The sequence below is a fragment of the Nonomuraea sp. NEAU-A123 genome, assembly GCF_018603905.1.
In the GTDB taxonomy this organism is placed as follows: Bacteria; Actinomycetota; Actinomycetes; order Streptosporangiales; family Streptosporangiaceae; genus Nonomuraea.
Window position 1 is genome coordinate 55316 of sequence record NZ_JAHFZZ010000021.1, and the last position, 56837, is coordinate 112152.

A 56837-nucleotide genomic window follows, 5' to 3' on the forward strand; every position below is an offset into this window, starting at 1 on the left:
GCACCGAACCCATTGTGGTTTCGCACCCGTTGTCGCGCATCGGATGGTTTACGTACTGCGGTGATCTTGTCGGTGGTGATCTCTAGTCTTCCGGCCATGACTCAAGCAGTGCAGGCGTATTCCTACGCCGGACCCTCCCTGCTCGCCAACGGCAGACTCGGCCTCTCGACCTCCGGTGGGACGGCGTTATCCGGTCCCCAGACCCATCCCAGATTCTTCAGCGGCCTGCTCACCCAGGCGGCGCCGGCCGCCGCGGGCCTGCTGGCCGTGGCCGACGTGGCGCTCACCCGCTACCACCAGCCCCGCCCCGGCTGGACCCGTGACCCGGTGGTGACCTGCGACGGTGACCGGCTCAGGTTCGAGTCGTTCTCCGCCTGCGGCGGCGTCTACGCCCGGCTCGACGTGCTCGCCCTCGACGGCGACGTGCTCGACCGCGGCACCACGAACGTCGACGTCAACGGCCCGCTCCGCGAGGCGCTGGCCAGGGTGGGCGGCAGGGACCCGCTCCACCTGGGCGTCGGGCCCGACGAGATGGCGGTGACCACGCTCGACGGCGCGGTCGTGGAGAAGAAGGTGCCGCTGCCGTCGCGCTGGCTGCGCGGCTTCGCCGAGGTGCAGGTGATCGCGGCCGCCTTCGACCTGCGGGCCGAGCTGCGCGGACCGCAGGCCGTACGCTTCCTGCGCTCGCTGCCGAAGAGGGCGAACGCGACCGTCTGGGCGATCCCCGCGGGCCGTGACCTGAGGGTGGCCACCGCGCCCGCGCCCGGCGGCGTCTGCCTGTCCGGGGCCGGCCGGATCGCCACGCTGATGCCGCTGCTCAGGTTCGCCAAGGCCCTGCGCGTGTACGGCCCGGCGGGGGGCGCCGAGCATCAGGCGAGCGCCTGGGAGCTGGAGCTGCCCGGCATGCGCTACACGCTGGCGATCTCGCCGCAGCCGTGGCGCGGCTTCTCCGGAGAGGGCGCGGTGCTCGCCGACCTGGCCACCGACGAGGCTGCCGGGGACGCCGACGTGGTGGGGATGCTGCTCAACTTCGAGCCCGCCGTGGAGATCGGGCTGCTGGCCGACCGCTCGGGCCTGCCCGCGTCGCGGGTACGCGCCGCGCTGACCCAGCTCGGCACGTCCGGGCGCGTCGGCTACGACCTGCACGAGGCCGCCCACTTCCACCGCGAGCTCCCCTACGACCGGGACCAGGTCGCCGAGCTCAACCCGCGCCTGACCTCCGCCCGCGCGCTGGCCGACTCCGGCGCGGTGCGCCTCGCCAGCGACACGGCCGAAGTCACGACTGACGGCGGCGTGCGGCTGGTCCGCCTCGCCGACGGGTCCTGCACCTGCCCGTGGTGGTTCGACCATGCCGGGTCGCGCGGGCCGTGCAAGCACGTGCTCGCCGCCCGGATCGCCGCCCGTACCCGTGCCGAAGCGGAGTCCGGCGCCTGTGCCGGGGCGGAGTCCGGCGCCTGTGCCGGGGCGGAGTCCGGCGCCCGTGCCGGGGCCGAGCCCGCCGCCCGTGCCGGGGCCGAGTCCGAGTCCGCTGCCCGTGCCCGTGCCGGGGTCGAGGCGTGAGCGCTTGGGAGGCCGTTGAGGAGGCCATCGCCACCTGTGACGCGGGGAAGGTCGCGGAGATCGTACTCGGGCTCGACGACGAGGGAAGGAAGGAGGTGGCCGGACGGCTGCCCGGTCATCTCCCCGCCGTCCGGCGCCGGTTCGGGTTCTCGAACGGAGCCGACTGGTGGGACCTCGACGATGACTGGATCGAGCCGATGCGCGTCGCCGGGGCGGGCACCATCGGCGGCGCGGCCGCCGTCGCCGCCTGGCTCAACCGCCGCGAGTTCGCGGGCCGGCGGGCCGAGCCGGACGCGGTCGAGCCGCTGCTCCGGGTGCTCGCCGCCCGGCCACCGGAATGGCGGGCCGACGTGGCGGTCCGCGTCGCGTCGCGGGTCAGGGGCCCGAGCCGCGAGCAGGGGGCGTGGCTGGCGCTCCTCCTGCTCCGGCGCAGCGGCGCGGTCCCGCCCGCGCACGATCCCCTCGTGGTGGCCTGGGTCGGCGAATCGCCCACCGCGCGGGGCCTGCGCGAGGATCCGCTCCGCGACCACCTGCTGCCGCTGATCTTCGAGGCGGAAGGCGTGGGCAGAGCGCTGCAAGGGGAGCAGGCCGCCCCACTCCAGCCCGGCACCTGGCTGGCGTCGCTGACGGTGCTCCAGAGCGAGGGCACCATCGACCGGGGGCTGCTGATCGACGGCTGCGTCCGCCGCTTCCTGCGCGGCGGCTCGGCCGGTGACCTGCGCTTCTTCGTCCGGCTGCACGAACTCCTCGAACCCACCTACGCCGAGGTCGAGTCACGGGCCCGCGACTACCTGCGGCTGCTGCCCGCCGCGCCGGGCGCGGTCGCCGAGCTGGCGCTGCGGCACCTGCGCCGTCTCGACGCGCTCGATCCCGCCGACGTGTCCGAGGCTCTGCAGGCGCTGCTGTTCAGGCCCGAGCGCAAGCTGGTGTCCGTCGGGCTGACCTGGCTCGACCAGGCCGCCCGCGACGCCGGTGACAATGCCGACGAATACGCCCTGGCCCTGGCGTACGCCTTCGCCTGCGAGTCCCCCGACATCCAGGAGCGGGCCGTACGGCTGGCGCTCAAGCACGGCGCGCGGTTCACGCCCGCGGGCGCCGAGATCATCCGTGACGCGCTCGGACTGCTGCCGCCGGACCTCGGCGAACAGCTCGTGGCGGTGTTCGGCGGTGAGGCGGCGGCCGAGGAGGATGACGACGGCTTCGTGCCCGTGCCGATGCCCGAGTCTCCCGGGTTTTCCGAGGTGGACGCCGACTTCTCGCCGATCGGGGACATCCGGGAGCTGGGCGCCTTCCCCGACCGCGAGGACTGGCGGGGCGCTGAGCGCTGGCTGGCCGGGTTCGTCCGGCTCTGCAACGACCGTGACCGGCTCCGCTCGGTGCTGGCGCGCGGGACGAGCTGGCCGACGCGCCTGGACGTGCAGCCGGAGTGGCGCTACCTCGAGCAGTGGGCCGAGGCGATGGCCAGGCAGATCGTCACACCCGGGATCCGGCTCGGCCCGCCGCCCTCGGCGTTCTCGTCGGTGCCGTCCCCGTCCGTGTCCCCGTCCGCGTCCCCGTCACTGTCGTCGTCGCGGTTGCCGTCGCCCGAGAGGGTGTCGCCGCCGCACCTGTTCCTGCTGCGGCGCTGGGCCGAGGTTCACGCCGCGCTGCGGGCGGGCACGCTGCCGCCGTACCTGCTGGCCACCCCGACGAGCGGCACCGGGCACCTGGATCCCGGTGTGCTGGTCGACAGGCTCGAAGGCTATGAACGTACCGGTGCCAAGGCCATGGACGCGGACCTGTGGCAGGCGCTCCTGCGGCTGCCCCGCTCGATCGCGCCCGAGGTGGTGGCGCGGGCGGGCGGGCTGACGTCCGGGGCGGGCGTCACGGCCGCGCGATGGATGAACGGCGGCCGGCTCTCGCCGATGACCGCCGTCGAGTGGACGCGCGGCGGCTCCACCGCCTACGCCGCGGACCGCGAACCCTCCGGCGGGGAGCATCCCGACCTCGTGCCCAGGATCGGCCTGCCGTCCGGCGAGCCCGGCCTGCTCCGGGACCTGCTCGCCGACCCGGACGCGTCCCGCCGGGAAGGCCGCGACGTCTACATGCTGTGGTGGCCCGCCATCCTGCCGTCGGACCGGGAGGCGGTGGCGCTGCACGCCCTGCCGTTCCTGCTCTACCACTGGAACACGCCCGGGGTGGAGCCCGGCGTGCTGCGGGCGCTGGCTCGGGCCGATGGGCCGGCAGGTGAGGGGGTGGCGCTGCTTCTGGCGTACTTCCTGGTCGAACGCGACTCGCCGCTGGGCAAGGCGCAGCCCAACGAAGGGGTCCGGGTGCTGGTCGGGATGGCCGAGCGGGGTGACCTGCCCGCCGCCGAGGTGGGGCGGCAGCTCGCGCTGCTGCTGCGCAGAGCCTGGTTCAAGCTGGGTGCGGTGGTCGAGTCGCTGGAGAGCGCGGCTCGGCACGGGGCGCACGTGGAGGTGTGGGAGGTGGTCGCCGGGTTCCTGGCCGCATACCTGCCCGGGCCGGGGGAGCGTCCGCAGACCGCCCACACGCAGGCGCTCGGCTTCGCCGTACGGGTGGCGTCATGGGCGGGGGCCCGGGGGGAGCTGCCATGCGTCGCGGAGATCGCGCGGCGCAAGGGGAGCAGCGGCTTCGTGCGTGAAGCGCGCCGCCTGCACGCCCGCCTCAGCTGATCCGCCTGCACACCAGGCTCGGCCGATCCGCCTGCACGCCGGGCCTGGCTGATCCGCCTGCACGTCTGGCTCGGCCGATCTGCTTGCACGCCGGGCTCGGCTGATCTCGAGGTGGGCCAGGCATCGGCCGGTGCGGAGCGCGCCGGCCGGGGCAGGGCGCCTCGGCCGGGCGGTCAGAGGTACAGGCCGGTGGACTCGCCCTCGGTGGCCGGCGGGATGGTGCGGCCCGAGCGGAGTGCGTACAGCTCCGCCAGCGTCGCCCCCGACGGCCCGACGCCCTTCGATGAGCCGAGCCAGCGGACCGCCTCGTCCCTGGTCAGCGCGCCGACCTCGAGCTGGGCCAGGCATCGGCCAGGTCGGACGACGGCGGGGTGCAGCCGGGTCAGGTCCTCGTTCGTGGTGATCGCCACCAGCACGTCACGGCCCTGCCCCAGCAGGCCGTCGGTGAGGTTCAGCAGCCGCGACAGCCCCTGACCCGTCTGTGCCTTGGCGGACGAGCTGATCAGCTCGTCGCAGTCCTCCAGTACGAGCAGCCGCCACCGCTGCTTGTCCTCATCGGTGTCGTAGCCGACCGCCACCTCCATCAGGTAGCCCGGCTCGTTGAACAGGCGCTCCGGATCGAGTACGCAGTCGACCTGGCACCAGTCCTGCCACTGCTTGGCCAGCGACCGCAGCAGCGTGGTCTTGCCGGTGCCCGGCGGGCCGTGCAGCAGGATGAGGCGCCCGCCGATGTCGGCCGGGGTGACCGCCATCAGGCCATCGAGTGAGCTCCGCACCCGGGCGGAGTAGTTGCCGCTGATCTCGTCCCACGGCGAGGCGGTGATTGGCTTCTCGGAGCGGGTGCCGCCGTGCGTGCCGCGCCACCAGAAGCCCATCTCGACGTGGTCGGCGTCGGGCTCCGGCTCCTCGGCGCCGTCGGTGCACTCCTTCAGCACGGACCGGGCCAGCTCGTCGCTGACGGCCGTGACGCTGACGGTCGCGGTGCGGTTGCGGTTCCGGATGATCCGCAAGGTCCAGCCTTCGCCGCAGATCAGGCGCGACTCGGAACCGTCCTGCACCTGCGCGGTACGGACGATCCGGCCTTGCTCGGGACGGAGCGCGGCGTCGGAGCGTACGCGTTCCAGGTTGGCCAGGCGGGACCAGGGCTGCACTCCGGTCGCGAACGGCGACAGCGCCAGAGCGTCGATGACGTCGATGGCGGAATCGGCGTCGTCGATCCAGATGTTCATCGGAAGCTCGGGGGAGTCCGGACTGGGGAACGGCACCTCCTTAATCACAGACATAACACTAATGATCCCGGTTCGCGGCCCGGTCTGTCGACGGGATTTGCGCAATTCCCGAGGTATTGCTGGTGCTCCGGGTGTCAGCTCCGGCTGAGTTCTCCGGTCTCCTCCACCAAGCCGGGGCCCGGTACGTCGCGCCAGAGGTAGGTGAGCTTGTCACCGTCGAGCGTGAGCCAGACCGTGCCGGCGATGCAGTCGATGGTGTCGGGTTGGAGGGTGAAGGTGAGCTTTGTACCGGCCACCTTGGTCAGTGTGATCTTGCCGGTGCAGCTGACGCTGGCGTCCTTCGACTCCCACTGGGCGGTGGATCGCCCGGTCTGCAGCTCGATCGTGTTGTCGGCACCGTCGCTGTCGAGCGGGTTCGTGGAGGTGATGTGGCCGGACCACTTGCCGGCGAACGCGGAGGGGATCTTCAGCGAGCCGCTTTGAGGCTGCTGCTCGGTGCTGGTCGCTTGGCTGGGGGTGGGTGTCGGTTCGGTGGCGGCGCGGGTTGGTTCGGTCGCCTGGTCGGCGGTTTTCTCGGCGGTGGTGCTCGCGCGTGGTGTGTGGCTGGTGGACGTCTGAGCTCCGGTGCCGGTCGGAGTGCGGTTGATCCAGAGGAGGGTGCCTCCCGCCGCGGCCAGGGCGAGCACGGCCGCCAGCGCGCCGATCAGCAGGCCGCGCGAGCGGTTCCGTCTGGAGACGTCGGTGGTGAGCGCCGCGGCTCGCGGTCCCGTACGCTCCCCAGCGCCCGTACCGGGGACGCGGCCCGTATCGGGGGCGCCGGCCGTACCGGGGATGCCGCCCGTACCGGGGGCGCCGCCCGGGGCTCCGGTGGGGAAGCCTTGCGGCGGGGCGGGCGGTGTCGAGGTGGGGTTGACCAGGGAGACCATCAGGTCCCGGGCTGTGGGCCGGTGCGCGGGGTCCTTCGACAGGCACGAGGCCATCAGCCCCCGCAGCCGGGGCGGCAGCTCCGACAGGTCCGGGTTCGCCTGCAGGACCCGGTGCAGCACCGCGGGCACCGTGTCCGCGCCGAACGGACTGCGCCCCGTCGCCGCGAACACCATCGTCGCCGCCCACGCGAACACGTCCGACGCGGGGGCGGCGGGCGAGCCGGCGATCTGCTCGGGCGACAGGTAGGCGGGCGTTCCGATCAGCCCCGACGTCATTGTCGCCGCGCCCTCCGCCCTGGCGATGCCGAAGTCCACCACCCGGGGGCCGTCGGGACCGAGCAGTACGTTGGCCGGCTTGAAGTCCCGGTGCACGACGCCCGCCGCGTGGATGGCCGCGAGGGCCGTGGCGGTGCCCACCACCAGGCGTTCCAGCTCGCCGCCGCGCAAGGGGCCGCGTTCGCGAGCTCGGTCGGCCAGCGACAACCCCTCCACGAATTCGCTAACCACGTAGGGCCGCGGCCCCTCGATCGAGACGTCCAGCACCCGCGCCGTACAGAAGGAGGCGATGCTCTCCAGCGCGTCGAGCTCCCGCGCCAGCCGCGCGCGGGTCTCCTGGTCACCGGTGCTGAGCAGCTTGATCGCGACCGCCTCGCCGTCGCGGGAGTGCGCCAGATAGACGACGCCCTGCCCGCCCTTACCGAGCCGCCCGGCGAGGCGGTACGCACCGAGCGATGCGGGATCGTCCGGGGTCAGGGGGGTCGCCATGGCGGCTACGTTACCGCTCACCATGCATTCGCCTAGATAGGCCGGTACCTTGTCTCCTTGGTCAACTAACACCAACGTGGAGGTATTCGGGGTGGCGAGGGTGACGTTCCGCGAGCGGGCGCGGTACTGGTTCGACAACACCATGTCGAGGGGCACGGTCTCATTGATCGGCTGGCTGGCAGTGGTGTCGTTCGGGCTCATCGCGGTGGTCGCCGGGCTCACACTCTGGCTGGCCCCGGAGGAGCCCGACGGCGTCGGCGGCCCAGGCCAGGTGATGTGGATCGCGCTCATGCACGCGCTCACCCCGAGCAAGCTCGCCAGCGACAAGGGGTCGGTGGCCTATATCGCGGTGATGTTCGCCGGGTCGCTCGGCGGCATCTTCATCGTCAGCATGCTCGTCGGCCTGCTGTCCAACGGCCTCAAGCAGAAGGTCGACCGGCTGCGCAGGGGCCGTTCCCGCATCGTCGAGTCCGGGCACACGGTGGTGCTCGGCTGGTCGGACCAGGTGTTCACGATCGTCGCCGAGCTGGTCAAGGCGCACGCCAGCCAGCCGGGCTCGATCATCGCCGTACTGGCCGAACACGACAAGCTGGCCATGGAGGAGGACATCCGCGACCACATCGGCGACCTGGGCAGGACCCGCCTGGTCTGCCGCACGGGACGGCCCACCGAGTCACGTGACCTCAACCTGATGAACCTGGCCGCCGCCAGGTCCGTGGTCGTGCTCTCCCCCGAGGGCGAGGACCCCGACGCGCACGTCATCAAGATCCTGCTCGCCCTGGCCAAACGCCCGGGAATCCGCCCGCCGGTCGTCGCCGCCATCGCCGCCAGCCGCAACATCGCCGCCGCCCGCCTGGCCGGCGGCAAGGATGTGCACCTGGTCGACTCCGACGACACCGCCGCCCGGCTGATCGTCCAGTCGTCGCGCCAGTCGGGCATGTCCGTCGTCTGCATGGACCTGCTGAACTTCGACGGCGGCGAGATCTACCTGCGCTCCGGAACGGAACTCGCGGGCAGCACGTACGGCGAGGCGCTGCACGCCTACGAGACGGCCACCGTCATCGGGCTGCGCAGACCCACCGGAGTCGTACTGAACCCGCCCATGGACACTGTCATCGAAGCCGGCGACCAGGTCGTCGTCATCGCGCACGACGACTCCGCCATCCGGCTCGCCACCGGCACGCCCGCCCTCGACGAGAGCGCGCTCGCCGTCGCCGACAGCCCCCAGGCCGAACCCGAGCGCACGCTGCTGCTCAACTGGAACGGCCGGGCCGGCCAGATCGTCCACTACCTCGACGCCTACGTCGCTCCCGGCTCCGTCCTGGAGATCGCCGCCGACCACCCCAAGGCCGGGGCCGGCCTGTCGGACCTGGTCAACCTCACCGTGAACATCAAGGAGTGCGACACCACGGACCGGTACGCGCTCGAGTCGCTCGGCGTCGGCCTCTTCCAGCACGTCATCGTCCTGTCGGACGACCGCTACAAGCCGCACCACGCCGACACCCGCACGCTCATGACGCTGCTGCAGCTGCGCGACATGCAGAGCGCGCTGGGCGAGCACTACTCGATCGTCAGCGAGATGCACGACGAGAACAACCGCGCGCTCGCCGAGGTGACCGAGGCCGACGACATCGTGATCAGCGACACGGTGATCGGCCTCCTGCTGGCCCAGCTCGCGGAGAACCGCCACCTGGCGGACGTGTTCGGCTATCTGTTCGACTCGCACGGGTCGGAGATCTATCCGCGTCCCGCCGGGTCCTATGTCGCGTCGGGTACGCGGGTCACGTTCTCGACGGTTATCGAAGCGGCGCGCCGCCGAGGCGAGACCGCCATCGGCTACCGCAACACCTCGGCCATCAACATTCCGCCGCACTACGGCATCGTCCTCAACCCACCGAAGTCCGAGCCCATCGTCCTGAACCGACAGGACGCGGTCATCGTGCTGGCCGAACGCTGAACGGGGGCCGGGAAAGCGGGCGGGTACCGACGCGGACGACCACAACGGCGGGTGGGCGCCCTTGTCATCGGTTTCGCATGATTGGTGTCATGCCGGGTCGATGACAATGCCGACTGACGCTGTCGGCACCCCTGGGTCAGGCTGATGGCTATGATTTCTCGTCATCCCAGACAGCTCGACAAGTTATCCGCGGCGGCGCGCCGCCCGAAGCGGGTCATGGCCGTGGTGACCGCGCTGGTCGTGGCAGGGGTCCTGGCCACGCCCGGCGCAGCTTCGGCGGCGCCTGAGCCAGGGCTTGACCGGCAGGCGCTCCGGCAGTCTCTCGATGCCGTCCACCAGGCCGGGATGTTCGGCATCTACTCCGGCGTACGCGACGGAACCAAGACGTGGCAGGGAGCGGCGGGCGTCGCCGACGTGGTGACCCGCCGGCCGGTGCGGCCCGAGATGGTCCACCGGATCGGCAGCATCACCAAGACCTTCACCTCGGTGGCGATCCTCCAGCAGGTGGCGCGCGGCGCCATCGAGCTGGACGCGCCGGTGAACCGCTACCTGCCCGGCCTGATCCCCGGCGACCGCGGCCAGAAGACCACCGTACGGATGCTGCTCAACCACACCAGCGGCATCGGCGACTTCATCGCGGGTGCGTTCCCCTCGCTGCTGGAGGGCTCGGCCGCCAGCCTGGACGACAACCGGTTCCGTGAGGTCGCCCCGGAAGAGCTGGTCAAGTTCGGTCTGGCCGCGCCGCCGACCGGGGAGCCGGGCACGACGCCCGGATCGTACTCCAACACCAACTACGTGATCGCGGGCCTGCTGCTGGCGAAGGTGACGGGCGTCAGCGCCGAGCAGTACATCACCCGCAACGTGATCCGCAAGGCGGGCCTGCGGAACACCTCCTTCCCCCGCACGCCGCAGATCCCCGGACCGCATTCCAAGGCCTACGAATCCCTGTTCGGCTGGATCGACCCGCCACGCGACTACAGCGTCTACAACATGTCGTGGGCGAGCACCGCGGGCGCGGTCGTGTCCACCATGGACGACCTCAACCGGTTCTACCGGGCGCTGTTGCGCGGCCAACTGATCGGCGACGCCCAGCTCGCCGAGATGCGGAAGACGGTGCCGCTCCAGGTGGCCGGCGCGACGATCGACTACGGCCTCGGGATCTACTCCCTCGACCTGCCCTGCGGACGGTTCTGGGGGCACGACGGCGGCGTGTTCGGCATGGCCACGCAGTCGTTGTCCAGCGCGGACGGCGAGCGGCAGCTGTCCTTCGGGCTCAACTGGACCAAGTACCAGCACCTCGACGACAACGGAAACATCGAACCGAGCCCGATCGACTACGCCCTCGTGGACCATCTGCTGCTGGCGTTGTGCGGCCAGAGCGGCGCGAGGACGTCGCAGGCGTCGCCGCTCGTCCTGTTCCCCACAGCGGAGCTGTCCCTCAAGCGTTGACGGGTACGACCTGCGCGGGCACGGTGCTCCCGGCCGCCGAGCGGAACCTCGCCCGGCGGCCGTGGCGCCACCGCGCTCCCGGAACCGCCGGCTATCGCGGGGGCGGACTGGTGTCGGGATCCAGCGGGTCGTGGCGGGTGACCATGTCGATCAGCAGCCGGATCGGCAGGCCGGCCTCGGTCGGGTAGCGGAAGTGCTCATCAAGGTTGAGGCTGTAGTGGTTGCGTCGCCCGATCCGATCGCGGGTGAGGTAGCCGGCTTGATGCAGGTCGGTCACGATGCCCTGCACGGTGCGTTCGGTGATGCCGATGCCGTCGGCGATGTCACGCATCCGCGCCTGCGGGTCGCGGGCGATCTCCAGCAGCACGCGGGCGTGATGGGTGAGGAATGTCCAGGCGGACGAACGGTCGTCGGATGCGCTCACGGGTCTTCACCTTCTCCGCCCCCGGCGCGGTTGTCAGCGGCGGGGGCCGGACCGAACCCTGTTTCAGGAGATCCTATACGGAAGTGCCTTTCCGGTAACCGCCTTCGGGGATTACAGTTTAGAAGCGAGGAAGGCACCCCGCCTGCACTCCGCAATCCCCGGGAGGACGCCATGACCGCCGTGCTGCTGCCGGCCTGCTGAGCATGCCGCTATGCCCCCCTTGAGCCTGCACAGCCGGCGCCTGATCATCGGCACACTGACAACCGTGACCGGTGAGGTGGACGCCACCAACGCCGCCCGGCTGGAGACCTACCTCGGCCAGCAGATCCGCCCCGGTGAGCCGCTGCTGCTCGACCTGAGCGGGCTCACCTTCCTGGACAGTCTGGGCCTGTACGTGCTGATACGCCTCAACGCGGCACTGCGCGAACAAGGCGGCGCACTCCATCTGGCGGCCGTGCACGACACACCCGCCCGCCTCCTGAAGCTCACGGGCGTGTGGATGACCCTGAACATTCACGCGGGCGTGCGGCAGGCCATCACCAGCATGCAGGGCGAGCGGATCCACCCGCAGGAACCCGCTTAGTCGAGTTTGGACACCTGGTAATGGCTGATCTGATTAAGGCCAGGCGACTCCACGACCAGTACGGACAGGTACAACGGCAGGGTCGGCCGGTTGGTGAAGGAGAAGTCGACGCTCAAGTAGCCCAGGACGAGGTCGTCGGCGAGCCGGCGGGTTTCCAGAATGCGATAGGTGACGGTCATCCCGAGCGGCTGCGAGGCGTAGTAATCGGCGATTCCCTGCCGTCCGACGCTGTACGGGTGCAGACCCTGGAAGATCGCGTTCTCGGTGAAATTGGCGGCGACGCGCTGGGGTTCGTGGGCATCGACCGCGGACTTCCAACGGTCCAGGACATCGCGAAGGGTCGTTTCGTTGTCGGCTTCGCTGTTCGTCGCCTTGTGCGTCGTGCCGCTCATCGAAACCTCCGTGCCGAGTTCAGTGTCCGGCGCTCTGGCCGCCGTCGACGTGCAGGATTTCGCCGGTGACGAACTGGGCCTGCTCGAGATAGACGATGGCCTCGACGACGTCGTCGATCTCCCCCATCCGCCCGATCGGGTGCAGGCCGTCGAGGGCTTCGTGCGTTTCTGGCGGGTGCATCGGGGTGCGTATGACGCCGAGTGCCACGGCGTTGGCGCGGATGCCGCGGGCCGCGTACTCGATGGCCAGCGACTTGGTCACCGCGGTCAGCCCGCCCTTGGTCAGTGAGGCGAGTGCCGAGGGCACCTGGGAGTTGGCGTATTCGACCAGGGACGTGGATACGTTCACGAGGTGGCCGCCATCGTCGCGGGTGAGCATCGCGGCGACGGCGCCGCGCGAGATGTCGAAGAAGCCGCGCAGGTTGATTCCGGTCACGGCGTCGTAGTCCGCGTCCGTGTAGTCGGTGAACGGCTTGGCGATGAAGATCCCGGCGTTGTTCACCAGCGTGTCGATCCGGCCGAAGCGGGCCAGTGCCCGCTCGACTATCTGGGCACCGGTGCCCGGCCGAGACAGATCGCCGGGCACGGCAAGGATCTCGGGATCGTCGGACGGGCGGATGGAGCGGGAGGTCGCGACAACGCCGTAGCCGAGTTTGCGGTACGCGGTGACCACGGCCGCGCCGATGCCCTGGGAAGCTCCGGTGACGATGGCGACTTTCTTTGTTGGGCGCATGCCTGAATACTCCGTGCGTTCGGCGGTCGGTCGAGCCAGGGAAAAGCCCTGGTCGTGCCTCAGCCAGGGACTTCGACGGGCGCGAGGACCAGGTATCGAGCAAGCCGGTCATTCACGCCCGTGCGTTTGGCTTGAGCAAACCTTTATTCGGCGAAGACGCAGGCCGCGAGGACGCCGTTGTAGCGTGTACCGGGGCCAAACCGCGACAAAGGCGGGCAAAGGTGGCATATCCGGTGCATAGCACAGGTAACGGGGAGAAAGTAGGCCTGCTCGGGCGCCAGATCGAGTGTGCCCTCCTCGACCGGATAATCGGCGCCGTCCGCATGGGGGAGAGCCGCGCGCTCGTGGTCCACGGTGCGCCTGGCGTCGGAAAGTCGGCGTTGCTCGACTACGTGCGGAATTCGGCCGACGGCCTGCGCGTGCTCCGTGCGGTCGGCATCGAATCCGAGATGGAGCTCCCGTTCGCCACGCTGCATCAGTTGTGCGTGCCGTTGCTCGATCGGCTGAGGAATCTGCCCGCGCCGCAGCGCGCCGCGCTCGAGACGGTTTTCGGGATACGAGCGGGGAGCGCGCCCGATGGCTTCCTGATCGGGCTGGCGGTGCTCAGCCTCCTGTCGGACGCTTCGGAGGTATGTCCGCTGCTCTGCCTGGTCGACGACGCCCAGTGGATGGACCGGGCTTCGGCGCAGGCCCTGGGCTTCGTCGCGCGCCGGCTGCCGGCGGAGTCGGTCGCCCTCGTCTTCGGCGCCCGCGAGTGGGCCCAGGACCTGCTCGGACTGCCGGAACTGGAGGTCGCCGGGCTCGGTGACGCCGCCGCGGACACCCTGCTGACCTCGGTCACGCACGCCCGGCTCGACCAGCAGATCCGCGATCGGATCGTCGCGGAGACCGACGGCAATCCCCTCGCCCTGCTGGAACTGCCGCGCGGTCTGACCGTCACCCAACTGGCCGGCGGATTCGGCCTCCTGCACGCCGACACGCTGCCGGGCCGGATCGAACAGAGCTTCCTGAGCCGGATCGAGGACCTGCCCGAGCAGACCCGGCTGCTCCTGCTGATCGCCGCCGCCGAGCCGGTGGGCGACCCCGCCCTGGTGTGGCGTGCCGCCGGCCGGCTCGGCGTGACGCCGGCGGCGGCCCTGGCCGGCGGCACGGACGGGCTGCTGTCGTTCGACGTACGCGTGACGTTCCGTCACCCGCTTGTGCGGTCGGCCGTGTACCGATCGGCGACGGAAGAGGATCGCTGGGCGGCGCACCTGGCCTTGGCGGAGGTCACCGACCCGCAGGTGGACCCGGACCGCCGCGCCTGGCACCTCGCCTCCGCCGCGGCCGAGCCCGACGAGTCCGTCGCCGCCGAGCTCGAACGCTCCGCCGGCCGTGCGCAGGCGCGCGGCGGGCTGGCCGCCGCGGCGGCGTTCCTGCAGCGATCCGTGGCGCTGACCGTCGCCACCGCGCGGCGCGCGGACCGCGCGGTGGCGGCCGCGGATGCCACCCTCCAGGCCGGCGACCTCGACGCCGCACGGAAGTTCGCCGACATCGCGGACCGGGACGCCCGGAACGAGTTCCAGCGGGCGCGAGCCCAGCTCGTACGGAGCCGGATCGCGTTCGCGGCCGACCTCGACAGCCAGGCGCCGCTCATGCTGCTGACGGCTGCGCGGCGGCTCGAGCCCTTCGACAGGGACCTCGCGCGCGAGACCTACCTGATCGCGTGGGGCACCGCGGCATTGCTCGCGGACGCCGACAGCCTCAAGGCGATCTCCCAGGCGATGAGAGCACTTCCGGCGGCGATGGGAACTCCTCGCGCCCTCGATCTCGTGATCGAGGGCTGCGCGCTGCTCGTCACCGACGGCCGGGCCGCTGCCGTCCCCGTACTGCGGCGGGCAGTGACCGCGCTCGCGGATCTTCCGGCGCGTGACGTCCTGAAGTGGGGCTGGGTGGCCAACGGGGTCAGCTCGGCCGTCTGGGACGACCAGGCCATGCGCATGACGGACGGCCGGGCAGCCGAGGTAGTACGTGCCGCCGGCGCCCTGACCGACCTCCCGTTCTGTCTCGCGTCGCTGGGGATGGCGACCACGTGGACCGGGGACTTCACCGCCTCCGCGGCGATCGTCGCCGAGGCCGACATCATCGCCGCGGTAACCGGCGTTCCCCTCGCGCCGCACGTCAAGCTCCGGCTCAGCGCCTTGCGGGGCCGGAGCGCCGAGGCCGAGGCGCTCATCGAGGAGGCCCGTGCGGCTGGTCGGTCAATGGGGGTCGCGGTCGCCCAGTGGGCAGCCGCGGTCCTCTACAACGGGCTCGGCCGCTACCAGCAGGCGATGCCGGCGGCCCAGGCCAGTACGCAGATCGCGGAGCCGTGGGTCTCGGTCTGGGCACTGCCCGAACTCATCGAGGCGGCGGCGCGCGTCGGTGACGAGAAGGTCGCCCATGGCGCGCTCGATCGACTGGCGGACGCGGCGGAGCCGTGCGACACCGACTGGGCGCAGGGCATCCTGGCCCGCTCTCGGGCGCTGCTGAGCGACGGAGCGGCTGCGGATCACCTCTATCGCGAGGCGATCGAGCGGCTGGGACGGACACAACTGCGTCCCGAACTCGCGCGTGCTCACCTGCTGTACGGCGAGTGGCTGCGGCGTGCGCGTCAGCGGATCGAGGCGCGGGATCAGCTGCGTACGGCGTATGAGATGTTCGTGTCGATCGGGATGGAGGCGTTCGCCGAGCGCGCCCGCCATGAGCTGCTCGCCACGGGGGAGACCGTCCGCAAGCGCGCGATCGAGGCGTCGTCGAGTGACGAGTTGACGCCGCAGGAGAAGCAGGTCGCGCTGCTCGTGCGGGACGGCTTCTCCAACCCGGAGGTCGGCACCCGGCTCTTCCTCAGCCCGCGGACGGTCGAGTGGCACCTGCGCAAGATCTTCACCAAGCTGTCGATCACCTCCCGCAGGCAGTTGCGCGATGCTCTCCCCCAGACGTCTGCCGCTACTTCAACGCCTTCAGCAGCCGCTCCGCCAGGACCGCGGCCGAATGGGGATTCTGCCCGGTGATCAGGTTGCGGTCCTCCACCATGTACGGCTTCCAGATCTCCCCGCGGCTGAACTCGACGCCGACCTTCTCCTTCAGCTCGTCCTCCAGCAGCCACTGCGTCCTGGAGGCCAGCCCGACACCCTCCTCCTCATCATTGGTGAAGCACGTGACCCGGTAGCCCTTGAAGGGCGACTCGCCGTGGATCCTGGTGGCCAGCAGCGCGGCGGGGGCGTGGCACACGATCGCGAGCGGCTTGCCCGAGGCGAGCGCCGCCGTCAGCAGCCGGCCCACGTCGGCGTCCTGCCACAGGTCCTGCATCGGACCGTGGCCGCCGGGCAGATAGACCGCGTCGTAGTCCTCGAGGCGGGCGTCCGACAGCTTGATCGGCCGCCGCAGCTGCTCCGCGGAACGGATGATGGCCTCCAGATCGAGGGCTCCCTGCTCACCGCCCGCCATTTCGGGACGCAGGCTCATCATGTCCACGTTCGGCGTCACGCCGTCGGGTGTCGCGACCACGACCTCGTGGCCTGCTTCCGTGATCGCCTTGTACGGGTTCGCGAACTCCTCGGCCCAGTAACCCGTCGCGTATCTCGTGCCGTCTCTCAACGTCAGGTACGTGGCTCCGGTGACCACGAAAAGTAGCTTCGCCATCGATCACTCCTCCGGTCCGGGGTTCGAGGCCCGCGTCCGCGCCGCGGAACCGCCGCCCGCTCCAGGCTTGCGCACGAAGCGGCAGGTGGCACCCGTGAGACACCCTGGTTCCCTCCCTGGACCAAACCCCCCGGTCGGGTCAGAGGTGAGTACTGAGGGGGCCGAGGTCGGTGACGACCCGGGCGAAGGCCCGGATGAGGTCGTTCTCCGCCTCTGTCCGCCAGACCAGGCCGAAGGTGAGAGGCCGCAGGTCGGTGACGGGCAACCAGGTGATGTCGGGACGGGAGAAGTAGCGGGCGGAGTGGGCGGGCAGGATGTTGACGGTCTCGCTGATGCTGACGAGGGAGAGCAGCTCGTCCATGTTCGTGACGAGCGGGCCGCGTTCGATCGGGTAGCCGCGCGGGGTCTGGAAGGGGACGAAGGTGTCCTCCCAGTAGGCGGGAACGGGCCTGGCTCCGGAGTGCTGGAAGTGGGCGACGTCCTCCACGGAGACCGCCGATCGTCCGGCCAGTTCGTGGTCGGCGGCGACGGCCAGCAGCCGGCGGTCCGCGAACAGGGTCGGGCCGACCGTGAGATCAGGCTCCTCGACGGGCAGCCAGGTGACCAGGAGGTCGGCCTCGCCACGCCGCAGGACGCCGAAGGGGTCCACGAACGACGCGTGGCGGAGCTGGAGTTCGCAGTACGGGTGGTGGGCGCGGAAGGTCGCCCAGTAGGGGCGCAGGTCGTGGGTGTTGACCGGCATCATGCCGATCCGGAGCCGGGCGGTCTTGCCTCGGGCGGCCAGCTTGGCCCGTTGCATGCTGTCCATCAGCCCCGCGTAGAGGGGCCGGAGATCGGCGCGTAGCTGCTCGCCGATCGGTGTCAACCGGACCGTCCGGTTGGTCCGGTCGAACAGGAGGGCGCCGATCTGGCGTTCCTGCTTCTTGATCACCTGGCTGATCCGGGCGGGAGTCACGTGGAGCCGCTCGGCGGTCCGGCCGAAGTGCAACTCCTCGGCCAGCGTCAGGAAGATCTCGATGTCACGCAGCTCCATGACCCTCCCTCACGTTGACTTGCGTGCTTCGTCGTTGTTTGCGGCTTTCCCCACGCAGATCCTAAGAGCCGGAAAGGCGCAGACGGTCGTGGACGGTTACGGTTTGGGCGTGAGAACGATTGACTGGGTAGACGGCGCGGTCGAGCTGGTGGATCAGACACGGTTGCCGGACGAGTGCGTCATGGTGCGAATCGAGACCGTCGCGGACCTGATCGACGCCATCCGGCGGCTGGCCGTGCGCGGGGCGCCCGCGCTCGGCGTGGCCGGGGCGCTCGGCGTCGTGCTGGCGGCCGGCGACCAGGACGCCATAGCGAAGCTGCGCGCCGCCAGGCCCACCGCCGTGAACCTCGCCTGGGGCGTCGACCAGGCCGCCGCCCACCTGCCCCAAGGCCGGCAGGCCGTGCTCAAGGCCGCGCTGCGGATCCGCGACGACGACATCGCCGCCTGCCAGGCCATGGGCGAGCGCGGCGCCGACCTCCTCGAAGGCGACCGGCTGCGCATCATGACCGTGTGCAACACGGGTGGGCTGGCGGCCGTCGAACGGGGCACCGCGCTCGGCGTCGTCCAGACCCTGCACGAGCGCGGCCGGCTGGCCGAGGTGCTCGCCCTGGAGACCCGCCCCCTGCTGCAGGGCGCCCGGCTCACCACCTGGGAGCTGGCCAGGATGGGCGCGCCGCACCGGCTCATCGCCGACTCCGCCGGACCGTACCTGCTGGCCAAGGGCGGCATCGACGCGGTGCTCATCGGCGCCGACCGCATCGCCGCCAACGGCGACACCGCCAACAAGATCGGCTCGTACGCGCTGGCGCTCGGGGCCGAGCGAGCCGGGGTGCCGTTCATCGTCGTCGCGCCCGAGACCACCATCGACCAGGCCACCCCGTCCGGAGAGCACATCGAGATCGAGGACAGAGGCGCCGACGAGATCGTCAGCATCAGGGGCAGGCGGGTGGCGCCGGAGGGCACGCGGGCGCTGAACCCGGCCTTCGACGTCACCCCGCACGATCTCATCACCGCGATCGTCACCGATAAGCGGGTGATCAGGCCTTAAGCCGGTTTAGGTACCAAAATAACCAGATCTACCAACCTTTCCGCGCACTCCGGGCTACGCTCAGTGGTCACATTCCCCAACCCCCGGAGAGCACAAGGTGCCCATCGACCTCGTGTTACGGCGCGACTGGCACGCCCGTGAGCGGCACGGCGACTACACACAGCTCGACTCCACCAAGGGAGTTAAGGTCCACTACACGGGCGGCCGGGTCGATCCGGGCATCATCGGCGACCACGCGGTCTGCGTGTCGCTGGTGCAGTCCATCCAGGGCTACCACATGGACGGCAACGGCTGGATCGACATCGGCTACTCGTTCGTGGCCTGTCCGCATCGCAAGGTGTTCGAGGGGCGGGGGCTCCACCATTTACCCGCGGCCAACGGGGCCGGGCTCAACGCGGGCCACTACGCCGTGCTCGGCCTGGTCGGCAACGCCGGGCTGGTGGAGCCGCCCGACGGGGTGCTCCACGCGATCCTGGACGCGGTCGAGTACGTCCGGGAACGCGGCAACGCGGGCAACGAGATCAAGGGACACCGGGACGGCTACTCGACCGACTGCCCGGGCGAACCCCTCTACGCGTGGGTCAAGCGCGGCGCTCCCCGGCCGGGTGGCGGCACCACCCCGCCGCCCGACCCGACGACGCCGCCGTTCCCCGGGCGGCTGCTGAAGTACCCGCCCGTGATGCGTGGCGAAGACGTGCGCACGTGGCAGCAGCAGATGAAGGTACGCGGCTTCGAGATCGACGTCGACGGCGCCTACGGCAGCGGCTCACGCGAGGTGTGCCTGCGTTTCCAGCGCGAGCAGGGCATCGACGACGACGGCATCGTCGGGCCGACCACCTGGCGGCTGTCATGGGAGGCACCGCTGACCTGACGGTGGGGTAGGTCAGGGGCGGGCCCGGGGTTACTGGGTTCGGCGGGCAACGCCTACTATCCGAAACATGCATCTGGCAGCGGGCTTTCCTACCACGAACCGGGACGATTGGCGGGCCCTGGCGCTCGAGGTTCTGCGTAAGTCGGGTGTCGAGGCCGGGTCGCCGGAGGAGGCGCTGTCCAGTGTCACGTATGACGGGGTGACGCTCGCGCCGCTCTACGACGCCGCCGACCTGCCCGAGCACCTGCCGCGCGCTCGCCAGACGGCGGGCGCCGGGTGGGACGTGCGGCAGCGGCACTCCGTTGCCGACGCCGAGGCCGTGCTGGCCGATCTGGAGCACGGGGTCACCTCGCTCTGGCTGGTTCTGGGTGACGGCGCGATCCCGGTCGGGCGGCTCCCCGACCTCCTGCGGGAGGTCTATCTGGACCTCGCGCCGATCGTCCTGCAGGCCGGGGCCGAAGCTCGGGAGGCCGCCGAGGTCCTGTTCGGGCTGGCGGCCGAGCGCGGCGTCTCGCCGATGGGCAACCTGGGCGCCTCGATCGGTACGGCGGGACGGGACGCGACGGTCGAGCTGGCGGAGCGGTGCGCGGAGGGTTTCCCCGGGATGCGGGCCGTCATGCTGGACGCCACGCCGTACCACGACGCGGGCGGGAGCGACGCCGACGAGCTCGGCTGCTCGATCGCGCTGGGGGTCGAGCACCTGCGGGCGCTCACCGGCGCGGGGCTCGGCGTCGAGCGGGCGTTCGGGCAGCTGGAGTTCCGCTATGCCGTCACCGCCGATCAGTTCGCCACCATCGCCAAGCTGCGGGCCGCGCGCACGCTCTGGGCGCGGGTGGCCGAGGTGTGCGGGGCGGCGGACGGCGGGCAGCGGCAGCACGCGGTGACGAGTTCCGCCATGATGACCGCCCGCGACCCCTGGGTGAACCTGCTCCGCACCACCATCGCCTGCTTCGCCGCCGGGGTGGGGGGTGCGGACGCGGTGACCGTGCAGCCGTTCGACGCGTGCCTGGGTCCGCCGGACGCGTTCGCCCGGCGGATGGCGCGCAACACACAGGCGCTGCTGCTGGAGGAGGCCGGAGCCGGAAGGGTGGCCGACCCGGCGGGCGGCTCCTGGTACGTCGAGCGCCGCACCGCCGACCTGGCCAACCGTGCCTGGGCCTGGTTCCAGGAGATCGAGGCGGCCGGGGGGATCGGGGCGGCGTCCGAGCTGGTCGCCGGGCGGATCGCGGACACCAGGCGGCGTCGTGCCGACGACATCGCCCACCGGCGTTTCCCGATCACCGGCGTGAGCGAGTTCCCCGACATCGCCGAGAAGCCGGTCCGCGGACAGCCCGTCCCGCGCGCAGGCGAGGGCGGACGGCCTCCCGTAGCGGACATTGGCGAGGGCGAGCGTCCCTCGCGTGAACGGGTTTCCGAGGGTGAGGCGGGCCTCGCGGGGGAGGGGCTGCCGGAGATCCGGTACGCCCAGGAGTTCGAAGCGCTGCGGGACCTCGCCGACGCGCAGCCGGAGCGGCCCGTGGTGTTCCTGGCCACCATCGGCCCCGTCGCCGCCCACACGGCCCGTGCCGCGTTCGCCGCGAACCTGTTCCAGGCGGGTGGGCTCGCCACCGAGTCCGCCGGGCCGGGGACCGACCCCGACCAGATCGCCACCGCCTTCGCCGTCAGCGGCTCGAACGTCGCCTGCCTGTGCTCCAGCGACAAGATGTACGGCCTGCACGCCGAGCCCGTCGCCGCCGCGCTGAGACGGGCGGGCGCGAGAAAGGTCTGGCTGGCGGGGAAGGGGGACTACGAGGGCGTCGACGACCGCCTCTACGCCGGGTGCGACGCACTCGCCGTGCTCCGCACGACCTTCGACGACCTGGAGGTGACGCGATGATCCCGGACTTCTCCGCCATCCCGCTGACCGGCCCTACCCCCGGCGAGCCCGCCAAGCCCGCCGCACCCGGCGAGGTCTGGGAGACGCCCGAGGGGATCGCGGTCAAGCCCGTCTACACGGCCGACGACCTCGGCGGGCTCGACTTCCTGGGGACCTATCCGGGCGCCGCGCCGTACCTGCGCGGCCCCTATCCGACCATGTACGTCAACCAGCCCTGGACGATCCGCCAGTACGCGGGCTTCTCCACGGCCGAGGACTCCAACGCCTTCTACCGCCGCAACCTCGCCGCCGGGCAGAAGGGGCTGTCGGTGGCGTTCGATCTGGCCACGCACCGGGGCTACGACTCCGATCATCCGCGCGTCGCCGGGGACGTGGGCATGGCCGGGGTGGCGATCGACTCGATCTATGACATGCGGCAGTTGTTCGACGGGATCCCGCTCGACCGGATGTCGGTGTCGATGACCATGAACGGCGCGGTCCTGCCCGTGCTGGCGCTCTACATCGTGGCGGCCGAGGAGCAGGGGGTGGCGCCCGAGCAACTGGCCGGGACCATCCAGAACGACATCCTCAAGGAGTTCATGGTCCGCAATACCTACATTTACCCCCCAGCCCCATCAATGCGCATAATCTCGGATATTTTCGCGTTTGCCAGTGAAAAGATGCCGAAGTTTAATTCCATCAGCATCTCCGGCTACCACATTCAGGAGGCCGGGGCCACCTGCGACCTCGAGCTGGCCTACACCCTGGCCGACGGGGTCGAATACCTGCGGGCAGGCGTCGCCGCCGGGATGGACGTCGACCGGTTCGCGCCCAGGCTGTCGTTCTTCTGGTGCATCGGCATGAACTTCTTCATGGAAGTCGCCAAGCTGAGAGCCGCCCGCCTCCTCTGGGCCAATCTCGTTTCCGGATTTAACGCGAAAAATCCGAAATCGCTGAGCCTCCGTACCCACTCCCAGACCTCAGGCTGGTCCCTCACCGCGCAGGACCCGTTCAACAACGTCGCCCGTACCTGCGTCGAGGCCATGGCCGCCACACAGGGCCACACTCAGTCCCTGCACACCAACGCCCTCGACGAGGCGCTCGCGCTGCCCACCGACTTCTCCGCCCGGATCGCCCGCAACACCCAGCTCCTCCTTCAGCAGGAGTCCGGCACCACCAAGGTGATCGACCCGTGGGGCGGCTCCTACTACGTCGAACGCCTCACCTACGATCTCGCCGAACGCGCCTGGACCCACATCCAGGAGGTCGAGGCCGCCGGCGGCATGGCCCGCGCCATCGAGGCCGGCCTGCCCAAGCTGCGCATCGAGGAGGCCGCGGCCCGCGCCCAGGCCCGCATCGACTCGGGCCGCCAGCCCGTGATCGGCGTGAACAAGTACCGCACCGACGCCGACGAGCCCATCGAGGTGCTCAAGGTCGACAACAGCTCCGTACGGGCGCAGCAGCTCGACAAACTACGCAGGCTCAGGGCCGAACGCGACGACGGCGCCGTGACCCACGCGCTCGACGCCCTGACCAAGGCCGCCGGCAACCCCGCCCCCGGCCTCGAGCACAACCTGCTCAAGCTGGCGGTCGACGCCGCCCGCGCCAAGGCGACCGTGGGCGAGATCTCCGACGCGCTGGAGCGCGTCTTCGGGCGCCACGCGGAGCAGGTCCGTACCATCTCCGGCGTGTATCGCGACGAGGCGGGCCCGACCGCCAACATCGAGCGGGTACGGCACGCGTGCGCCGCCTTCGAGCGCGCCGAGGGCCGTCGCCCGCGCATCCTGGTGGCCAAGATGGGCCAGGACGGCCACGACCGCGGCCAGAAGGTGATCGCCACCGCGTTCGCCGACCTGGGGTTCGACGTGGACGTCGGCCCGCTGTTCCAGACGCCGGAGGAGGTGGCGCGGCAGGCCGTCGAGGCCGACGTGCACATCGTCGGCGTCTCCTCGCTGGCGGCCGGCCACCTGACCCTGGTGCCCGCGCTCCGGGAGGCCCTGGCCGGGCTGGGCGCCGACGACGTGATGATCGTGGTCGGCGGCGTCGTCCCACCGGGCGACTTCGACGAGCTGCGCGCGGCCGGCGCCTCGGCGATCTTCCCTCCCGGCACGGTGATCGCCGACGCCGCCCTGGACCTGCTGGAGGAGCTCGCGTCCCGCCTGGGGCACTGAGCCGGTCTCACTCCATCCGGTCGAGGGCGCACATCTTCACGGTGATGCCGCGCTGCTGGCTGCCGCCGCTGACCACGTTGAAGGCGACCTTGTGGGTGCCCTGCGTCTTGAACGACCCCGCCGGCAGGTAGACCTTGTGGGGGGTCACGGCGGGGGTACGGCCCAGGTTCTGGCCGTCGACGAGCCAGCGGTAGGTGAAGGCGTGGCCTTTGGGACCGTCGATGACGGCGTACACATTGAGGTCGCTACGCCAGCAGTCGCCCAGGGGGATGCCTTCCGTGCGCAGACTCACGGACCGGACTCCGCCGCTCGCGGCCGTCGGGTCGGCGGCGGGTTTGGTGGCGGTCGCGGTGGTGCTGGGCTTGGTGCTCGGTTTGGTGGCGGACTTGGTCGTCGGCTGGGTGGTCGTCGTGTCGCGGGTGGGCTGCTTGCGTCCGGGGGAGGGCGTTGGCGACTGTTTGCTCTTGGCGCCGATGGATTTGGTGGGGGCGGCGGCGGTGGGGGAGGGGCTGGTGGTGGGCGTTGGGGCGGTGAAGGCGCCGATGATGTTCGGAAGGCGTAAGGACGGCAGCGCCCAGACCACGGTCGCCGTCACCACCACCCCCGCCACGGCCACCGCCGCACCGCCCACGATCAGCGCCCGCTTGCGCCCCTGAACCGGCCCGCCCCCGTTCCGCGGTCCGGCCGCGTTGGGCCGGCCGGGTTGGCCGTATGCGGCTGGATACCCGTTTCCGGCCGGTCCGGGGCCTGGGAATCCGCGCCCGGCTCCCGGTGCATGACCGCCTGGCAAGGGGTTCGCCGTACCGCCGAGGAGCCGCAGCAGGACGTCCTGCATGGTCGGGCGGCGGGACGGATCCTTCGACAGGCACGCGTACACGATCGGCCGTAAGCCGTCCGGCAGGTCGCCGAGCTGGGGTTCGTTGTTGAGGGTGCGGTTGATGACGGCAGGCAGCGCGTCGTTGCCGAACGGCGGTACGCCCGACGCCGCGTACACGATCACCGACGCCCACGCGAACACGTCCGCCGCGGGCCCGACAGCCGTGCCGCCCAACTGCTCGGGCGCCATGTAGGCAGGAGTGCCGACGATGCCGCTGGTGACCGTGAGCGCGGAGCCGGAGGCGCGGGCGATGCCGAAGTCGATGACCCGGGGGCCGCCGGGGCCGAGCAGGACGTTCGCCGGCTTGAAGTCGCGGTGTACGACGCCCGCACGGTGGATGGCGGCCAGCGCCGTGGCCGTGGCGACCGCGAGGCGCTGCAGGCCCGCGCCGGTGTGCCGGTCGGCCTCCTGGAGCGAGGGGCCCTCGACGTACTCGGTCACGATGTACGGCCGGCCGCCCAGCGAGGCGTCGAGCACCTGGGCGATGCAGAACGGCTCCACCCGCCGCGCCGCGGCGATCTCCTTGGCCAGGCGGTCGTCGTGGCCCGAACCCGTCCGCAACACCTTGACGGCCACCTGCCTGCCGTCCGGGGCGTACCCCAGGTAGACCACACCCTGACCGCCCGCACCCAACCGCCTGGCCAGCCGGTACGGGCCGATCTCGGTGAGATCCTCCTGCGCCATCAGTCTTCGATGGAGCAGACGGTGAACGAGGTGGACCTGCTCTTGACGACCGGCGACGTCAGCTTGAACGTGACCGTGTGCGTGCCCGCCGACACCATGTAGCCCAGTGACCCCTCCCAGCTGGTGTACTCGCCATGGCCGATCAGGCCCTGGCGGCGCATGACGGTCTTGCTGTCCACGACCCAGGCGAAGTTGTACTTCAGAGTGCCGTACTCGCCCGCCGGGGTCTTGTCCGTCTCCACCTGGGTGTCGAAGTTGACCGGCGGCATGAGGCAGCCGTTCGTGGGATGGGCGCCCATGGCGCGGATGGCGAGGATCGAGAGGTTGGCCCTCGTGGCGGCGGGCTTCTTCGTGGTGCGCGTGGGAGTGGGTGTCGTGCGTTCGGGGGAGGACGTGGGCTTCGCCGTGGGTTTCACGGTGGGGGTCGCGCTGGAGGTCGCGCTGGGTTTCGGCGTGGCTTTGCGGGTGGTCTTGCGCGGCCGGGGACGCTTCGACAGGGTGCCGTCCGCGGTGGGGACGCCTGCCTCGGACGTGGAGACGCCGGAGGTGAGGGCGGCGGCCGGCGGCTGCGTCCCCACACCCGGCGGGAACGTGAGCGTCACAGCGGTGGCGATGGACGCCATGATCGCCACGCTGCCCCCACCGGCCAGCAGCGGAACGAGCAACCGCCCACGCCCCGCCGCCTGCCTCTGCTCCACACCATGCCCGTGCCCGGCCACCCGCCTACCCGGCTGCGTGCCCTGCCCGCCCCCAACCGGGACCGGCCCCCTGGGCTGCGTGCCGTGTCCGGGCCCGCCTGGTGAACCGTGCCCCGCCGGCCCGCCGGGCTGGGTGCCATGCCCGGGGCTTGGCGGTCCATGCGCTCCGGACCCCGGGAAGCCCGGTCCGGGGTCCGTCGTACCGGATGAGTGGCCGCCCAGGAGGCCGAGTAGGACGTCCTGCATGGTCGGGCGGCGGGTCGGGTCCTTGGACAGGCACGCGTACACGATCGGCCGCAGCGAGCCCGGCAGGTTGCCGAGCTGGGGTTCGTTGTTGAGGATGCGGCTGATGACGGCGGGCAGCGCGTCCTGACCGAACGGCGGCTCCCCGCCGGCCGCGTACACGATCACTGACGCCCACGCGAACACGTCCGCCGCGGGCCCGACGGCCGCCCCGGCAAGCTGTTCGGGCGCCATGTAGGCGGGCGTGCCGACGATGCTGCTGGTGACCGTCAGCGCGGAGTCCGTGGCGCGGGCGATGCCGAAGTCGATGACGCGCGGGCCGTCCCGCCCGAGCAGGACGTTCGCCGGTTTGAAGTCGCGGTGCACGATCCCGGCCGCGTGGATGGCGGCCAGCGCCGTGGCGGTCGCCACGGCCAGTCGTTGCAGGTCGCCGCCGGTGTGCCGGCCCGCCTGCTGGAGCGACGGCCCGTCCACGTACTCGGTCACGATGTACGGCCGGCCGCCCAGCGAGGCGTCGAGCACCTGCGCGATGCAGAACGGCTCCACCCGCCGCGCGGCCGCGACCTCCTTGGCGAAGCGGTCGTCCCCGGCCAGCCCGTCCTGCAGCACCTTGACCGCGACCGGCCCGCCGCTCGGCGCCTCGGCCAGGTACACCACGCCCTGACCGCCCTCGCCCAACCGCCCGACCAGCCGGTACGGGCCGACGGCGCCGGGATCCTCCGGCAGGAGGGGTTCCACGTGCGGCATCAGTACGTCTCACGCGGGCACAACGTGACGGAGACGCTCCGCTGCCTGGCCACCGGCGAGGTGATCCGCAGAGTCGCGGTGTGGGTGCCGCCGGTGCCCTTGAGGTTGTGGGGCGAGGTCAGGTACAGCTCGCCGTCCTCCGGGATGATCGCCGTCGACCGCCACACCGTCTTGCTGTCGATGATCCAGGCGAAGCCGAAGTTCACCGCCTTGCCCTGGCGCTGGACCAGGCCGGTCAGCGTCACCTGGCCGCCGGAGTAGCACCCGTTGTTCAGCGCGCCGCCGACGCGGACGTACCGGAGCTTGAGCTGCCCGGCAGCGGTCGCAGGGTCCGCGGTGGAAGTGCCGTTCTGGCTTGCCGGGTCCGTGGTCGGCTTGGACGTATCGGTCTTCTTCGGGCGTGGTTTACGCGTGGGCGAGGTGGACGGGCTCGGCGTGCTCGTGGAGACGCCCGAGAGGTTCTTGGTCTTCGGCTGCGGTGTCGAAGGGGTCAGCCACACGATCGCCCCGGCCAGCGCCAGCACCGAGATGCCGGAGGCGCCCGCGATGGCGGCGGTCTTCCCCCGCCGCCGCGCCCGCCCTGCTCCCGGTCCGCCATCACGCCCGGCCGCCTGACCCGGCGCGGTCCCGTACGCGGCGGCCTGATCCGGCGCAGCGCCGTACCCCGCCTGGTCCGGCGCGGCGTCATACGCGGCCTGGTCCGGCGCGGCGCCGTACCCCGTCCGGCCAGAAGGCGGTGTCGGCGGCCGGGACTGTCCGCCGAGCAGGCGCAGCAGCACGTCCTGCATGGACGGGCGGCGCGCCGGGTCCTTGGCCAGGCAGCTCAGCACCACCGAACGCAGCGGCTCCGGCAGCTCTCCCACCTGCGGTTCGCTGTGCAGGATGCGGTTGATCACCGCGGGCAGCGAGTCGTCGCCGAACGGCGGCACCCCCGACGCCGCGTACACGATCACCGACGCCCACGCGAACACATCCGCCTGAGCCCCCACCACCTGCCCCGCCAACTGCTCGGGCGCCATGTAGGCGGGCGTGCCGACGATGCTGCTCGTCGAGGTCACCCCGGAGACGAGCGCGCGGGCGATGCCGAAGTCGATGACGCGGGGGCCGTCCCGCCCGAGCAGCACGTTCGACGGCGTGAAGTCCCGGTGGACGACGCCCGCCTGATGGATGGCGGCCAGCGCGGTCGCCGTCGCGACCGCGAGCCGCTGCAGCTCCGCCCCGCTGTGCCGGCCCGCGTCCTGGAGCGACGGCCCGTCCACGTACTCGGTCACGATGTACGGCCGGCCCGACGTCGAGGCGTCGAGCACCTGCGCGATGCAGAACGGCTCCACCCGTCGCGCGGCCGCGATCTCCTTGGCGAAGCGGTCGTCGCCCGCCATGTCCTCGCGGAGCACCTTGATCGCGACCGGCGCCCCGTTGCGTGCCTGGCCGAGATAGACCACACCCTGACCGCCCGCGCCCAGCCGCCCGACGAGCCGGTAGCGCCCCACCGCTGCCGGGTCGCCCGCACGCAAGGGTTCGACATTGGGCATAAGGGGAGTGGCTCCTGTGACAGGCGAGAATTGACGTCCAGCACCTTAGCGCCAAAAGTCAGGATTTGTGGAAGTTACGCTTACCGAGCGTAGAAAAGGAGGGGCGAGTGCGTTCGCTGGAGGACTATGCCCACGGGGTGCGGGAGGGGTCGCGCACGTGGATCGCCCGTGCGATCACACTCGTGGAGTCGACCAGGGCGGACCACATCGCGCTCGCCCAGCGGCTGCTGGTCGAGCTCACCCCGCTGTCCGGCAGGGCCACACGGGTGGGCGTGTCCGGGGTGCCGGGCGTCGGCAAGTCCACCTTCATCGACGCCCTCGGCACCATGCTGACCGGCCAGGGTCACAAGGTCGCCGTACTGGCCGTTGACCCCTCCTCCACCCGGACCGGCGGGAGCATCCTGGGCGACAAGACGCGCATGGCCCGTCTCGCGGTGGACCCCGGCGCGTTCATCCGGCCCTCGCCCACGTCGGGCACCCTGGGCGGCGTCACCAAGGCGACCAGGGAGGCCATGGTCGTGGTGGAGGCGGGCGGGTTCGACGTCGTACTCGTCGAGACCGTGGGCGTCGGGCAGTCGGAGACTGCGGTGGCCGACATGGTCGACACGTTCCTGCTGCTCAGTCTGGCGCGTACCGGGGACCAACTGCAGGGCATCAAGAAGGGCGTGCTGGAGCTGGCCGACGTGATCGCGGTCAACAAGGCGGACGGCGAGCACGAGCTCGCGGCGCGTAAGGCGGCGCGGGAGCTCGCGGGGGCGCTGCGCATGCTGCGTTCCGACTCCGCGCCGCCGCCGGTCCTCACGTGCAGCGGCCTCACCGGCGCGGGGCTCGACGAGCTGTGGCGGAAGGTGCTCGCCCACCAGAAGTCGCTGGACCTGGCCGCCAAGCGCCGCGGCCAGCAGGTGCAGTGGACGTGGACGCTGGTCCGTGACCGGCTGCTCACCGAGCTCCGGGACGCGCCGGAGGTGGCGGCGATCGCGGACGAGGTCGAACGGGAGGTTCTCGCGGGCACCCTCACCCCCGCGCTCGCCGCCGACCGCCTGCTGAACGCTTTTAAGCGCCCCTGACCGAACGACCGGCTGAGGTGAGTGGTCCTCGGGTTGAGATTCCTCCTCCGCTGGGTGGAATATCCCATCCACTCCTACGCGCCGTAACCGATCGGTGACGTGATCCATGTCACCATGGCGCACATCGAACGCGGGGAGGGGCCCATGGATGTGGAGTCGGAGCTGCCGGAGACGGTCACGGGGGCACTGGAGGAGTACGGGCGGCTGCTCGGCGAGCACGGCATCACGTGGGGCGAGCCGGAGATCCCCTACGTCAAGCTGTTCGCCAGGCGCAGGGTCCTGGCTCCGGCCCAGATGGACCTGTTCTGGCGGCTGGCCTTCCGACGCCTCGCCGAGCGCCACCCCGGCGAGGCCCTGGACCAGCTCGCCACCCGCCTGGCGGAGCCGGACTTCGACGAGCTCCTGCGCGACACTCTCGACGGCGAACTGCCCGCCCACCTGGCCGCCCTCCACCTGACGGCCACCGGCACCGTCCTGGACTGCGTACCGCAGGCGGTGCTGGACTGCGTGCCGTGCGCCGCGCAGGATCTCGCGCCGTGCGCCGCGCAGGATCTCGTGCCGTGCACGAAGCCGGATCGCGCGGATCACGCCAGGCCGCGGATCGCGTTGCTGGTCGACTCGCGGCGCGACGTCGCCGCCCCCGTCGTCGTGGACGGCGCAGAACGGGTCGTCGCGCCGAGAGGCGCCTGGCTGGTCGAGATCGACCGCGACAGCACGGTCACCGTCGACGGAGCGCCCGTGCCGATCGACGGGCTGGTCAGGACGGTCCCGGCCGCCACGGTACGGCTGAGCGCCGGGTTCCCCTGCCGGTGGAGCGTCACCGGCGCCGACGGCCAGGGCTGGTTCCCGGAGGCGACCCCGCACCGCCACGACTTCCACGGCCGCCCGTACTTCCACGGCGACGACCTCGTCCTGCGCGTCCCGGCCGAGCCGCTGACGATCACGGTGACGAGGGGCATGGAGTACGGCGAAGCCACCACGGAGATCACCCCGGAACCAGGCGAGGAGCACCTGGTCCGGCTGGTCCCGCAACGGATCTACGACGCCGCGGCCCTCGGCTGGTACGGCGGTGACCTGCACGTACACCTCAACTGGGCCGGCGACGTGGTCGGCGGCCCGTCCGACGCGGCGGCGGCGCAGCACGGCGAGGACCTGCACGTGCTCAACCTGCTGGCCGGCAACGTGTCGGGCGCCCGCGTCTACGACCGGGCGGCGCTCGACCACTGGGGCGGCGAGGATCTGCCCTGGTCCGACGCGACCCACGTGGCCAGGATGGGCGCCGAGTACCGCAACGACCTGCTCGGCCATGTCTACGCCTTCGCGCCGCGGGCGGCGCCGGAGCGGTTTCACACCGGGTTCGACGGCGACACCGACTGGCCGCCCAACGCCGAGGGGCTGCGCGAGCTGCGCGACCTGGGGGCGCTGGTCGGCTACAGCCATCCGTTCCACCAGCCGATCGGCGACAGCGACTCGCCCAAGTCCATCGTCTGGCCCGCGCCCCGCAACTGCGCGGCCAGGGAGCTGGTCGCCGACGCCGCGCTCGGGCTCGTCGACAGCCTCGACGTGCTGACCCACTCCTCGATCACGGGCACGGCGGCGGTGTACCGGCGGCTGATCGGGGCGGGGAACCGGCTGGCCGTCACCGCGGGCACCGACTCGATGATCTCCTTCACCCGGGCCGGCAACCAGTCGAACCCGCCGGGCTGGGCCCGCGTCTACGCGCAGGTGGAGGGCGCGCTGACCGCCGCGTCGTTCGCCGACGCCGTGCGGGCGGGCCGTACGTTCGCCACCACCGGGCCCTGGCTGGAGCTGTCGGTCGACGGGTATGGGCCGGGCGACACGATCGACGCCCGCCCCGGCGACCGGCTGACGGTCACCGCCACCGCCATCGGCCCGGAGGTCACGGCGGTCCGCGTCCGCACGGCCGAAGGCGTCCGCGCCGGAGCCGAGCGCCTCCCGGCCGGCGAGCGGTGGGGCGGCGAGGTACGCGGCCTGGAGCCCGCGACCAGCCCCGGCGACTGGGCCGAGGCCGGCGGCCGCCCGCCGACGCTCCACCGGCGCGGCGAGGAGGAGGTGCTGAGCGTGACGGTCGAGCTGGAGGCTGGCCACCCCACGTACGTGATCGCCGAGGCCCTGTGCGACCCGCACCCGCGCACGCTCAACCACACCGGCTACGCCTTGACCAGCCCCGTACACGTGGACGTCGACGGCGGGCAGGTCGCCAGGCCGGCCGACGTCCGGTGGTGCCTCGACTGGCTCGACCTGCTCGAAGGCCTCATCAAACGGCACGCCAGACTGGTCGGCCGCGACCAGCTCGCCGACCACCTGGCCGTGCTGCGACAGGCCAGGGCGGTCTACCAGTCGCGCGTACGCTGAGGCCGATGGACATCGAGACCCTGCTCCGCGGCCACCCCGACTGGCTCGGCCACCTCGAGTCCGGGGGCGGCGCCGCGATCGCCTTCCCCGAAGACCTGGCGGACGAGCTGGTCAGGCTCGCCGTGCCGCACGAGGACATCGGCGCCGTCCTGGCCACGCTGCCGGAGCCGGGCGGCCCGCTGTGGTGGCTGGCGGAGCGGTGCGTCCGCTCGCTGGTGTCGGCGATGGGCAGCCTCGACGCGCCGCCCCCGCCCTTTCCCGACCTGCCCGAGCTGGGGCCGTACTTCTTCGTGCACGTGTTCGTCGCCGCCCTGCCGTACACGAGGGAGTATCACCGCGAACGCGGCGTCCCCGCGGAGGTCTCCCGGGCCACCCTCGCCGACCTGGGCCGGAACATGGCCGTGCACCGCAAGCGCCACGGCACCGGCGGCCTGAACACGCCCAGGTGGTTCATGCGGCACGCCCGCGGCATCCTGTACGAGCTGGGCAGGTTGCAGTTCGAACGGACCAGGATGGGCGGCAGGACCGGCGAGGGCGTCAGGGCGGCGGGGCTGGCCACCGGACCGGGGGACCTGGCGCTGGGCGTGCACATTCCCGACTTCAAGGGCCCCATCACGCCCGCGGCCTGCGAAGCGTCGTTCGAGCGGGCCAGGGAGTTCTTCCCGCGCCACTTCCCGGAGGAGCGGTTCCCGGTCGCGACGTGCCACTCGTGGCTGCTCGACGACCAGCTCGCCGGATACCTGCCCGCGGGCTCCAACATCGTCGCCTTCCAGCGCCGCTTCCACCTGCTGCACCGCACCGACACCAGCGACGTGCTGACGTTCGTCTTCGGGTCCGAGGCCGCCGCCACCGAGCTGCCCCGCCGCACGCGGCTGGAGCGGGCCATCGCCGACCACCTCGCCACAGGCGGCAGTTGGTACGGCCGGGCGGGCTGGCTCCGGCTCTGACCAGCGCGATGCGCGCATTCTGGCCGCATGTGTTAAATTTTGGCCATGCGGTCAGAAATTGAGTCGGGCGGCCAGAAGGCGCGCTCATTCATCGAGGAGGCGCGGCGGGCCCAGATCGTCGCGTCCGCGATCGAGGTGATCGCCGAGTCGGGGTTCGCCGCGGCGTCGCTGGCCCAGATCGCCAAGCACGCCGGGATCAGCAAGGGCGTCATCTCCTACCACTTCGCCGGCAAGGACGAGCTGGTGGAGGAGGTGGTCAACCAGGTCTACACCGCGATCGGCGAGCACGTGCTGGCCGAGATGGAGGGTGTGGAATCGGCCACGGGCCTGCTCAGGACGTACATCCTGTCGATCACCGCGCACATGAGGGCGCATCGGACGCAGCTCAGGGCGCTCGGCGAGATCTTCTACAACCTGCGCACCGCCGACGGCCAGCCGCGTTACGGCATCAAGGCCAACGAGGAGACCTACGCGGCGATGGAGCGGATCTATCTCGCCGGGCAGGCCAGCGGGGAGTTCCGGCAGTTCGACGTGCGGGTGATGGCCGTCACGATGTCGTCGGCCATCGACAACATGTTCGGCTACTGGGTGACCTACCCCGACCACGACCTGGACGCGCACGCCAGAGAGCTGGCAGATCTATTCGAGAGGGCCGTCAAGTGAAGACCGAGCTGAGGACCGCCACGCGGCTCTTCGCCATCGACAACCTGCGCATCGTGCTGACCGCACTGGTCGTCATCCACCATGTCGCGGTCACCTACGGGAACATCCCGCTCTGGTACTACACCGAGCCCGCCAAGGACCCCTCAGGGGTCGCGCTGGACATCCTTGTGGTGTTCAACCAGGCGTTCTTCATGGGCTTCTTCTTCCTGATCTCCGGCTTCTTCACCCCCGGCTCCTATGACCGCAAGGGCGGGCGGGCGTTCCTGCGCGACCGTCTGATCCGGCTGGGCATCCCGCTGCTGGTCTTCCTGCTGGTGCTGCGGCCGCTGGTGACGTTGGGCTCCTACAAGTCCGGATACGGCTCGCTGCCGTACTGGCAGTACTACATCGGGTCGTGGGATCCGGGGCCGATGTGGTTCGCCGAGGTGCTGATCGTGTTCGCCGCGCTCTACGCGCTGTGGCGGCGCTTCCGCGCGCCGGCCGAGGCGGCGGTCGGGGCGCGGGACTCGGTGCTGCAGGTGCGCTGGATCGTGCTGTTCACCGTCGGCCTGGCGGTGGCCACCACACTGTGGCGGATCCCGGTGCCCGTCGGCTCCTATGTGCCGGTGCTGGGGCTACCCACGCCGTACTTCCTGCCGCAGTACGCGGCCATGTTCGTGGTCGGCCTCATCGCCTTTAGGCGCGGCTGGTTCCAGACACTGCCCGCCAAGGCCGGGCTGCTCGGGCTGATCAGCGCGGGCCTGGTGACCGTCGTCCTGCTGCCGCTCGGGCAGCTCACCACCGGCCTGCTGTCGACCGCCGTGACCGCCACCTGGGAGTCGGCCTTCGCCGTCAGCCTGATCATCGGGCTCACCGTGCTCTTCAGGGAGCGGTTCAACCACCAGGGGCCGCGCGGCAAGTGGCTGTCGGCCCAGGCGTTCACCGTGTACATCATCCACCCGCTCGTCCTGGTGCCGATCAGCTACGCGCTGGCCGGGCTGCACGCGATCGCGGTCGTCAAGTTCGCCGTGGTGGTGGTCATCGCGCTGCCGGCCTGCTGGGGGCTGGCCTACCTGGTGCGGTCGCTGCCGGGCGCTAAACGGGTGCTGTGACCGCCTAGGCGGGGCCGTCGTAGAACGAGTCGAGCGTGTCGCCGTAGCGTTCCTCGACGGCCTTGCGCTTGACCTTCAGGCTCGGGGTGAGCTCGCCCGTCTCCACCGTGAAGTCCGTCGCCAGGATGGCGAACTTCTTGACCGTCGCGTAGCTGGCCTGGTCGGCGTTGACCTGCTTGACCGCGCGCTCGACCTCCTCGCGCATGCGCGGATGCTCGCGCAACTGGTCCGGGTCGGCGGGCAGCCCCTCGGCCTGGGCCCACGGCTTGACGACCTCCATGTCGAGCGTCACCAGCGCCGTGACGTAGTTGCGCCGGTCACCGTGGATGAAGACGTGCGACAGGTACGGGCAGGCGGCCTTGATACGGCCCTCCAGGTAGGTTGGCGCGACGTACTTGCCGCCCGAGGTCTTGATCAGCTCCTTCTTGCGGTCGGTGATGATCAGCCGCCCGGCCTCGTCGAGCTCGCCGATGTCGCCGGTGTGCAGCCAGCCGTCGGACAGCGTGCCGGCCGTCTCGTCCGGCAGGCCGTGGTAGCCGCGCATGACGCCGCGCCCGCCGATCAGGATCTCCCCGTCGTCGGCGATCCGCACCCGGGTGCCGGGCAGCGGCGGCCCGACCGTGCCGAACTTCACCGCGTCCGGCCGGTTCAGGAAGCTGCCCGCCGACGACTCGGTCAGCCCGTAGCCTTCGAGGATCGTCAGGCCGGCCGCGTCGAAGAACTCGCCGATGTCCTGATTGAGCGGCGCCGAGCCCGAGATGAAGTAGCGGATCCGGCCGCCGAACCGCTCCCGCAGCTTGGCGAACACCAACCGGTCCGCCAGCCCGTACTCCAACCGGGTGGTGAGCGGGATCGCCACCCCGCGCTGGCGGGCCTTGCTGACCCGGATGCCCGTCTCCCGGGCCCAGGCGAAGATGCGCGCCTTGACGCCGCCCTCGCGCTGCACGGTGGACACCACGGTGTTGTGGATCTTCTCGAAGATGCGCGGCGCGGCGGCCATGATGGTCGGCTTGAGCGTGCCGAGGTTCTCGGCGATGCGGTCGAGCCGGCCGTCGATGGCGGTGGCCACGCCGATGTCGATCATCACGACCTGCAGCAGCTTGCCGAACGAGTGGGACAGCGGCAGCCAGAGGAAGTGCAGGTCGGCTTCGGAGAGCAGGTCGATCTTGCGGACCGCGTCGGCGGCGTACAGCCAGTTGTCGTGGGTCAGCTCCACGCCCTTGGGGCGGCCGGTCGTACCGGAGGTGTAGATGAGCGTCGCCAGATCGTGCTCGCCGATGGCGTCGACCATCGCGTCGTAGTCGCTCGCTGTGTCCTGGGTGCTCAGTGAGTCCAGGGTGAGCACCCAGCCGTCGTCGGCGGGCTCGCCGTCGATGACGATCACGTGGGTGACGTCGGGCAGTTCCTTCTGTACGGACCTGAGCTTGGCCACCTGGTCGCCGTTCTCGGCGACGACGATCGTGCTGCCGGAGTCGGTGATGACGAAGGCCGACTCGGCGGCGGTGTTGGACGGGTAGATCGTGGTGGTCGCGGCCCCCGTGGACAGCACCGCGAGGTCGGTGAGCACCCATTCGAGCCGGGTTGAGCAGAGGATCGACACGCGGGTGCCCGGACCGGCGCCCAGGGCGGCCAGGCCGAGCGCGAGCCCGCGTACGCGTTCGCCGACCTCCTGCCAGGACAGCGAGGTCCAGCCATCCCCCGACGGCACCCGATAGGCCTCCGCGTCGGGGGTGGCCGCGACCCGGTCGCGTAGCAGGGCGGGGATGCTGGACATGCCTGACCTCCTGGTGGGGGTGATGCTGCCGACTCTAGATCCCACGCCCCACATCAGTCGATGCCCTGATCGCCAAGCTTCAGCCCCGTCGTACGTCCCCGCGCGGGCGGGTGGTGGCGACCATGTGCGCGGTCCGCACCTCCCACGCTCCGCAGTCGCAGCGCAGGTAGGACACGACGCCCTCTGAAGTGGAGTGAGAGGAGACGACGGCGAGAGCCAGCGGATCGTGGACGTGTCTGGAATGCATGACTCCAGCCTGATGTAATGGTCTTATGCATTTCAACGCTTACGGAGGCAACGGCGCCGCCCTGGCGGCCGCCCTGGTCAACGGCACCGACTTCCGGCCGGAGGCGATCGAGCCGATGCTCACGGAGCACGGCATGCTCCGCCCGCAGGTCACGCCCGGGCAGGCGCGCGAGCTGGCGGAGTGGCGGCACCGCCTGGCCCCCCTGTTCGGCGAGCGGGACCAGGACGCCCAGATCAAGCTGATCAACGACCTGCTCGACATCACCGCGTCCAAGCCGTACGTGAGCGCGCATGACGGCCGCGAGCCGCACCTGCACTTCTTCTCCGTCGACGCCGACATCGTCAGCAGGACGAAGGACACCACCGCGGGCGGGCTGGCCATGGCCATCTCGTTCTCCGACGGGCGGCGGCTCGGCCGGTGCGACAGGGCGGGGTGCGACACCGTCTACGTCGACACCTCGCGCAACGGGCGCCGCCGGTTCTGCTCGCTGGCCTGCTCCAACAGGGTGAACGTGGCGGCCCATCGGGCCAGGGGGCTTGCCGGATAGATTCCGGACGGGTAATCTCCCCTGCGACGTATCGCCGAGCCCTGGGGGCAGTTGACGTGAGGATCTGAGGTCGCGGGCACCGCACCTTGCCGATTCCTTCGGCGTACGATCCTGCGGCGTATTCAGCGGTGTTTCCCGCCAAGTCACGAAATTTCGATCTTTGTGACGGGAGCCACCTCATGTCTTTTTCTATTGTCGTCGACGGCGTGTCCTTCGCCTGGTCCGACGGCACCCCTGTGCTCGACGGCCTCGACGCCGCCTTCCCGGCCGGGCGTACCGGCCTGATCGGGGCCAACGGCTCCGGCAAGTCCACCCTGCTGCGGATCATCGCGGGCGAGCTGGTCCCGCGTACCGGGTCCGTCTCCGTCGGGGGAGAGGTGGGCTACCTGCCGCAGAACCTCTCCCTGAAGGCCACCCGTACCGTCTCCGACCTGCTCGGCATCAGCGCGGCCCGGTCGGCGCTGCACGCCATCGAGGCCGGTGACGTCGCCGAGGAGCACTTCGCGGCCGTCGGCGACGACTGGGACGTGGAGGAACGCGCGCGGGCCGAGCTGGACCGGCTCGGCCTCGACCACGTCGGGCTCGACCGTACCGTCGCCACGCTGTCGGGCGGCGAGACCGTCATGGTCGCGCTGGCCGCCCAGTTCCTCAAGCGGCCCGACGTACTGCTGCTCGACGAGCCCACCAACAACCTCGACCTCGACGCGCGGCGGCGCCTCTACGCCGCGGTCGCCGCCTGGCCCGGCGTGATGGTGGTCGTCAGCCACGACAGAGCGCTGCTCGAACTCGTCGACCAGATCGCCGACCTGCGCGAGGGCAGCGTCCGCCGCTACGGCGGCAACCTGAGCGACTACGAGGAGATGCTCGCCGCCGAGCAGGAGGCCGCCGAACGCGACGTCCGGGTCGCCGAGGCCGACGTCAAGCGGCAGCAACGCGAGCTCGTCGAGGCCCGCACCAAACTCGACCGGCGCCAGCGGTACGGCAAGAAGATGTACGCGAACAAGCGCGAACCGAAGATCATCATGCAGGAGCGCAAGCGCCAGGCCCAGGTGTCGGCGGGCAAACACCGCAACATGCACACCGAGAAGCTGGAGGAGGCCCGTGACCGGCTGACCGGGGCCGAGCAGGCCGTCCGCGACGACGCGGAGATCCGTATCGAACTACCGGGCACCGCGGTGCCCGCCGGGCGCGTGGTCCTGGAACTCCCGCTTCCCCGTCCCACGCGCGACACCGACAGGGAGGACGGCCGGGTGCTGGAGGAGCTGGTCGTGCGCGGCCCTGAGCGGATCGCGTTGCTCGGCCCGAACGGGTCCGGCAAGACCACCCTGCTGCGCAGGATCGCCGAGCACGGGGCGAACGTCCCGGTCCGCTACCTGGCACAGCGGCTCGACCTGCTCGACGACTCGCTCAGCGTGCTCGACAACGTCCACGCCCTGGCGCCGTCCGCCCCGGTGCACGAGGTGCGCGCCCGTCTGGCGCGCTTCCTGTTCAGGGGCGACCGGGTGTCGCGGCCGGTGGGCACGCTGTCGGGCGGCGAGCGGTTCCGCGCGACCCTGGCGGCGCTGCTGTCGGCGGAGCCGCCGCCGCAGTTGCTCCTGCTCGACGAGCCGACCAACAACCTCGACATGCCCAGCGTCCGCCAGCTCGCCCAGGCACTCGCCGCCTACCGGGGCGCGTTGATCGTGGCCAGCCATGATCTGCCATTCCTGGAAATGCTCGGTTTGACCAGGTGGCTGCGCCAGGACCGCGACGAGGGACTGACCGAATCGTGATTGACGGGCGGGGATCAATCCGGAGATAGTGTGGCAGGTGGCTGCCCCTCGCTTGATCTCCTCCGCGCTCGCGCTCGCGACCCTCACGCTGGCCGCGTGTTCCGCCGTGCCGCAGCGGCCGAGTGGCGGCGAGGCCAGCGTGAGCGGTGTCGGCGGCGGCACCGGCTCGATCACCGCCAACTCCGGCCCCGCCACCCCCCAGAGCAGCGCCCCCACCGCGCTGACCGCCGAGGCGTACAAGAGCGAGCTGGGCACCAAGCACAAGGCCATGCTCGACGCGATCAACGCCATGGTCGGCGCGCGTACCGTCAAGACGCTCGACCAGCGCGTGCAGCGCGCCCAGGAGCAGTTGCTGGGCGCCGCCAACGAGCTGGCCGCCATGACGCCGCCCCAGGAGGTACGCGCCCAGCACGACGCGTACGTGAGCAGCCTGCGCGCCTTCGCCACCCAGCTCGGCACCACGGCGGGCAAGGTCGGCACCCGCAACCTGTGCACCTCGTCGGCCGTGCTGACCGACCTGGGCAGCCGGCTCAGCTCCCTCGACAAGGCGGGCGAAGCGCTGCAGGGCGCCGGCGGCTATCCGGCCGACGTCGTCACCGTCAAGGCCAAGGGCAAGCAGACGAGGCGGCTCGGCAACGGCCACTACCTGCGCAAGGGCAGCATGACGGGCCGCAGCTCGCTGCAGATCGACAACGGCGCCACCCGCGACGCCGTCGTCACTGTCATGAAGGGCAAGTCCAGGGCGTTCAGCGTGTACGTGCGCAAGAAGGCGAAGTTCAAGGTCAGGGGCGTACGCGACGGCACCTACAAGATCTTCTTCACCCACGGCGTGGACTGGGACGGCAAGAGCAAGTCGTTCACCCGTGATTGCAGCTTCGAGAGGTTCCAGAAGTCGGTGAAGTTCAAGACCACGTTCACGTCGACGCAGATCCTCTGGCACGACTGGCGGGTCACGCTGCACGCCATCTCCGGGGGCAACGCCCGCACCTCCGCCGTGGATCCGGAGCAGTTCCCCCGCTGACGGACCAGGGCCGCGCACCGGGAGCGCGCGGCCCGCCCTGTTAGGCGCTCGGACCGGGTCAGGTCGAGAACAGCATGCCCACCCAGCTGCGCTGGCCGCGGTGGTGGCCGTAGTGACCCCCGTGAGGAGCGCCATGGGGAGCGCCCCACGCCGGGCCGGGCGCGGGCGGGGGAGCGGCGTGGTACTGCGACTCCATCCGGGTCAGCGTCTCGAGCTCGCCGTAGTCGAGGAAGATCCCACGGCAGTTGTCGCACTGCTCGATGTGGACACCATTACGCTCATATGTCCGCATATTGCCGCGGCACTTCGGGCACTGCATGTCGCGCTCTCCTCGGCTTTGGAGTTTAGGGAAGAACCTACCGCGCGTGACCCCGTCATGCTCGGACGATTCTGTTGCACGACTCGACCAACGAATGCTCTACCTCGTCCAGTTCCCGATGCTCCCGCTCGGCGTTGAGCACCGCCACGGCGGCCAGTTGGACGGTCAGCGCCCGTGCCGGAAGGTCCAGCCACTGCCACGGGTCGTCGCCCCGGCCGAGCGCGGGCCCGCCGGAGGCTAGGTAGGCCCCGAGGAACCGATCCCAGACGACCGGGTCGAGCAGCCCCGCGGCGTACCAGGCGGCCGGTCTGGCCAGGTCCCAGGCGGGGTCGCCGATGCCGAGGTCATCGACGTCGATGAGTAACCAGCGGTCGCGGCAGACGAGCTGCCCCAGGTGCCAGTCGCCGTGGGTGAGCAGGCCCGGCCCCGGCTCGGGCTCGGGGAGCTCGCTGAACGCCCGCCGTACGAGCTGCTCGACGGGACCATCACCGGGCATCCGCCGCACCGCCCTGGCGGCCCGCGCCGGCCCTCCCGCCGCGGGCAGCGCCGGTAACAGCGTCAGGGGTACGGCGTGCAGCCGGGCGAGCAGCCTGGCCCCTTCCTCCCAGGGCGCGGCGTCGGGGTCGTCCTGGGACACCGGACGGCCCGCGGGCCACACCGTGACGGCGCGGCCCGCCACCGTCAGCACCTCGGGGTCCAGCGGCGCCAGCATCAGGCCGCTCAACGCCGCCGACGCGGCCGCGCGCAGCCTCGGCCGCAGCGACTCCACCTCGTCGCGCACCGAGTGCGCCTTCACCACCACCTCGCCCCGGCGCAGGACCACCACGTCCGTACGCGTCGGGTGACGCACGAGGTCGCCCGTGCCGCCATAAGCGCCGGCGATCCCCGCCAGCTCCTCCTCCAGAGCCACTCGTACAGACTAGATGGCATGAGAATAGGTTTCGCCGTGCCCCAGTCAGGGCCGTGGGCCACGCCAAGCAACATGCGCCGCGTCGCCGTCCGCGCCGAGGAGCTGGGATACCACGAGCTCTGGACCTTCCAGCGAGTGCTCTATCCGGTGGGGCACCCGATGGGTCCGACATATCGCAGTGTGCACGACCCGCTCGTCGCGCTCGCCTACCTGGCCGGGGTGACGAACACGATCAGGCTGGGCGTGGCGATCATCAACGCCTTCGTCCAGCCGGTGCTGCTGGCCAAGCAGCTCGCGACCCTGCAGAGCGTCTCCATGGGCAGGCTGACGGCCGGGCTCGGGCTGGGGTGGCTGCCGGAGGAGTTCGAGGCGGCGGGAGTGGGCTTCGAGCACCGGGGGCGCAGGGGCGAGGAGTTCGTCCAGGTCCTGCGCAAGGCGTGGCAGGACGGGGTGGTCGAGCACCACGGGGAGTTCTACCAGGTGCCGCGCTCCCACATCGACCCCAAGCCGTCGCCGGTGCCCCCGATCCTGCTCGGCGGCACGGCCGACGTGGCACTGCGCCGGGCCGGGCGGCTCGCGGACGGCTGGATCAGCTCAAGCCGGGAGGACCTCGCGGCGGTCGCCGGACGGATCGAGCTGATCAAGTCGGCGGCTGCGGAGGCGGGCCGCCGCGACATCGAAGGGTTCCGCTTCGTCTGCCGGGGGGTGACCCGGGTACGCCCTGGTGGGGCTGAGGAGCGGCAGCCGCTGACGGGCACCTTCGAGGAGATCAGGGCGGACGTCGGGGAGCTGGCGGCGAAGGGTGTGACGGAGGTCTTCCACGACCTGAACTTCGATCCGGAGGTCGTCACGTCCGACGCCAAGGAGGCGATGCGCCGCGCGGAGGAGGCCCTGGAGGCCCTGGCCCCCTCCGCCTAAGTAACTCGCTCGGGATTCCATCGGTCGCTTTCGTCGACGATTCGGGTGTTGGGCCCGTTTCGGGTGCGCTGCGGATATGTGGCACGTTCCACGCCGGTCGCTCGGCATGCGACCGCGCCGAGGACGCGCGTGTGCGAACTCTTCGCAGGGAAAAACCACGCTCGATCAACCCTCCAGGACGCTCCGGCACACCTCATTTCGCGCCCTCACGCCCATGCCTCTGAAGTCCCGCTCAACCATCCTTGACACGTGATCATTCTGGCACGCATACTCCGTTCAAAGCGCTTCGATCAGCTTTCCGCTGCCTCCCCCATTTTGTGTTCACGCACGGCACCTCCAGAACGCAAGGAGTGACGTCTCGAAAATGCATCCGGGAACGTTAGGACGTAACGCACGGCGAGGATTATTCATGGTCCTCGCTGTCATGCTGGTGGGGACGGTGGGCATCTCGCCGGCATTCGCCCACTGGAACGGCACCGGCCAGGACATCGCCAGCATCCACCTCTACCCGTACAGCTATAACGGCACCTGGCAGACGCCGATGAACAAGGCGCTGTCCAATTGGAATGCGACCTCGAGCCCCGCCAATTTCTACAAGAGCACGAATTCCGGTTCGACGATCACGGTGAAGTCCTACAGCAACACCTGGTACGGGCAGTATCAGAGGTGCGGCGGGATGTGCATGTACGTCAAGCTGAACTCCCGGACGATCAACAGGGACGCGTCGAACTTCTCGAACTTCGTCACGAGCACGTTGGTCCACGAGCTCGGGCACGCGTTGAACCTCGCGCACAACTCGACCACCTCGATCATGAATACGAGCAGGAACCGCAACTCGATGACCAAGCCCCAGTCGCACGATGTCGCCGACGTCAACGCCTACTACTAAAGGAGGCCGACCAGTGCTACGGCGTCTTGGCGCGCTTGTCTTCGCCGCGGTGTTCGTGACCGCATGCTCGGCGCATGAGGAACCCGTCCTCTATCGAGCCGACTATCCCCAGTACCAAAGCACCGATGCGCTCTTCGACAAGGCGACCCTGGTCGTCGAAGCCCGCATCATCGGAGAGCCGCGTTATCTCCAGGAACAGGCGGAAGCGCCCGATCCCGCAGAGACAGATCCGAATCTGAATCCCAACGCGGGAGCCCCTGCCGAGGTGGCCGCTCCGCCCGAGGCCCCGCCGACAGTCATCACCGTCTACACCGCCCAGGTGGTAAAGGTCTTCAAAGGTCCGGCCCAGGAAGGGCAGTCCATCGAGGTCAAGGAGCTCGGGGGAAACTTCGAAGGTGTGACCTATGAGGAGGAACACACCACTGAGATGAACCAGGACAGCAGCTACGTCCTGTTCCTGGAAACCTACCCTGACTCGCCCGCCGCACTGCTCAACCCCGTCCAGGCGAAGTATCCGCTGGACACCTCCAGCAACCCCGAGTCGCTGCCGGAGAACACCCTCAAGCTGACGCGTACCGAACTGGAAACGATGTCTTAGTTCGGAAATTTCCCACCGCGAAGAGCCCGCCCTGTGCGGGCTCTTCGGCGCGTCGGGGATGGGCCCGTAGCCGAGCCATCGGCGAACGTGCTGTCGCAACTTTGAAGGCCTGGAAAGGTGCTGACCAAGCTGTGGCTTGACGCCAACTGCACAGATTTATGCCAAACCAAGCGCTGATTCCGCTGCCCTCATCGCAGCAACATTCGCTGCAACATCATGGACCCGCACGACCCGCGCGCCCCGATAGGCGCACACCGTGTTCGCTGCAATAGTTCCGGCCTTCAGCGCTTCGCTACCCGGCTCCACCCCGAGGCTTTCCCGAATGAAATGCTTGTTGCTGCACGCCACCAGCACCGGATAGCCGATTGCCGCGATCTCTCCCAGCCGGTGGGTTATCGTGTTCGAGTGCTCGGTGGTCTTGTTCAGGTCGTGCCCAGGATCGATAAAGATTTTCTCCGGTTTGATGCCACATCCAACCGCGGTGTCCGCCCGTTGGCGAAGGAATTCCGCCACCTCGCTGAGGACATCCTCGTATTGGGGACGCGCTACTACCTCCCCCGGCCCGCCGATGCTGTGGGTAATGACAACGCTCATCCCCGTCTCGGCGATAAGGCTCGCCATCCCCGGCGAACGGAGCCCGTTCGTGTCATTGATCACGTCGGCGCCCGCCTTGTAAGCCGCCTCCGCAACCTCCGGCAGGTGAGTGTCCACGCTGATCACGGCGTCACTCTTCTCCCGAATGCCCTTGATCACGGGCACCACGCGGTCTATCTCTTCCGCCCCCGACAGCGGTGGCTGATCAGAGCGGAACGCCCGACCCCCTACATCAAGCCATTCCGCGCCATCTCGTAGCGCCCGCTCCGCCGTTTTAATCGCCTCACCGGCCTCCATCGACCGATTCGGATCCAAGCCCGAGTTTGGCGTACGATTCACGATTCCCATCACGACTATGTGTCGGGACAGGTCGAATTCTAGCCTCCCCACTCTCCGCACCGGCGCAATGAGCTTGGGGTAGTACATCTGCATTACGTTCAGCTCCGTCTAAAATGGATGATCCAGTGCGGCCCCAAGAAGCTGATGGATCCCAAACCAATCAAAATTACGTTTGTTACCGCCCGCTGCCAAGAATCCAACCAAAGCCATGAAAAGGCCCAGCATACGCCGCATCATGCGGATCGACATAGCCGCCACCTCATTGGGGACCCGACCGGTCGGCCACATCGCTCAGCTGCAACAGGTGGACCTCTCGCGATCGCGCTGTTCGGCTCCCGCCCCATCACGACGGTGAGCGGGCGGCCAGTGCTGGAGGTCGACCAGCATGGGGTGCGTCTTCCTGCGGCGTGGCCATGGTCGCGCCTGGAATCGCCGGCTCCTCTGGCCGGACGTGGCCTCGGTGATGGCGTGGAGCGAGACGTTCCCGCACGGACGGGTGCGGTCTATGGAATACGTCGCCTTCCTGCCACACCTATCGATGAAGATCGACAAATGCCTGAATTTCATGATCAAGGAACGTTACCGTGGAGCCATCCGTATGGCGGCGCGTGCGCCGCCCATCGAGGAAGGACGATGTCTTGCGACAGAAAGCCGCCCGGTTCGGCGTGACACTGGCGCTGGCCGGCACCCTCGTCGCGGGTGCCCTCGCCGCCGCCACCCCGGCCAGTGCCACGGCGTCGGGCTGGACCGCGTACAAGGGTTACCGGACACTTCAAAACTGCGTCTCAGCGGGGACGGCCAAACTCGTCATGGACGGGTACAAGGAGTACGACTGCCGCTGGGACAGCCCGTACTACATGCTCTGGCTGAAAAAGTAGTCGCGGGCGCGGTCAGGTGTTCCGCTCGCTGAGCCCGCGCGCAGGAGACGGATGCCGTACCCGGTCGCGCCTCGCGTGAGCTTGGCGTCGTCGCAGCCGGCGTGGGCCGGCGCGGCGACGCCGAGCCGCGCCGATGCTGGCCGCAGCGCGACCTCGCACGCACCGGTGACCAGCCGAACCCCGCGATCTCGGTCCCAACGAGTCACCGCGGAGAGTTCACGACCCAGTTCCATCCCCGCAGCGGAGTGATCACTGCCACTTCAGTGAGCTTCGTGTCGTCCAGTACGTCTGGGGGCTCTCGGTCAGTACGGCCAGGCGCTCGTCCAGTTCCGTATCCCAGTCGACGCGGGTCGCGGTCAGGTTGCTGCTGAACTGATCCACCGAGGCGGCCCCGCTGAGCACCACGCCGGCCCACGGTTGGGCGAGGACGGCGGCCAAGGCCAGGGCATCCGGCGTGACGCCGCGATCCCGGGCGGCACGGGCGAGCGCGGCAGGGGCGGCGTGGGAGGTCAGGCGGCCGTTCGCCACGCCCTCCTTGACGATCACACCCAGGCCGGAACGGTGCGCCAGAGCCAGGGCAGGGCCGGCGGATCGCTCCAGCAGGTTCCAGGTGGCCTGGACCGTGTCGAACAGACCGATCTCGACCGCCCGATCGATGGTGTCCGCCTGGTGCGGGCCGGTCGTGGACAGGCCGACCGCGACGCCCCCGGCGCGCAACTCGCGCAGCTCGGCCAGGACGTCCTCGTCGTCGAACACGCCGCTTTCGACGGTGGCCGAGTGGATCTGGTAGAGCGAAAGGTGCTCGCCCAGCAGTGCCCGGGTCTGGTCCAGTTGCTGTCGCAGCCGGTCAGCGGACAGTTCCTTCACCTCGTGCCGGTCGGCGTCCATCTGCCAGCCACCGACGTAGGCGTACCCCCATTTCGACCCCACAGTGACGGTCCCGGGCGCGATGGCGCGCTCACGCAGCCAGCCGCCGAGGAACTCCTCGGCTCTGCCGTAGGAGCGGGCCACGTCGAAGTACCGTACGCCGGCCGCCAGCGCCGCATCCAGCACCGCCCAGGTCCGCGCCCGCATCGCGGCGACGCTGCGATCACCGCCGAGATCCTCCTCCCGGCCGAGGGTGATGTACGCCGGCCGGCCCAGCGCGGCCAACCCGATCCCCACCGGCGTAACCGGCAACCCGACCCGGCCCATCGGCCGCACAGCCAGCTCATCACGCATCGCGGCGCCTCCGCTTTCTCAGTCGATACCGTCCGTCCATCACATGCTTACCGGGTCCCGTGCCGTGATCGGGATCATGTAACGCCATCTTGGGCTCCGCGCTCCCGGACCGTCGCCAATGTGTAGCCCCGCCGCACGAGCCACGCTCGATGGCCCTCGACCTGCGGACAGCAGGCCGGGCTTCCCCCTGGCCATCGCACTCGCTCCTCCTCCGCGAGAGCCCGATTGCTCTCACGAAGGTATGGAGCTGTTGATCCCTGCGTTGGTCGCCCTGAAGGTAGGTCTTCCGCGCCTGCTCGAAGTCTCCAGTCCCGGCGGTCGCCTTCGCGATCTTACGCGGACTCGCCCGGCGACACGAGCCCCGTCTCGTAGGCGAGCACGACGGCCTGTGCCCGGTCACGGAGGCCGAGTTTGGCGAAGATGCGGGCGACGTGGGTCTTCACGGTGGCATCGCTGAGGGTCAGTGTGGCGGCCAGCTCGGTGTTGGACAGTCCCCGGCCGAGCAGCGTCAGCACTTCCAGCTCCCGGGGCGTCAGGGCGGCCAGGTCGCGATGGACGGCGGGCGCCTGGGCGGGACGGCGGTCGCCGGAGGCGAAGCGCTCGACGAGCCGCCGCGTGATCGAGGGCGCCAGGAGGGCGTCGCCGGTGCCGACCAGGCGTACGGCGGCGGCCAGGTGCTCAGGGGTGACGTCCTTGAGCAGGAAGCCGCTGGCGCCGAGGGCCAGCGCGGCATAGACGTAGCGGTCGAGGTCGAACGTGGTCAGCATGATCACCCGGCAGCGCGGCAGCTCCTCCAGGACGTGCCGGGCGGCCTGCAGACCGTCCATGGTGGGCATGCGGATATCCATCAGCACCACGTCGGGACGGAGCTCGCGCGCCGCCGCGACCGCCTGCACCCCGTCGGCGGCCTCGCCGACCACGTCGATGCCGCGTGTGGTCAAGATCAGGCGGAAACCGCTGCGCACCAGGGCCTGGTCATCGGCGATCAGCACCCGAGGCGACGGCTCGGCGGTGGCTGTCATGGCCGCTCCAGCGGGATGCGCGCTCGGACCCGGTAGCCACCGCCGAGCCGCCTGCGGGCGTCCAGCTCTCCGCCGTAAACGGCGACCCGCTCGCGCAAGCCCACCAGCCCCCGCCGTGCCCCGTCGCTGCGATCGGCATCCTGCGCCGACTCGGCACCGTCCTTGCCATCGCGTTTCCCCGGCGCGGCGGCGCCGCCGGTCAGCACACTCGGCCCGGTGTTCAGCACCTCCACCCGCAGATAGTGATCGGCATAACGCACCATGACCTCCGCCTTCACCCCGTCCCCGTGTTTGAGCGCGTTGGTCAGCGCCTCCTGGATGATCCGGTACGCGGTCAGGTCGATCCCGGCGGGCAGCGGCCGGGGCTGCCCGGAGATCCGCACGTCCACAGGCAGCCCGGCGAACGCGATTCGGTCGATCAACGGGCTGAGCCCGCTCAGGCTCGGCTGCGGCGACAGGTCACCGCCGTTCGGCTCGTCGTCGTCGTCGCCGCTCTGCGAAGGCGCCAGCAGGCCCAGCAGGTGACGCAGCTCGGTCATCGCGTCGCGGCCCGCGCCCTCGACGGCCTTGAGCGCCGCCTCGGCCTCGGCGGGCATCGTGGACAACACCTCGCGGGCGGCCGAGGCCTGGACCACCATGAGGCTCACGTTGTGGCTGACGATGTCGTGCAGCTCGCGGGCGATACGCGAACGCTCTTCCTCGACGGCGGCGCGCGCGGCGCCCTCCCGCTCCCGCTCGAGCAGCCAGCCGCGCTCTTCCAACGCCTCACGACGCCGCCGCCGCTCACGCACGAGGGCCATGCCCAGCCACCCGGCGACGGCGCACACCACCACGAGGGCGGCGAGCAGCCAGACAACCCCCGATTCCCCCACGGCACCACTGTCCCAGAAGGGCGCCACACTCCGCATCAGACCGCGGATGCACCGCCGTACATCTCCGGTATGACATCGCGGAGAAGGTGGCCCTGTGGATGGATGCCGCGACATGCGCCGCAGCTCTACCGTTATGCCCGTGACGAGTGAGAACAGTGCGGGACACGTCGTCGTCCGGCTGAAGGGCGTGCGCAAGCAGTACGCTGAGACAGCGGCGCTGGACGGCGTGTCCCTGAGCATCAGCGCGGGAGAGGCCGTCGCCGTGATGGGGCCCTCGGGATGCGGCAAGTCCACTCTGCTCAACATGATCGCGGGCCTCGACCGTCCCACCGAGGGCACGGTCGAAATCGACGGCCAGGACCTGGGCAGCCTGAACGAGACCGGGCTGGCGCTGTTCCGGCGTCGGCACATCGGCATGATTTTCCAGTTCTTCAACCTCATCGACGACCTGCCCGCGCTCGACAACGTCGCGCTGTCCGCGCAGCTCATCGGCATCCCGGCCCGCCAAGCGCGTAGACGCGCGCTGGAACTCCTCGACGAGCTCGGCATAGCAGGCCGCAAGGACGCCTATCCCGCGGCGCTGAGCGGCGGAGAGCGGCAGCGGGTCGCCGTGGCCCGCGCCCTGATGAACCGCCCGGCGCTGCTACTGGCCGACGAGCCGACCGGCGCGCTGGACAGCCGCTCGGGCGACCAGGTGATGGACCTGCTCATCGACCTCAACCAGATCGGCCAGACGCTGCTGATCGTCACCCACGACCAGCACCTGGCCACCCGCTGTGCCAGCCACCTGATCGAGCTCGCCGACGGCCGGGTGGCCCGTGAGAGCGCCCTGGAGCGGGTCGAATGAGCGCGGTGTGGCGGGCCTCGCGCGCGGCGGTGCGGCGTCGCCGGCTCCAGACCGTCGTCATCGGCCTGGTCGTGCTGGCCAGCACCACGACGATCATGCTCGCGAGCGGACTGCTCGACGCCGCCACCGCTCCGTTCGACCGGGCTTTCGCCAAGCAGAACGGCGCCCACGCGGTAGTCGAATTCGACTCCGCGAAGGCATCCAAGGCGCAGGTGGAGCAGACCGCGCGGCGGCCGGGCGTCGAGGCCGCGGCCGGGCCGTTCGACCAGGTCGTCATCGACTTCCTTAGAACCACGGACATCCCCGAGGCCGAAGGCCCGCTCACCGTGGTAGGCCGGGTCGATCCCAGCGGCCCGGTAGATCGTCTGCGCCTCCTGCACGGCCGTTGGGCCACTGCCCCGGGCGAGGTCGTGATCAACCTGCGTTCCGCCGCCGGCCCGCCCCGCCCCGGCACGCTGGGGTCACAGCTGCGGGCGCCGGGAGTGCCGCCGCTGACGGTCGTCGGGCTGGCCTCCAGCATGAGCCAGTCGGCCGACGCCTGGGTCGCGCCCGCGCAGATGGCGGCGCTACGCCCGTCCGCCGTCCAGATGCTCTACCGGTTCACCGATCCTTCGACGGAGGAGGGCATCCGCGCCGGCCTGGAGGCGGTCACGGGCGGGCTGCCCGCGGGTTCGCTGACCGTCGCGCAGTCCCACCTCGCGCTCAGGAAGGCCTTCTCCAGCATGGCCGACGCCTACCTGCCGTTGATGGCGCTCTTCGGCGTGCTCGGACTGCTGGTCGCCGTCCTCATCGTCGCGAACGTCGTCAGCGGCGCCGTCGTGTCCGGGTACCGGCACATCGGCGTGCTCAAGGCCGTGGGCTTCACGCCGAACCAGGTGGTCGCGGTGTACCTCACGATGGTGTCCGTGCCCGCGGCGGCCGGCTGCGTGCTGGGCACGCTGTTCGGCAATCTGCTGGCCGAGCCGGTGCTGCGGGCCGCCTTCCAGGGCATCGAGAGCGGCAGCGCAGAGATCGGGATCAGCCCATGGGTGTCGATCACCTGCCTGCTGGGCATGCCGCTCCTTGTCCTGCTGGCCGCGCTGGTCCCCGCGCTGCGCGCACACCGGCTGTCGGCCGCGCAGGCGATCAGCGCCGGCAGCGCACCCTGCCCGGGACGCGGGCTGCGCGTGCAGCGCGCTCTCGGCGGCACCCGGCTGCCACGCGCCGTCAGCCTGGGCCTGGGCCAGCCCTTCGCCCGCCCCGGCCGGACGGCGATGACCATGGCGGCCATCGTCCTCGGCGTCACCACCGTCACCCTCACCACCGGGCTGACCAGCACGATGCTCGCCTTCGGCGCCGCCAACCAGGGCGCGCCCACCGAGGTCGGCGTACGGGCGGGCCAACCGGCGTTCGGGCAGCGCGCCCCCGCGCTGAACGACCGGCAGATCGAGGCGCTGCTGCGCTCCTTGCCCGGCGCCAGGCAGGTGACCCCCAAGGTGTTCGTGGACGTGCGTCTGGCCGGGTTCACGCAGCGCAGCGCCGTCAACTTCCAGCGCGGCGACACCTCGGCCGTGGCCTCCCAGATCGTCCAGGGCCGTTGGCCGGCCGGACCGGGCGAGATCGCCGCGCCGCCGTCGTTCCTGCGCCAGCGCGGCCTGGCGGTCGGCGACCAGATCACCCTGCAGCTGAACGGCCGGCAGACCCGTGCCACCATCGTCGGCCAGCTCATGAACGGTGACGCCCGCTTCCTGTGGTCCACCTGGCCGACGCTGACCGCGCTGGACCCCGGCACCGCCGCCGACCACTACGAGGTCCAACTCGCCGACGGCTCTGACGCCCACAGCTACGCCAACTCCGTCAAGGCCGCCGATCCCGGCCTCTACCCGGCCGTCTCGAGCCCAGGGGACCTCGCCACGACGACCGTCGTCGGGTTCGCCTCGGTGTTCACCACACTGCTGATCATCGTGGCGGCGCTCGGCGTCTTCAACACCGTCCTGCTCAACGCCCGCGAACGCCGCCGCGACCTCGGCATGCTCAAGTCGATCGGGATGACCCCACGCCAGGTGACGATCATGATGGTGACATCGATGGCGGCCCCGGGCGCGGCCGGCGGCCTGGTCGGGATCCCCGCCGGGATGCTCACACACCGCGTGATCGTCGACACCGTCGGGGTCGTCGTGTTCCCCGAGGGGATGAAGGACGTCTGGCACGCGCCGCAGCTGGCCGCGCTGGCGCTGGCGGGGGTGACGATTGCCGTCCTGGGCGCGCTGGTGCCCGCGCGGTCGGCGGCGCGCATGACGATCGCCCCTCTCCTGCACAACGAATGACGCCGCACATGCGACCGCCCTGTGGGCCCCACCCGGGTCCGCGCCACCAGCCCACAAGCAGCTCGATGTGGTCACGGCCGAAGACCGGGCCGGAACTGTGGATCTGGATGCCGAACTCGGCGCTGAGGAAGCGGTAGTACTCGGCCCACTCGCTGTCGCGGGCGTTGCCCGGCATCCATGCCGTCAGGCCTGCCTGGCGATTCGTTTGGACACGGCCTGCGGTCATGCCCACGCGGGCGGCCGCCTCGGTGAAATGCCCGTCGTCGACGACGGCGAGGAAAGTTCTGACCGCACCGAGGTCCAGCTCCCTGAACAACTCCTGGTTGTTTCTGGCGGCGTGGCGGTTGTTGGACACCGCGCGACAGGCTCCGCTTTGATGAGCGGCGCCAAGGGACTCCAAGACAACCGCAAGGAGTATAGGTGGTCCTTTCAGCGGGCCAGACAGTGAAACCCCCATCACCCAACCCAAGGAGAGACATGTCGCTGGACCCTCGGACGGCCGCACTGCTCGTCATGGACTACCAGCCGGCGATCCTGGCCTCGCTCCCCGGGCCGGCCGACCCTGAAGCGCTGCTGTCACGGGTAGCCGGCGCCATCGCCGACATGCGAGCGTACGGTGCTGCCATCGCCCACGTGCGGGTCGGCTTCACCGAAGCCGACTGGGCGGCGATCCCGCCGGCCAACAAGACCTTCTCCTTCATCGGCCGGCAGCGCCTCATGCACCACGAGGATCCCGCCACCGCCTTTCACCATCAGCTCGCCCCCGAGCCCGGTGACATCACCGTCCGCAAGACCCGCTTCGGTGCGCTGTCCACGACAGACCTTGACCGGCAGCTGCGGGATCGCGGCATCACCACTCTGGTCATCGCCGGCATCACCACCAGCGGCGTCGTCCTGTCCACCGTCATCGACGCCGCCGACCGCGACTACCAGCTCTACATCCTGGCCGACGGCGTCACCGACCCGGACCAGCAAGCCCACCACACCCTGATGACCAGCGTTTTCCCGAGACTGGCGCACATCATCGACACCGCCGAACTGCGCTCATTCCTGCAGGAGAGGCTGGCAGAGACCGGCAGGGCATAACCGGTCAGGCCGGTTCGGGGCCGCCGAAGTACGCGTCGTCTTCCGACTTGGCCACGCCGGAGCCGGCCGCGCAGACCGCGCAGTTTTCGAGCTGGTCGAGGAGGACTCCGTACCAGCGGAGCACGCTCTGCTGGTCGATGGACACCCCCATCGGCTCGAGTCCCGCGTGGGCCAGCTCCCGGCGGTTGATCCACTGGTGGATCGGGGCGACCAGGTCGGCGCCGAGGGTCGCGAAGGCGGGGGACTCGCCGTCGAGCAGCTCCAGCAACGCCAGTTTGACCATGTGGAGGGCGATGGGGACGATATCGGTCGACAGTCCGGGCTGCGGGGCCACCGCGCGGTCGGTGTAGGAGACGCGCGCGGCGTCCTCCGCGCTGCTGATCTCGTTGTCGGCGGCCTGTTCTGGGAGCGCCTGTACGAAGCATTGGTAGCAGGGCGTCAGACCGGGGATGACCCGCTGCACGATGCCCCCGTACGCGCGACGGTAGACACCCCCGAGGATCAGCGGAAGGCCCTCCTGCAGGCACATCCGGTTGATCAGCAGCCGGCTCTCCCGGGTGTCGGTCGCGCAGATCACCAGATCCGCCTCGACGTACTTGATCAGGTCCTTGACCTGCCGGCGGGTCTCCCCGTTCAGGTGCAGGCCGCTGGTGAAGACCCGCGCGGCCGGATGGTGCTGATGGACGACGTCGCGCATGGCGTTGGCCTTCAGCCGGCCGACGTCCGCGAGCCCGCACTCGTGCCGCGAGACGTTCCCCACCTCAAGCCGGTCGTGGTCGAGGAGCAGGAAGCGGCCGACTCCGGCTTTGGCGAGTTCGCGCACGATGAAGCTGCCGCCGGAGCCCAAGCCGAGCACCGCGACGGACTTCTTGCGGAGCACATCGGTCTCGAAGATGCCGTGCACTCGCTCGAAGGCGTCCGCGGCGGCGGGGACCACGGAGGTGCCGATCCGTTCCCCCAGCGGGCCGCCCAAGCCGGTCGTGCGATGCGCGCGGATGCCGTCCTCTTCGGTCCAGCACACGATCAGCGGGCCGGGCTCGTCGAGGACCCAGCCGTCCGCGGGCTGTTCGGGCAGCACCAGAACGTCGTTGCCGGCCGCTCCCTCGACGGTTGCCAGGTCGCCCTGGTCACGCAGGCGCATGCCCAGCCTCGTCGGGCCGGGCGTCGCGACCCTCGCGATGACGGCGAGCGCGCTGTCGGTGAACACCACGTGGTGGGGCACGGTCGGCTGGTCAGGGTCAGTCATGAGTGAACGCCTTCATGTCCTCGGCGGACACGTGCGGGATCTGGTCGCCGGGCCGGTCGCCGACCGAGCGCACTTCGAACTTGCCGGTCTGCGGGTTGAGCACCATCCGCTTGCCGGACGGCGGGTTTCCCCCCGATGCCTTCATCTGTTCCATGAACGCCCGGATGTCGTTGTGTTTATCCGTGGCCATGCGAGCCTCCTGCTCTTTCACGCGTCTATGAGAAAATTCTTGATCGGCTTGCCGTCTTGCAGGTGGCATTCATACGCGACGATCCACAACAGGCCTTTCTCGACTATCTTCAGCATCGAGTGCTCGACCGACCAGTGTTCGGGGCGATAGGTGCAGATCTTCACCCACCCGGGCTGATCGGTCTTCCAGGTGTGCATATCGTGGCTGGTGCCGTAAGACTCGATCGTCCGCCACCCCATATAGCCCTGTAACGGGCTGGGATAGCTGATGTAGGTGCTCGGGCACTCATCCGGGTAGCCGGGCGGGACGGTGATCATCACCCCGTAGCCGTTGCCCATGTTGCTCGTCCAATAACCGCTGACATATGTGTGACCGGTCGGCTCATAGAAGCTGAAGGACGGGAAGTACGTCCGCAGCCCATTCGCGTCTTCGACGAGCCGGATTCTCTGGTAGTAATCCCAGGCCACAGTTCCCCCCTAGGGTGACGCCTTCATGGAAGCTTCTCCAGAAGCAGGACTCCCCATTTCAGTGGCGCGCGCAGGTCGTACATCTCCGCCCGCTGCCGCGTGCGCCATTCCACGACCTCGTGCGAGTTCCCGCGGACCACCGCGACCCTGCAGTCGGCGGTGACGGCGCGTTCGCCGTCCCAGGCGGCGAAGAGGAGAAGGCGTGTCGCGCGGCCGGGAATGCGCACGATCACGGCGATGCGGTCCGCGTGGATCACCTTGACCTCGACGTCGTACCGGCCGGCCAGCGGCTGCACGGCGGGCTCGATGTACTGGGTGACGAAGTCGGGGAGATCAGGGATCGGCAGGAGCGGGATCCGGCCTCCCGACGACTGCGACGAATGCGACGGTTGCGATGGCTTCGCGGGAGCCTCTGGGAGGTCCGCTGCCTCTCGCGGTCGCTCAGCACGCGGCCGCTCCGGATCGTCCGGCCGCTTCTCGAAGACCGCCGAGCTGCCGGCAAGCTCCTCGGCTGCCGGCTTGGCGTCCGATGCCTCCGGTGATTCGTCGGCGCGATGGTCGTCGACGTCGCCGGAGTCCGACCGTACGCCCGAGACGAAGCGCCGCCACCCGGACACCGCCGACGCGGCTGACCCGGCAAGCCGGTAGGAGTCCTCCGGGAGCCGCGAAGCGGGCCGCATGGCCGTGCTGAGACTGGGTCTCTCCACGAGCCCGCCCACGAGCTTGGCGAGGGTGCCGCGCAGCGGGCTCTCCCCGGGGAGCACGTGGAAGAAGGTCTCCGCCCTGGTGAGGTTACGGGCGTCCAGATAGAAGAAGGGCGTGAGCTGGACGCGGTAGTCACTCCCGGGCCGGCCCCGGCCACGCCGGGAATGCGATGTTTCCCGGCTGACGAAGTTGGCGAGTATCTCGGTGTACTGCGGACGGTGATATTTCTGCGCGTACCTGCGAGTGCGCTCACGGTCGCCACTGCTCGGCTCCATCAGGCCGATCCAGTGGTGTGAGTGCCACATGCCGATGCACTGGACCCCGAACCCGTCCCAGGCGACCTGCTCGAGCGCACGGGTCACCTGCGGGTCGAGTTCCAGTGAGGTCTGTCGTTTCTGGACCTCTCCCGCCGGACGCGTCGCGAGGAAGACGGTCGGCCCACCGCCGTGGCCGAACAGGCCGAAGAGGCTGCCACCGGTCTCCAGCTCGTGATGGTCCAATGTCTCGTCAGTGATCACGGCGAGCTCGGACTCGTAGATGCGGACCACGAAATGCTCGCTCATCCGAGCACCTCCACGATGTCCAGCAGGGTCCGTTCCGGTGACCAGATGGCCGAGTCGAGTTCGAGGTGCTCCGGTCCGGTGTCCTCCACGTAGAAGACGTCGGGCGGGGTGGCGGGGAAGCCGGCGTCGAGCACGAAGGAGACCCCCAGGTCGTTCGTCGAGACGATCAGCGCCACGCGATCTCGATCGAGCTCCAGGGTCTCCACGGTGAAGCCCCGTCGCTCGAGTTCCATGACTTCCATCTCGACCCGGCAGGCGAACACGTCCTGGGCCGAGGATTCGGGCAGGGGAGGAGCCGGTTGAGCGCCGACAGCCTGAGCCGGTGCGGGTACGGGACCGATGATGGGCCCGGCCGTGTCCGGGCGCAGGCTCACCGCGGCGCCGCGAAGCTGCCAGTAGATCTCCACGCAGGTCAGCACGAACCAGGCCACGATCGCCGCGACGATCTGCTCGTCCGGGTAGTCCAGCTCGGTCATGTTGACGTACTGCCAGACAGGCAGCGCGCCCTCGCCGGGCTGGCCTACGGTCGTCCGGTCGTCCCAGCCGAAGCACGCGATCCGGATCGGGAAGCCCGTCAGACCGTCGACCGTCGGGAAGAGAGAGCTCAGGTACGCGAACGCGTTGAGATGATCGCCGTCGGCTTCGAAGTAGACGAGCACCGCCGGGTGCGAGGGGAACTCCAGGGCGCTGATCTCCGCGGCGCCCGTCGAGCCCTCGATCAGCCGGCTCACCCCGCCGTCGCTGACGAACGCCCCTGTGTGCAGCGCGGCATGCCGGGAGAAGTCCGGGATCTGGCGTAACGCGTCGTGGACCAGACCGGTGACCCGCCCACTCGTGCCGCCGGCGAAGCTCATCGGAGAGACCAGCACCGCCGGCCGCGGGTCGGTGGTCATCGAGCGCAGCCGCCCGATCGTGCCCAGGGGATAGCGCGCGTTCAGGCTTTTGTAACGTTCCAGAAGTAACTGCCGCCGGTGCTCTTCGTCCAGGTAGGCCATCCGCGCGGCGTGCCGCCGTTCATCGGCGACCCGGCTCAGCCGGTCTTGGTGGTTCAGCGTACGGATGACGCCACGGGTGCGTAGTTCGTCTCCGATGAGTTCCGGAATCAAATTGACCAAGCCACTGATCAGAGATCCACCAATGAGACTCAGAAACCACTCCACGCCCCACGCCCCCCTGTTACCTCCACAACGGGATTCCCCAGGTCCCGTGGACTGGAGGCCATCATAAACCGCTATGACCGGAGAATC

At 70.2% G+C, this 56837-nt stretch carries 52 protein-coding genes (1 of these 52 cut by a window edge); 26 read left to right on the forward strand and 26 right to left on the reverse strand.

What is annotated here, in order from left to right; genetic code table 11:
* Positions 1-13, reverse strand: the 5' portion of a protein-coding gene (locus KLK06_RS44515) for a C39 family peptidase (protein ID WP_214641780.1). The gene continues 1040 nt to the left of window position 1, outside the view; the window shows 13 of its 1053 coding nt (coding positions 1-13); its start codon is at positions 11-13; its stop codon lies beyond the left edge, outside the window.
* Positions 14-96: 83 nt separating this feature from the next.
* Between KLK06_RS44515 and KLK06_RS44520 the strand changes: the two genes are divergently transcribed.
* Entirely contained in the window at positions 97-1560 is a 1464-nt protein-coding gene (locus tag KLK06_RS44520) for an SWIM zinc finger family protein (RefSeq protein WP_214641781.1), read from the forward strand.
* A complete protein-coding gene (locus KLK06_RS44525) occupies positions 1557-4235 on the forward strand; it encodes a DUF6493 family protein (protein ID WP_214641782.1) in 2679 nt (892 codons plus the stop codon). Before KLK06_RS44520 ends, KLK06_RS44525 begins: the two co-directional genes overlap by 4 nt.
* Before the next feature lie 173 nt (positions 4236-4408).
* Here the strand turns inward: KLK06_RS44525 and KLK06_RS44530 are convergent, their stop codons facing one another.
* A complete protein-coding gene (locus KLK06_RS44530) occupies positions 4409-5518 on the reverse strand; it encodes a DUF5925 domain-containing protein (RefSeq protein ID WP_214641783.1) in 1110 nt (369 codons plus the stop codon).
* An 80-nt stretch (positions 5519-5598) separates the two neighbouring features.
* Positions 5599-7155 carry a serine/threonine-protein kinase gene (locus tag KLK06_RS44535; RefSeq protein WP_214641784.1) on the reverse strand — a complete coding sequence of 519 codons (1557 nt, stop codon included), beginning with the start codon at positions 7153-7155 and terminating at the stop codon, positions 5599-5601.
* A gap of 91 nt (positions 7156-7246) precedes the next feature.
* Here KLK06_RS44535 and KLK06_RS44540 point away from each other — a divergent pair, with 91 nt between their 5' ends.
* Together KLK06_RS44540 and KLK06_RS44545 are read left to right on the forward strand one after the other, a co-directional pair.
* Positions 7247-9112, forward strand: a complete 1866-nt coding sequence (locus tag KLK06_RS44540; protein ID WP_214641785.1) for a TrkA C-terminal domain-containing protein — start codon at positions 7247-7249, stop codon at positions 9110-9112.
* Positions 9113-9262: 150 nt separating this feature from the next.
* Positions 9263-10561, forward strand: a complete 1299-nt coding sequence (locus KLK06_RS44545) for a serine hydrolase (protein ID WP_250906982.1) — start codon at positions 9263-9265, stop codon at positions 10559-10561.
* Between the two features lie 91 nt (positions 10562-10652).
* Here KLK06_RS44545 and KLK06_RS44550 read toward each other — a convergent pair whose 3' ends face one another.
* On the reverse strand, positions 10653-10985 hold the full coding sequence (locus KLK06_RS44550) for a helix-turn-helix domain-containing protein (RefSeq protein WP_214641786.1): 333 nt from the start codon (positions 10983-10985) through the stop codon (positions 10653-10655).
* A gap of 211 nt (positions 10986-11196) precedes the next feature.
* On the opposite strand from KLK06_RS44550, the gene KLK06_RS44555 reads away from it, so the two are divergent.
* A complete protein-coding gene (locus tag KLK06_RS44555; RefSeq protein WP_214641787.1) occupies positions 11197-11568 on the forward strand; it encodes an STAS domain-containing protein in 372 nt (123 codons plus the stop codon).
* Here the strand turns inward: KLK06_RS44555 and KLK06_RS44560 are convergent.
* A complete protein-coding gene (locus tag KLK06_RS44560; protein WP_214641788.1) occupies positions 11565-11960 on the reverse strand; it encodes a nuclear transport factor 2 family protein in 396 nt (131 codons plus the stop codon). The two genes, KLK06_RS44555 and KLK06_RS44560, sit on opposite strands and share 4 nt — an antisense overlap.
* A gap of 19 nt (positions 11961-11979) precedes the next feature.
* Positions 11980-12693 (reverse strand): SDR family NAD(P)-dependent oxidoreductase, encoded by a 714-nt coding sequence (locus tag KLK06_RS44565; RefSeq protein WP_214641789.1) that lies wholly within the window; start codon positions 12691-12693, stop codon positions 11980-11982.
* A 233-nt stretch (positions 12694-12926) separates the two neighbouring features.
* Between KLK06_RS44565 and KLK06_RS44570 the strand changes: the two genes are divergently transcribed.
* A complete protein-coding gene (locus tag KLK06_RS44570; RefSeq protein ID WP_308168725.1) occupies positions 12927-15725 on the forward strand; it encodes an AAA family ATPase in 2799 nt (932 codons plus the stop codon).
* Here KLK06_RS44570 and KLK06_RS44575 read toward each other — a convergent pair.
* Together KLK06_RS44575 and KLK06_RS44580 are read right to left on the reverse strand one after the other, a co-directional pair.
* Entirely contained in the window at positions 15661-16356 is a 696-nt protein-coding gene (locus KLK06_RS44575; protein ID WP_214641790.1) for a type 1 glutamine amidotransferase domain-containing protein, read from the reverse strand. The genes KLK06_RS44570 and KLK06_RS44575 overlap by 65 nt on opposite strands.
* Positions 16357-16495: 139 nt before the next feature.
* Positions 16496-17389, reverse strand: a complete 894-nt coding sequence (locus tag KLK06_RS44580; RefSeq protein WP_214641791.1) for a LysR family transcriptional regulator — start codon at positions 17387-17389, stop codon at positions 16496-16498.
* Positions 17390-17498: 109 nt separating this feature from the next.
* Here KLK06_RS44580 and mtnA point away from each other — a divergent pair, with 109 nt between their 5' ends.
* From mtnA to scpA, 4 genes are all read left to right on the forward strand, one after another.
* Entirely contained in the window at positions 17499-18437 is a 939-nt protein-coding gene (gene mtnA, locus KLK06_RS44585) for an S-methyl-5-thioribose-1-phosphate isomerase (RefSeq protein WP_214641792.1), read from the forward strand.
* Positions 18438-18534: 97 nt separating this feature from the next.
* The gene (locus tag KLK06_RS62675) at positions 18535-19308 is read left to right on the forward strand and encodes an N-acetylmuramoyl-L-alanine amidase (RefSeq protein ID WP_214641793.1); all 774 of its coding nucleotides are present in this window, start codon (positions 18535-18537) and stop codon (positions 19306-19308) included.
* 67 nt (positions 19309-19375) lie between these two features.
* Positions 19376-21184 carry a methylmalonyl-CoA mutase subunit beta gene (locus KLK06_RS44595; RefSeq protein ID WP_214641794.1) on the forward strand — a complete coding sequence of 603 codons (1809 nt, stop codon included), beginning with the start codon at positions 19376-19378 and terminating at the stop codon, positions 21182-21184.
* Positions 21181-23334: a methylmalonyl-CoA mutase gene (gene scpA / locus KLK06_RS44600; protein ID WP_214641795.1), complete on the forward strand. Its 2154-nt coding sequence runs from the start codon at positions 21181-21183 to the stop codon at positions 23332-23334. The genes KLK06_RS44595 and scpA overlap by 4 nt, the downstream gene beginning before the upstream one ends.
* 7 nt (positions 23335-23341) lie before the next feature.
* On the opposite strand, the gene KLK06_RS60665 is transcribed toward scpA, so the two are convergent.
* The 3 genes from KLK06_RS60665 to KLK06_RS44615 are packed head-to-tail and all read right to left on the reverse strand — an operon-like array spanning position 23342 to position 28115.
* Entirely contained in the window at positions 23342-24895 is a 1554-nt protein-coding gene (locus KLK06_RS60665) for a serine/threonine-protein kinase (protein WP_250906984.1), read from the reverse strand.
* Positions 24895-26574, reverse strand: coding sequence for a serine/threonine-protein kinase (locus tag KLK06_RS44610; protein WP_214641796.1), 1680 nt, complete (start codon positions 26572-26574; stop codon positions 24895-24897). The genes KLK06_RS60665 and KLK06_RS44610 overlap by 1 nt, the downstream gene beginning before the upstream one ends.
* Positions 26575-26582: 8 nt before the next feature.
* The gene (locus tag KLK06_RS44615) at positions 26583-28115 is read right to left on the reverse strand and encodes a serine/threonine-protein kinase (RefSeq protein ID WP_214641797.1); all 1533 of its coding nucleotides are present in this window, start codon (positions 28113-28115) and stop codon (positions 26583-26585) included.
* Between the two features lie 107 nt (positions 28116-28222).
* Here KLK06_RS44615 and meaB point away from each other — a divergent pair, with 107 nt between their 5' ends.
* The 5 genes from meaB to KLK06_RS44640 all read left to right on the forward strand — a co-directional run bounded on the left by meaB (position 28223) and on the right by KLK06_RS44640 (position 34259).
* Positions 28223-29182, forward strand: a complete 960-nt coding sequence (gene meaB / locus KLK06_RS44620; protein ID WP_214641798.1) for a methylmalonyl Co-A mutase-associated GTPase MeaB — start codon at positions 28223-28225, stop codon at positions 29180-29182.
* A 144-nt stretch (positions 29183-29326) separates the two neighbouring features.
* Positions 29327-31558 carry a CehA/McbA family metallohydrolase gene (locus KLK06_RS44625; RefSeq protein WP_214641799.1) on the forward strand — a complete coding sequence of 744 codons (2232 nt, stop codon included), beginning with the start codon at positions 29327-29329 and terminating at the stop codon, positions 31556-31558.
* A 5-nt stretch (positions 31559-31563) separates the two neighbouring features.
* Entirely contained in the window at positions 31564-32505 is a 942-nt protein-coding gene (locus KLK06_RS44630; protein ID WP_214641800.1) for an acyltransferase domain-containing protein, read from the forward strand.
* Positions 32506-32550: 45 nt separating this feature from the next.
* Positions 32551-33168 (forward strand): TetR/AcrR family transcriptional regulator, encoded by a 618-nt coding sequence (locus KLK06_RS44635; RefSeq protein WP_214641801.1) that lies wholly within the window; start codon positions 32551-32553, stop codon positions 33166-33168.
* Positions 33165-34259 carry an acyltransferase family protein gene (locus KLK06_RS44640; protein ID WP_308168726.1) on the forward strand — a complete coding sequence of 365 codons (1095 nt, stop codon included), beginning with the start codon at positions 33165-33167 and terminating at the stop codon, positions 34257-34259. The genes KLK06_RS44635 and KLK06_RS44640 overlap by 4 nt, the downstream gene beginning before the upstream one ends.
* Positions 34260-34263: 4 nt before the next feature.
* Here the strand turns inward: KLK06_RS44640 and KLK06_RS44645 are convergent, their stop codons facing one another.
* Positions 34264-36033 (reverse strand): long-chain fatty acid--CoA ligase, encoded by a 1770-nt coding sequence (locus tag KLK06_RS44645; protein ID WP_214641802.1) that lies wholly within the window; start codon positions 36031-36033, stop codon positions 34264-34266.
* Between the two features lie 79 nt (positions 36034-36112).
* Positions 36113-36280 (reverse strand): hypothetical protein, encoded by a 168-nt coding sequence (locus KLK06_RS44650; RefSeq protein WP_214641803.1) that lies wholly within the window; start codon positions 36278-36280, stop codon positions 36113-36115.
* Positions 36281-36305: 25 nt separating this feature from the next.
* Here KLK06_RS44650 and KLK06_RS44655 point away from each other — a divergent pair, with 25 nt between their 5' ends.
* The 3 genes from KLK06_RS44655 to KLK06_RS44665 all read left to right on the forward strand — a co-directional run bounded on the left by KLK06_RS44655 (position 36306) and on the right by KLK06_RS44665 (position 39620).
* The gene (locus KLK06_RS44655) at positions 36306-36827 is read left to right on the forward strand and encodes a CGNR zinc finger domain-containing protein (protein WP_214641804.1); all 522 of its coding nucleotides are present in this window, start codon (positions 36306-36308) and stop codon (positions 36825-36827) included.
* Positions 36828-37006: 179 nt separating this feature from the next.
* Positions 37007-38599, forward strand: a complete 1593-nt coding sequence (locus KLK06_RS44660; RefSeq protein ID WP_214641805.1) for an ABC-F family ATP-binding cassette domain-containing protein — start codon at positions 37007-37009, stop codon at positions 38597-38599.
* A 37-nt stretch (positions 38600-38636) separates the two neighbouring features.
* The gene (locus KLK06_RS44665; RefSeq protein WP_214641806.1) at positions 38637-39620 is read left to right on the forward strand and encodes a hypothetical protein; all 984 of its coding nucleotides are present in this window, start codon (positions 38637-38639) and stop codon (positions 39618-39620) included.
* A gap of 58 nt (positions 39621-39678) precedes the next feature.
* Here the strand turns inward: KLK06_RS44665 and KLK06_RS44670 are convergent, their stop codons facing one another.
* Positions 39679-39939: a zf-TFIIB domain-containing protein gene (locus KLK06_RS44670; protein WP_214641807.1), complete on the reverse strand. Its 261-nt coding sequence runs from the start codon at positions 39937-39939 to the stop codon at positions 39679-39681.
* A gap of 55 nt (positions 39940-39994) precedes the next feature.
* The gene (locus KLK06_RS44675; RefSeq protein WP_214641808.1) at positions 39995-40849 is read right to left on the reverse strand and encodes a phosphotransferase; all 855 of its coding nucleotides are present in this window, start codon (positions 40847-40849) and stop codon (positions 39995-39997) included.
* A gap of 18 nt (positions 40850-40867) precedes the next feature.
* Here KLK06_RS44675 and KLK06_RS44680 point away from each other — a divergent pair, with 18 nt between their 5' ends.
* The 3 genes from KLK06_RS44680 to KLK06_RS44690 all read left to right on the forward strand — a co-directional run bounded on the left by KLK06_RS44680 (position 40868) and on the right by KLK06_RS44690 (position 43254).
* Positions 40868-41767 carry a TIGR03619 family F420-dependent LLM class oxidoreductase gene (locus KLK06_RS44680; protein WP_214641809.1) on the forward strand — a complete coding sequence of 300 codons (900 nt, stop codon included), beginning with the start codon at positions 40868-40870 and terminating at the stop codon, positions 41765-41767.
* A 409-nt stretch (positions 41768-42176) separates the two neighbouring features.
* Positions 42177-42656 (forward strand): hypothetical protein, encoded by a 480-nt coding sequence (locus KLK06_RS44685; RefSeq protein ID WP_214641810.1) that lies wholly within the window; start codon positions 42177-42179, stop codon positions 42654-42656.
* A 13-nt stretch (positions 42657-42669) separates the two neighbouring features.
* Complete coding sequence (locus KLK06_RS44690) at positions 42670-43254, forward strand: hypothetical protein (protein ID WP_214641811.1); 585 nt, start codon at positions 42670-42672, stop codon at positions 43252-43254.
* A gap of 156 nt (positions 43255-43410) precedes the next feature.
* Here KLK06_RS44690 and folP read toward each other — a convergent pair whose 3' ends face one another.
* Both folP and KLK06_RS44700 read right to left on the reverse strand, forming a co-directional pair.
* A complete protein-coding gene (gene folP, locus KLK06_RS44695; RefSeq protein ID WP_250906986.1) occupies positions 43411-44145 on the reverse strand; it encodes a dihydropteroate synthase in 735 nt (244 codons plus the stop codon).
* Positions 44146-44295: 150 nt separating this feature from the next.
* On the reverse strand, positions 44296-44436 hold the full coding sequence (locus KLK06_RS44700; protein ID WP_214641813.1) for a hypothetical protein: 141 nt from the start codon (positions 44434-44436) through the stop codon (positions 44296-44298).
* 389 nt (positions 44437-44825) lie between these two features.
* Here KLK06_RS44700 and KLK06_RS44705 point away from each other — a divergent pair, with 389 nt between their 5' ends.
* Positions 44826-45065 carry a hypothetical protein gene (locus KLK06_RS44705; protein ID WP_214641814.1) on the forward strand — a complete coding sequence of 80 codons (240 nt, stop codon included), beginning with the start codon at positions 44826-44828 and terminating at the stop codon, positions 45063-45065.
* Here KLK06_RS44705 and KLK06_RS44710 read toward each other — a convergent pair.
* The 4 genes from KLK06_RS44710 to KLK06_RS44725 form a co-directional block, all read right to left on the reverse strand.
* Entirely contained in the window at positions 45041-45298 is a 258-nt protein-coding gene (locus tag KLK06_RS44710) for a hypothetical protein (protein ID WP_214641815.1), read from the reverse strand. The two genes, KLK06_RS44705 and KLK06_RS44710, sit on opposite strands and share 25 nt — an antisense overlap.
* A gap of 16 nt (positions 45299-45314) precedes the next feature.
* Positions 45315-46286, reverse strand: coding sequence for an aldo/keto reductase (locus KLK06_RS44715; protein ID WP_214641816.1), 972 nt, complete (start codon positions 46284-46286; stop codon positions 45315-45317).
* Positions 46287-46618: 332 nt separating this feature from the next.
* Positions 46619-47308, reverse strand: coding sequence for a response regulator transcription factor (locus KLK06_RS44720; RefSeq protein ID WP_214641817.1), 690 nt, complete (start codon positions 47306-47308; stop codon positions 46619-46621).
* The gene (locus KLK06_RS44725) at positions 47305-48216 is read right to left on the reverse strand and encodes a sensor histidine kinase (protein ID WP_214641818.1); all 912 of its coding nucleotides are present in this window, start codon (positions 48214-48216) and stop codon (positions 47305-47307) included. The genes KLK06_RS44720 and KLK06_RS44725 overlap by 4 nt, the downstream gene beginning before the upstream one ends.
* Positions 48217-48319: 103 nt before the next feature.
* Here KLK06_RS44725 and KLK06_RS44730 point away from each other — a divergent pair, with 103 nt between their 5' ends.
* The 4 genes from KLK06_RS44730 (at position 48320) to KLK06_RS44745 (ending at position 52419) form a co-directional block, all read left to right on the forward strand.
* The gene (locus KLK06_RS44730; protein WP_308168727.1) at positions 48320-49027 is read left to right on the forward strand and encodes an ABC transporter ATP-binding protein; all 708 of its coding nucleotides are present in this window, start codon (positions 48320-48322) and stop codon (positions 49025-49027) included.
* Positions 49024-51333, forward strand: coding sequence for an FtsX-like permease family protein (locus KLK06_RS44735; RefSeq protein ID WP_214641820.1), 2310 nt, complete (start codon positions 49024-49026; stop codon positions 51331-51333). The genes KLK06_RS44730 and KLK06_RS44735 overlap by 4 nt, the downstream gene beginning before the upstream one ends.
* A 67-nt stretch (positions 51334-51400) precedes the next feature.
* Positions 51401-51781 (forward strand): hypothetical protein, encoded by a 381-nt coding sequence (locus tag KLK06_RS44740; RefSeq protein ID WP_214641821.1) that lies wholly within the window; start codon positions 51401-51403, stop codon positions 51779-51781.
* A gap of 29 nt (positions 51782-51810) precedes the next feature.
* On the forward strand, positions 51811-52419 hold the full coding sequence (locus KLK06_RS44745; protein ID WP_214641822.1) for a cysteine hydrolase family protein: 609 nt from the start codon (positions 51811-51813) through the stop codon (positions 52417-52419).
* 4 nt (positions 52420-52423) lie between these two features.
* On the opposite strand, the gene KLK06_RS44750 is transcribed toward KLK06_RS44745, so the two are convergent.
* The 5 genes from KLK06_RS44750 to KLK06_RS44770 are packed head-to-tail and all read right to left on the reverse strand — an operon-like array spanning position 52424 to position 56705.
* The gene (locus KLK06_RS44750) at positions 52424-53665 is read right to left on the reverse strand and encodes a ThiF family adenylyltransferase (protein ID WP_214641823.1); all 1242 of its coding nucleotides are present in this window, start codon (positions 53663-53665) and stop codon (positions 52424-52426) included.
* Complete coding sequence (locus KLK06_RS44755; RefSeq protein ID WP_214641824.1) at positions 53658-53876, reverse strand: hypothetical protein; 219 nt, start codon at positions 53874-53876, stop codon at positions 53658-53660. The genes KLK06_RS44750 and KLK06_RS44755 overlap by 8 nt, the downstream gene beginning before the upstream one ends.
* Positions 53873-54322, reverse strand: coding sequence for a hypothetical protein (locus tag KLK06_RS44760; protein ID WP_214641825.1), 450 nt, complete (start codon positions 54320-54322; stop codon positions 53873-53875). Before KLK06_RS44760 ends, KLK06_RS44755 begins: the two co-directional genes overlap by 4 nt.
* Before the next feature lie 23 nt (positions 54323-54345).
* The gene (locus tag KLK06_RS44765) at positions 54346-55590 is read right to left on the reverse strand and encodes a hypothetical protein (protein ID WP_214641826.1); all 1245 of its coding nucleotides are present in this window, start codon (positions 55588-55590) and stop codon (positions 54346-54348) included.
* Entirely contained in the window at positions 55587-56705 is a 1119-nt protein-coding gene (locus KLK06_RS44770) for a hypothetical protein (protein WP_214641827.1), read from the reverse strand. Before KLK06_RS44770 ends, KLK06_RS44765 begins: the two co-directional genes overlap by 4 nt.
* Positions 56706-56837 lie beyond the last annotated feature (132 nt).

Excerpts from the sequence above, each read along its gene's own strand:
- KLK06_RS44710 (WP_214641815.1), bottom strand. The coding sequence starts at position 45,298 with ATGGAACTGGGTCGTGAACTCTCCGCGGTGACTCGTTGGGACCGAGAT.
- KLK06_RS44615 (WP_214641797.1), bottom strand. The coding sequence starts at position 28,115 with ATGCCCAATGTCGAACCCTTGCGTGCGGGCGACCCGGCAGCGGTGGGG.
- KLK06_RS44750 (WP_214641823.1), bottom strand. The coding sequence starts at position 53,665 with ATGACTGACCCTGACCAGCCGACCGTGCCCCACCACGTGGTGTTCACC.
- KLK06_RS44635 (WP_214641801.1), top strand. The coding sequence starts at position 32,551 with ATGCGGTCAGAAATTGAGTCGGGCGGCCAGAAGGCGCGCTCATTCATC.
- KLK06_RS44715 (WP_214641816.1), bottom strand. The coding sequence starts at position 46,286 with ATGCGTGATGAGCTGGCTGTGCGGCCGATGGGCCGGGTCGGGTTGCCG.
- KLK06_RS44565 (WP_214641789.1), bottom strand. The coding sequence starts at position 12,693 with ATGCGCCCAACAAAGAAAGTCGCCATCGTCACCGGAGCTTCCCAGGGC.
- KLK06_RS44700 (WP_214641813.1), bottom strand. The coding sequence starts at position 44,436 with ATGTCGATCCGCATGATGCGGCGTATGCTGGGCCTTTTCATGGCTTTG.
- KLK06_RS44670 (WP_214641807.1), bottom strand. The coding sequence starts at position 39,939 with ATGCAGTGCCCGAAGTGCCGCGGCAATATGCGGACATATGAGCGTAAT.
- KLK06_RS44595 (WP_214641794.1), top strand. The coding sequence starts at position 19,376 with ATGCATCTGGCAGCGGGCTTTCCTACCACGAACCGGGACGATTGGCGG.
- KLK06_RS44555 (WP_214641787.1), top strand. The coding sequence starts at position 11,197 with ATGCCCCCCTTGAGCCTGCACAGCCGGCGCCTGATCATCGGCACACTG.
- KLK06_RS44545 (WP_250906982.1), top strand. The coding sequence starts at position 9,263 with ATGATTTCTCGTCATCCCAGACAGCTCGACAAGTTATCCGCGGCGGCG.
- folP (WP_250906986.1), bottom strand. The coding sequence starts at position 44,145 with ATGGAGGCCGGTGAGGCGATTAAAACGGCGGAGCGGGCGCTACGAGAT.
- KLK06_RS44745 (WP_214641822.1), top strand. The coding sequence starts at position 51,811 with ATGTCGCTGGACCCTCGGACGGCCGCACTGCTCGTCATGGACTACCAG.
- KLK06_RS44765 (WP_214641826.1), bottom strand. The coding sequence starts at position 55,590 with ATGAGCGAGCATTTCGTGGTCCGCATCTACGAGTCCGAGCTCGCCGTG.
- KLK06_RS44625 (WP_214641799.1), top strand. The coding sequence starts at position 29,327 with ATGGATGTGGAGTCGGAGCTGCCGGAGACGGTCACGGGGGCACTGGAG.
- KLK06_RS44650 (WP_214641803.1), bottom strand. The coding sequence starts at position 36,280 with ATGCATTCCAGACACGTCCACGATCCGCTGGCTCTCGCCGTCGTCTCC.
- KLK06_RS44720 (WP_214641817.1), bottom strand. The coding sequence starts at position 47,308 with ATGACAGCCACCGCCGAGCCGTCGCCTCGGGTGCTGATCGCCGATGAC.
- KLK06_RS44580 (WP_214641791.1), bottom strand. The coding sequence starts at position 17,389 with ATGGAGCTGCGTGACATCGAGATCTTCCTGACGCTGGCCGAGGAGTTG.
- KLK06_RS44680 (WP_214641809.1), top strand. The coding sequence starts at position 40,868 with ATGAGAATAGGTTTCGCCGTGCCCCAGTCAGGGCCGTGGGCCACGCCA.
- KLK06_RS44655 (WP_214641804.1), top strand. The coding sequence starts at position 36,306 with ATGCATTTCAACGCTTACGGAGGCAACGGCGCCGCCCTGGCGGCCGCC.
- scpA (WP_214641795.1), top strand. The coding sequence starts at position 21,181 with ATGATCCCGGACTTCTCCGCCATCCCGCTGACCGGCCCTACCCCCGGC.
- KLK06_RS44560 (WP_214641788.1), bottom strand. The coding sequence starts at position 11,960 with ATGAGCGGCACGACGCACAAGGCGACGAACAGCGAAGCCGACAACGAA.
- KLK06_RS44575 (WP_214641790.1), bottom strand. The coding sequence starts at position 16,356 with ATGGCGAAGCTACTTTTCGTGGTCACCGGAGCCACGTACCTGACGTTG.
- KLK06_RS44660 (WP_214641805.1), top strand. The coding sequence starts at position 37,007 with ATGTCTTTTTCTATTGTCGTCGACGGCGTGTCCTTCGCCTGGTCCGAC.
- KLK06_RS44630 (WP_214641800.1), top strand. The coding sequence starts at position 31,564 with ATGGACATCGAGACCCTGCTCCGCGGCCACCCCGACTGGCTCGGCCAC.
- KLK06_RS44535 (WP_214641784.1), bottom strand. The coding sequence starts at position 7,155 with ATGGCGACCCCCCTGACCCCGGACGATCCCGCATCGCTCGGTGCGTAC.
- KLK06_RS44645 (WP_214641802.1), bottom strand. The coding sequence starts at position 36,033 with ATGTCCAGCATCCCCGCCCTGCTACGCGACCGGGTCGCGGCCACCCCC.
- KLK06_RS44520 (WP_214641781.1), top strand. The coding sequence starts at position 97 with ATGACTCAAGCAGTGCAGGCGTATTCCTACGCCGGACCCTCCCTGCTC.
- KLK06_RS44685 (WP_214641810.1), top strand. The coding sequence starts at position 42,177 with ATGGTCCTCGCTGTCATGCTGGTGGGGACGGTGGGCATCTCGCCGGCA.
- KLK06_RS60665 (WP_250906984.1), bottom strand. The coding sequence starts at position 24,895 with ATGGCGCAGGAGGATCTCACCGAGATCGGCCCGTACCGGCTGGCCAGG.
- KLK06_RS44735 (WP_214641820.1), top strand. The coding sequence starts at position 49,024 with ATGAGCGCGGTGTGGCGGGCCTCGCGCGCGGCGGTGCGGCGTCGCCGG.
- KLK06_RS44530 (WP_214641783.1), bottom strand. The coding sequence starts at position 5,518 with ATGTCTGTGATTAAGGAGGTGCCGTTCCCCAGTCCGGACTCCCCCGAG.
- KLK06_RS44725 (WP_214641818.1), bottom strand. The coding sequence starts at position 48,216 with ATGCGGAGTGTGGCGCCCTTCTGGGACAGTGGTGCCGTGGGGGAATCG.